This window comes from Mycolicibacterium agri, assembly GCF_002553505.1.
Lineage (GTDB): Bacteria > Actinomycetota > Actinomycetes > Mycobacteriales > Mycobacteriaceae > Mycobacterium > Mycobacterium agri.
This window is the reverse complement of the sequence record NZ_PDCP01000019.1, coordinates 1-57671: the sequence shown is the minus strand read 5'-3', so window position 1 is coordinate 57671 and position 57671 is coordinate 1. Positions and strand designations below refer to the sequence as shown.

At 67.2% G+C, this 57671-nt stretch carries 55 protein-coding genes and 1 pseudogene (1 of these 56 running past the window's edge); 28 read left to right on the top strand and 28 right to left on the bottom strand.

Annotated elements, in window-relative coordinates; translation table 11 throughout:
* The 5 genes in view from CQY20_RS12790 to CQY20_RS12770 are tightly spaced (each overlapping or abutting the next) and all read left to right on the top strand, a layout consistent with a single transcriptional unit that may run on beyond the window.
* On the top strand, positions 1-23 hold the 3' portion of the coding sequence (locus CQY20_RS12790; protein WP_097940495.1) for a CoA-transferase subunit beta. Its footprint begins 730 nt before the window's first position; only the last 23 of its 753 coding nucleotides appear in the window; its start codon lies off the left edge, out of view; it ends in the stop codon at positions 21-23.
* The gene (locus CQY20_RS12785) at positions 20-922 is read left to right on the top strand and encodes an FAD binding domain-containing protein (RefSeq protein ID WP_097940454.1); all 903 of its coding nucleotides are present in this window, start codon (positions 20-22) and stop codon (positions 920-922) included. Before CQY20_RS12790 ends, CQY20_RS12785 begins: the two co-directional genes overlap by 4 nt.
* A complete protein-coding gene (locus CQY20_RS12780; protein WP_097940453.1) occupies positions 919-1422 on the top strand; it encodes a (2Fe-2S)-binding protein in 504 nt (167 codons plus the stop codon). Before CQY20_RS12785 ends, CQY20_RS12780 begins: the two co-directional genes overlap by 4 nt.
* Positions 1419-3812, top strand: coding sequence for a xanthine dehydrogenase family protein molybdopterin-binding subunit (locus CQY20_RS12775; protein ID WP_097940452.1), 2394 nt, complete (start codon positions 1419-1421; stop codon positions 3810-3812). Before CQY20_RS12780 ends, CQY20_RS12775 begins: the two co-directional genes overlap by 4 nt.
* A complete protein-coding gene (locus CQY20_RS12770) occupies positions 3809-4432 on the top strand; it encodes an SRPBCC family protein (protein WP_097940451.1) in 624 nt (207 codons plus the stop codon). The genes CQY20_RS12775 and CQY20_RS12770 overlap by 4 nt, the downstream gene beginning before the upstream one ends.
* Before the next feature lie 9 nt (positions 4433-4441).
* Here the strand turns inward: CQY20_RS12770 and CQY20_RS12765 are convergent, their stop codons facing one another.
* A complete protein-coding gene (locus CQY20_RS12765; protein WP_097940450.1) occupies positions 4442-6103 on the bottom strand; it encodes a PucR family transcriptional regulator in 1662 nt (553 codons plus the stop codon).
* A gap of 51 nt (positions 6104-6154) precedes the next feature.
* Positions 6155-7579: a purine-cytosine permease family protein gene (locus CQY20_RS12760; RefSeq protein WP_163701083.1), complete on the bottom strand. Its 1425-nt coding sequence runs from the start codon at positions 7577-7579 to the stop codon at positions 6155-6157.
* A gap of 213 nt (positions 7580-7792) precedes the next feature.
* Between CQY20_RS12760 and CQY20_RS12755 the strand changes: the two genes are divergently transcribed.
* From CQY20_RS12755 to CQY20_RS12745, 3 genes are all read left to right on the top strand, one after another.
* Positions 7793-8485 carry a hypothetical protein gene (locus CQY20_RS12755; protein ID WP_097940448.1) on the top strand — a complete coding sequence of 231 codons (693 nt, stop codon included), beginning with the start codon at positions 7793-7795 and terminating at the stop codon, positions 8483-8485.
* A gap of 15 nt (positions 8486-8500) precedes the next feature.
* Entirely contained in the window at positions 8501-9442 is a 942-nt protein-coding gene (locus CQY20_RS12750) for a PDR/VanB family oxidoreductase (RefSeq protein ID WP_234816226.1), read from the top strand.
* Between the two features lie 62 nt (positions 9443-9504).
* The gene (locus CQY20_RS12745; protein WP_133119068.1) at positions 9505-10161 is read left to right on the top strand and encodes a GntR family transcriptional regulator; all 657 of its coding nucleotides are present in this window, start codon (positions 9505-9507) and stop codon (positions 10159-10161) included.
* A 5-nt stretch (positions 10162-10166) separates the two neighbouring features.
* Here the strand turns inward: CQY20_RS12745 and CQY20_RS12740 are convergent, their stop codons facing one another.
* Together CQY20_RS12740 and CQY20_RS12735 are read right to left on the bottom strand one after the other, a co-directional pair.
* A complete protein-coding gene (locus CQY20_RS12740; protein ID WP_097940445.1) occupies positions 10167-10871 on the bottom strand; it encodes a hypothetical protein in 705 nt (234 codons plus the stop codon).
* 48 nt (positions 10872-10919) lie between these two features.
* Entirely contained in the window at positions 10920-11408 is a 489-nt protein-coding gene (locus CQY20_RS12735) for a hypothetical protein (RefSeq protein WP_174814707.1), read from the bottom strand.
* A 247-nt stretch (positions 11409-11655) separates the two neighbouring features.
* On the opposite strand from CQY20_RS12735, the gene CQY20_RS12730 reads away from it, so the two are divergent.
* Positions 11656-11880 carry a hypothetical protein gene (locus CQY20_RS12730; protein WP_097940444.1) on the top strand — a complete coding sequence of 75 codons (225 nt, stop codon included), beginning with the start codon at positions 11656-11658 and terminating at the stop codon, positions 11878-11880.
* A gap of 17 nt (positions 11881-11897) precedes the next feature.
* The gene (locus CQY20_RS12725; RefSeq protein WP_097940494.1) at positions 11898-12332 is read left to right on the top strand and encodes an acyl-CoA thioesterase; all 435 of its coding nucleotides are present in this window, start codon (positions 11898-11900) and stop codon (positions 12330-12332) included.
* 3 nt (positions 12333-12335) lie between these two features.
* Here CQY20_RS12725 and CQY20_RS12720 read toward each other — a convergent pair whose 3' ends face one another.
* The 3 genes from CQY20_RS12720 to CQY20_RS12710 form a co-directional block, all read right to left on the bottom strand.
* Entirely contained in the window at positions 12336-14207 is a 1872-nt protein-coding gene (locus CQY20_RS12720) for an FAD-binding oxidoreductase (RefSeq protein ID WP_097940443.1), read from the bottom strand.
* A 141-nt stretch (positions 14208-14348) separates the two neighbouring features.
* Positions 14349-16469 (bottom strand): amylo-alpha-1,6-glucosidase, encoded by a 2121-nt coding sequence (locus CQY20_RS12715; RefSeq protein ID WP_097940493.1) that lies wholly within the window; start codon positions 16467-16469, stop codon positions 14349-14351.
* Entirely contained in the window at positions 16466-17668 is a 1203-nt protein-coding gene (locus CQY20_RS12710) for a glycosyltransferase family 4 protein (RefSeq protein WP_097940442.1), read from the bottom strand. The genes CQY20_RS12715 and CQY20_RS12710 overlap by 4 nt, the downstream gene beginning before the upstream one ends.
* Before the next feature lie 519 nt (positions 17669-18187).
* Between CQY20_RS12710 and ehuB the strand changes: the two genes are divergently transcribed.
* From ehuB to ehuA, 4 genes are read left to right on the top strand one after another with little or no spacing between them, the layout of a single operon-like run.
* Positions 18188-19075, top strand: a complete 888-nt coding sequence (gene ehuB / locus CQY20_RS12705) for an ectoine/hydroxyectoine ABC transporter substrate-binding protein EhuB (protein WP_234816225.1) — start codon at positions 18188-18190, stop codon at positions 19073-19075.
* A gap of 11 nt (positions 19076-19086) precedes the next feature.
* Positions 19087-19776 (top strand): ectoine/hydroxyectoine ABC transporter permease subunit EhuC, encoded by a 690-nt coding sequence (ehuC, locus tag CQY20_RS12700; RefSeq protein WP_097940440.1) that lies wholly within the window; start codon positions 19087-19089, stop codon positions 19774-19776.
* Positions 19773-20453: an ectoine/hydroxyectoine ABC transporter permease subunit EhuD gene (gene ehuD / locus CQY20_RS12695; protein WP_097940439.1), complete on the top strand. Its 681-nt coding sequence runs from the start codon at positions 19773-19775 to the stop codon at positions 20451-20453. The genes ehuC and ehuD overlap by 4 nt, the downstream gene beginning before the upstream one ends.
* A gap of 39 nt (positions 20454-20492) precedes the next feature.
* Positions 20493-21248 carry an ectoine/hydroxyectoine ABC transporter ATP-binding protein EhuA gene (ehuA, locus tag CQY20_RS12690; RefSeq protein WP_097940438.1) on the top strand — a complete coding sequence of 252 codons (756 nt, stop codon included), beginning with the start codon at positions 20493-20495 and terminating at the stop codon, positions 21246-21248.
* A 183-nt stretch (positions 21249-21431) separates the two neighbouring features.
* Here the strand turns inward: ehuA and CQY20_RS12685 are convergent, their stop codons facing one another.
* Positions 21432-21989, bottom strand: a complete 558-nt coding sequence (locus CQY20_RS12685; RefSeq protein WP_097940437.1) for a type 1 glutamine amidotransferase domain-containing protein — start codon at positions 21987-21989, stop codon at positions 21432-21434.
* A gap of 51 nt (positions 21990-22040) precedes the next feature.
* Complete coding sequence (locus CQY20_RS12680) at positions 22041-23291, bottom strand: MFS transporter (RefSeq protein ID WP_097940436.1); 1251 nt, start codon at positions 23289-23291, stop codon at positions 22041-22043.
* Between the two features lie 149 nt (positions 23292-23440).
* On the opposite strand from CQY20_RS12680, the gene CQY20_RS35925 reads away from it, so the two are divergent.
* Together CQY20_RS35925 and CQY20_RS12675 are read left to right on the top strand one after the other, a co-directional pair.
* Positions 23441-23575 (top strand): hypothetical protein, encoded by a 135-nt coding sequence (locus tag CQY20_RS35925; protein WP_272938808.1) that lies wholly within the window; start codon positions 23441-23443, stop codon positions 23573-23575.
* A gap of 41 nt (positions 23576-23616) precedes the next feature.
* On the top strand, positions 23617-23985 hold the full coding sequence (locus tag CQY20_RS12675) for a nuclear transport factor 2 family protein (RefSeq protein ID WP_234816224.1): 369 nt from the start codon (positions 23617-23619) through the stop codon (positions 23983-23985).
* Here the strand turns inward: CQY20_RS12675 and CQY20_RS12670 are convergent.
* The 8 genes from CQY20_RS12670 to CQY20_RS12635 form a co-directional block, all read right to left on the bottom strand.
* A complete protein-coding gene (locus CQY20_RS12670; RefSeq protein ID WP_097940434.1) occupies positions 23982-24767 on the bottom strand; it encodes a cutinase family protein in 786 nt (261 codons plus the stop codon). The two genes, CQY20_RS12675 and CQY20_RS12670, sit on opposite strands and share 4 nt — an antisense overlap.
* Before the next feature lie 224 nt (positions 24768-24991).
* Positions 24992-26761, bottom strand: a complete 1770-nt coding sequence (locus CQY20_RS12665; protein ID WP_097940433.1) for a thiamine pyrophosphate-requiring protein — start codon at positions 26759-26761, stop codon at positions 24992-24994.
* A gap of 28 nt (positions 26762-26789) precedes the next feature.
* The gene (locus CQY20_RS12660) at positions 26790-29714 is read right to left on the bottom strand and encodes an FAD-binding and (Fe-S)-binding domain-containing protein (protein ID WP_097940432.1); all 2925 of its coding nucleotides are present in this window, start codon (positions 29712-29714) and stop codon (positions 26790-26792) included.
* Between the two features lie 14 nt (positions 29715-29728).
* The gene (locus tag CQY20_RS12655) at positions 29729-30847 is read right to left on the bottom strand and encodes an enolase C-terminal domain-like protein (protein ID WP_097940431.1); all 1119 of its coding nucleotides are present in this window, start codon (positions 30845-30847) and stop codon (positions 29729-29731) included.
* On the bottom strand, positions 30844-32637 hold the full coding sequence (locus CQY20_RS12650) for a thiamine pyrophosphate-requiring protein (protein WP_097940430.1): 1794 nt from the start codon (positions 32635-32637) through the stop codon (positions 30844-30846). Before CQY20_RS12650 ends, CQY20_RS12655 begins: the two co-directional genes overlap by 4 nt.
* Positions 32638-32673: 36 nt before the next feature.
* On the bottom strand, positions 32674-33195 hold the full coding sequence (locus CQY20_RS12645; protein WP_097940429.1) for a hypothetical protein: 522 nt from the start codon (positions 33193-33195) through the stop codon (positions 32674-32676).
* 23 nt (positions 33196-33218) lie between these two features.
* Entirely contained in the window at positions 33219-35027 is a 1809-nt protein-coding gene (locus CQY20_RS12640) for a glycoside hydrolase family 15 protein (protein WP_097940428.1), read from the bottom strand.
* Between the two features lie 2 nt (positions 35028-35029).
* Positions 35030-36049, bottom strand: a complete 1020-nt coding sequence (locus tag CQY20_RS12635; RefSeq protein WP_234816223.1) for a glucose 1-dehydrogenase — start codon at positions 36047-36049, stop codon at positions 35030-35032.
* Between the two features lie 130 nt (positions 36050-36179).
* On the opposite strand from CQY20_RS12635, the gene CQY20_RS12630 reads away from it, so the two are divergent.
* Complete coding sequence (locus CQY20_RS12630) at positions 36180-36653, top strand: MarR family winged helix-turn-helix transcriptional regulator (RefSeq protein ID WP_097940427.1); 474 nt, start codon at positions 36180-36182, stop codon at positions 36651-36653.
* Between the two features lie 22 nt (positions 36654-36675).
* On the opposite strand, the gene helR is transcribed toward CQY20_RS12630, so the two are convergent.
* Positions 36676-38886 carry an RNA polymerase recycling motor ATPase HelR gene (gene helR, locus CQY20_RS12625; protein ID WP_174814708.1) on the bottom strand — a complete coding sequence of 737 codons (2211 nt, stop codon included), beginning with the start codon at positions 38884-38886 and terminating at the stop codon, positions 36676-36678.
* A 206-nt stretch (positions 38887-39092) separates the two neighbouring features.
* Between helR and CQY20_RS12620 the strand changes: the two genes are divergently transcribed.
* The 3 genes from CQY20_RS12620 (at position 39093) to CQY20_RS12610 (ending at position 42185) form a co-directional block, all read left to right on the top strand.
* On the top strand, positions 39093-39812 hold the full coding sequence (locus CQY20_RS12620) for an NUDIX hydrolase (protein ID WP_097940426.1): 720 nt from the start codon (positions 39093-39095) through the stop codon (positions 39810-39812).
* A gap of 89 nt (positions 39813-39901) precedes the next feature.
* Positions 39902-41071 carry an acyl-CoA dehydrogenase family protein gene (locus CQY20_RS12615; RefSeq protein ID WP_097940425.1) on the top strand — a complete coding sequence of 390 codons (1170 nt, stop codon included), beginning with the start codon at positions 39902-39904 and terminating at the stop codon, positions 41069-41071.
* 7 nt (positions 41072-41078) lie between these two features.
* Positions 41079-42185 (top strand): acyl-CoA dehydrogenase family protein, encoded by a 1107-nt coding sequence (locus CQY20_RS12610; RefSeq protein WP_097940424.1) that lies wholly within the window; start codon positions 41079-41081, stop codon positions 42183-42185.
* A 4-nt stretch (positions 42186-42189) separates the two neighbouring features.
* Here the strand turns inward: CQY20_RS12610 and CQY20_RS12605 are convergent, their stop codons facing one another.
* The 4 genes from CQY20_RS12605 to CQY20_RS12590 are packed head-to-tail and all read right to left on the bottom strand — an operon-like array spanning position 42190 to position 45383.
* Complete coding sequence (locus tag CQY20_RS12605) at positions 42190-43104, bottom strand: ribonuclease Z (RefSeq protein ID WP_234816222.1); 915 nt, start codon at positions 43102-43104, stop codon at positions 42190-42192.
* Entirely contained in the window at positions 43101-43988 is an 888-nt protein-coding gene (locus tag CQY20_RS12600) for a ferredoxin family protein (protein ID WP_097940490.1), read from the bottom strand. The genes CQY20_RS12605 and CQY20_RS12600 overlap by 4 nt, the downstream gene beginning before the upstream one ends.
* Entirely contained in the window at positions 43985-45190 is a 1206-nt protein-coding gene (locus CQY20_RS12595; RefSeq protein WP_097940489.1) for a cupin domain-containing protein, read from the bottom strand. Before CQY20_RS12595 ends, CQY20_RS12600 begins: the two co-directional genes overlap by 4 nt.
* A gap of 13 nt (positions 45191-45203) precedes the next feature.
* Entirely contained in the window at positions 45204-45383 is a 180-nt protein-coding gene (locus tag CQY20_RS12590; RefSeq protein ID WP_097940488.1) for a hypothetical protein, read from the bottom strand.
* Between the two features lie 126 nt (positions 45384-45509).
* Here CQY20_RS12590 and CQY20_RS12585 point away from each other — a divergent pair, with 126 nt between their 5' ends.
* On the top strand, positions 45510-46700 hold the full coding sequence (locus tag CQY20_RS12585) for a metallophosphoesterase (protein ID WP_097940422.1): 1191 nt from the start codon (positions 45510-45512) through the stop codon (positions 46698-46700).
* 244 nt (positions 46701-46944) lie between these two features.
* Positions 46945-48012, top strand: coding sequence for a spore photoproduct lyase family protein (locus tag CQY20_RS12580; RefSeq protein WP_097940421.1), 1068 nt, complete (start codon positions 46945-46947; stop codon positions 48010-48012).
* Here the strand turns inward: CQY20_RS12580 and CQY20_RS12575 are convergent.
* Together CQY20_RS12575 and CQY20_RS12570 are read right to left on the bottom strand one after the other, a co-directional pair.
* A complete protein-coding gene (locus CQY20_RS12575; protein ID WP_097940420.1) occupies positions 48000-48962 on the bottom strand; it encodes a DNA polymerase domain-containing protein in 963 nt (320 codons plus the stop codon). The genes CQY20_RS12580 and CQY20_RS12575 overlap by 13 nt on opposite strands.
* A gap of 18 nt (positions 48963-48980) precedes the next feature.
* Positions 48981-49433, bottom strand: coding sequence for a MarR family winged helix-turn-helix transcriptional regulator (locus tag CQY20_RS12570; RefSeq protein ID WP_097940419.1), 453 nt, complete (start codon positions 49431-49433; stop codon positions 48981-48983).
* Positions 49434-49489: 56 nt separating this feature from the next.
* On the opposite strand from CQY20_RS12570, the gene CQY20_RS12565 reads away from it, so the two are divergent.
* On the top strand, positions 49490-50707 hold the full coding sequence (locus tag CQY20_RS12565; RefSeq protein WP_371871045.1) for a multidrug effflux MFS transporter: 1218 nt from the start codon (positions 49490-49492) through the stop codon (positions 50705-50707).
* On the opposite strand, the gene CQY20_RS12560 is transcribed toward CQY20_RS12565, so the two are convergent.
* Positions 50704-51522, bottom strand: coding sequence for a formate/nitrite transporter family protein (locus CQY20_RS12560; RefSeq protein WP_097940418.1), 819 nt, complete (start codon positions 51520-51522; stop codon positions 50704-50706). The two genes, CQY20_RS12565 and CQY20_RS12560, sit on opposite strands and share 4 nt — an antisense overlap.
* A 109-nt stretch (positions 51523-51631) precedes the next feature.
* On the opposite strand from CQY20_RS12560, the gene CQY20_RS12555 reads away from it, so the two are divergent.
* Positions 51632-52504, top strand: a complete 873-nt coding sequence (locus CQY20_RS12555) for an EamA family transporter (RefSeq protein ID WP_234816221.1) — start codon at positions 51632-51634, stop codon at positions 52502-52504.
* A 31-nt stretch (positions 52505-52535) separates the two neighbouring features.
* On the top strand, positions 52536-53207 hold the full coding sequence (locus CQY20_RS12550) for a hypothetical protein (RefSeq protein WP_097940417.1): 672 nt from the start codon (positions 52536-52538) through the stop codon (positions 53205-53207).
* On the opposite strand, the gene CQY20_RS12545 is transcribed toward CQY20_RS12550, so the two are convergent.
* Entirely contained in the window at positions 53204-53767 is a 564-nt protein-coding gene (locus CQY20_RS12545) for a forkhead-associated protein (RefSeq protein ID WP_097940416.1), read from the bottom strand. The genes CQY20_RS12550 and CQY20_RS12545 overlap by 4 nt on opposite strands.
* Before the next feature lie 277 nt (positions 53768-54044).
* Between CQY20_RS12545 and CQY20_RS12540 the strand changes: the two genes are divergently transcribed.
* Positions 54045-55016: a hypothetical protein gene (locus CQY20_RS12540; protein WP_234816220.1), complete on the top strand. Its 972-nt coding sequence runs from the start codon at positions 54045-54047 to the stop codon at positions 55014-55016.
* 3 nt (positions 55017-55019) lie between these two features.
* Complete coding sequence (locus CQY20_RS12535) at positions 55020-55820, top strand: flavin monoamine oxidase family protein (RefSeq protein ID WP_097940415.1); 801 nt, start codon at positions 55020-55022, stop codon at positions 55818-55820.
* Between the two features lie 91 nt (positions 55821-55911).
* On the opposite strand, the gene CQY20_RS34825 is transcribed toward CQY20_RS12535, so the two are convergent.
* Positions 55912-56106 carry a hypothetical protein gene (locus tag CQY20_RS34825; RefSeq protein ID WP_163700189.1) on the bottom strand — a complete coding sequence of 65 codons (195 nt, stop codon included), beginning with the start codon at positions 56104-56106 and terminating at the stop codon, positions 55912-55914.
* A gap of 122 nt (positions 56107-56228) precedes the next feature.
* Positions 56229-56594 (bottom strand): annotated as a pseudogene (locus CQY20_RS12530) (malonate decarboxylase subunit alpha); the annotation flags it as partial.
* A 151-nt stretch (positions 56595-56745) separates the two neighbouring features.
* On the opposite strand from CQY20_RS12530, the gene CQY20_RS12525 reads away from it, so the two are divergent.
* Positions 56746-57570 (top strand): alpha/beta fold hydrolase, encoded by an 825-nt coding sequence (locus CQY20_RS12525; protein ID WP_097940414.1) that lies wholly within the window; start codon positions 56746-56748, stop codon positions 57568-57570.
* The last annotated feature ends 101 nt before the right edge of the window (positions 57571-57671 follow it).

Below are 57671 nucleotides of genomic sequence, written 5' to 3'. Positions count from 1 at the left end.
ACAACGAGGAGGCGGCCGGATGACCGTCGACCAGGCGATTCGCCACGGTGAACGCACACCCGCGACGTGCTTCGAATACCAGCGCGCCGAATCATGGGCCGACGCCGTCGAGCTACTCGAACTGTGGGAGGGCGAAGGCAAGATTCTGGCCGGCGGCCAGAGCCTTGTCCCGATGCTGAACCTGAGGCTGGCGTTTCCCGCCGCCCTGATCGACGTCAACCCGGTGCCTGCGGCGGACCCACGCATCGACGGCGACCAGCTATTCATCGAGGCCAACACCCGCCACCGCGTGCTGACCACCTCCGAGGTGGTTCGCAACCATGCGCCGCTGCTGGCCCATGCCGTTCAGTTCGTCGGCAATGTGCGGGTCCGCAACCGCGGCACCTTCGGCGGCTCGCTCGCCCACGCCGACCCGACCGCCGAGATCGCGTCGGTGGCCACGGCCATGGGCGGGGAGATCATCACGCTCGGGCCCGGCGGGCAGCGCACGATCCCCGTCGAGGACTTCTTCATCACCTATCTGACCACGGCGCTGGAACCCAACGAAGTCGTCACCGGCGCCAGGCTGCCGATCGCAGGCGAGGCGCGCTGGGGCTTCCATGAAGTGGTCCGCCGCTTTTCCGATTTCGCCACCGTCAGCGTCAGCGTGGTCGCGCGCCCCACCTCATCGGGCCCGCGATTACGCGTCGTTCTCGGCGGCGTCGCCGACCGGCCAATCCTGGTGGACGACAAGCTACTTGAGCCCGCGCTGTCCGACCCGGGCCATCCCGACCGGGCCCGCGAGAGTGCCGAGGCGATCGCGGCCTCACTGGACCCCGACACCGATCTGCACGCCAGCGCCGACTACCGACGCCGCCTCGTCGCGGTACACACCCGCAGGCTGCTTGAACGGGTTCTCGCCGACAACGGAGGCACCGCATGATCCGCACGCAGCTCACACTTTCCGTCAACAACCGCGAACACGAAGTCTGGGTGCGCAACGACCGCACCCTGCTCGACGTGCTGCACGACGACCTGGGCATGCCCGACGTCCGCTACGGCTGCGCCGAGGGCGTCTGCGGCACATGTACGGTGCTGCTCGACGGCGAACCCGTCAGCGCGTGCACCATGTACGCCGTCCAGGCCGAGGGCCATGAAGTTGTCACACTGCGGGGCTGGTCCGATCCTCGAGAGGACCCGCACCCGCTGCAGAAGCGATTCCTGGAGCGCGGCGCCTCGCAATGCGGGTTCTGCACCGCAGGAGTCTTGCTGACGGCAGCCACTCTCGCACAACGCAATCCGACCGCGACCCGAGACGAGATTCGCTACGAACTGGTTGGCAACCTGTGCCGTTGCACCGGCTACCAAGCCATCGTCGACGCGGTCGAGGACTACCTGCGCACACCGACCGAGCAGGCCGCCGAGAAGGGTGAAGCGCCATGACCACCGTTGAACCCGGGACGACACCCGACACCACCGAACCACCGCAGGCGCCAGCCGAATTCGACCCAGACGCCGACTCCGGACCGCTGGAACGCGAACGCAACTTCCGCGTCGTCGGCCAGTCACCGGCACACCACGACTTCGTCAACAAGGTCCGCGGCACCCTGCTGTACGCCGCCGACTGGAACCTGCCCGGCATGATCCACGGCAAGGTGGTCCGATCCGATGTCGGGCCCGCCAAGATCGTGCGCATCGACACCTCGGCCGCCGAGCGCCTCGAGGGCGTGGTGGCCGTGCTCACTGCGGCCGACGTTCCGCACAACGCGATCGTCGAACACGCCAGTGGCGGGCTCGGTGAACTGACCGTCGAGCAGCCCGTCCTCGCGCGCGACCGCGTCCGATACGTCGGCGAACCTGTCGCCGTGGTCGCCGCGGTCGACCCCGAGACCGCCGCCGAGGCCGCCGACCTCGTCGACGTCGACTACGAGCCGCTGCCCGGCGTGTACAGCGCTGAAGACGCGTTGGCCGACGACGCTCCGCTCGTGCACGACGAGGGCAATGTCCTCGTCAACTGGCGTCTCGAGCGCGGCGATCTCGAAGAGGCATTCGCCAAGGCCACCGTCGTCGTCGAAAACACCTACCGCACACAGCATGTCGAGCACGCCTATATGGAGACCGAGGCGGGCGTCGGCTGGTTGGAGAACGACGTCGTGACCCTGCGCGTCTCCACTCAGGTGATCGAGCACGCCGTCGAGATCGCCGCCATCCTCGGGCTGCGGCAGAGCCAGGTCCGCGTCATCGCCTCATACATGGGCGGCGGCTTCGGCGGCAAAGAGGACATGACGGTGGAGCCCTACCTGGCGTTGCTGGTGTGGCGGACCCGCCGCCCGGTACGGATGATCTGGTCGCGCCAGGAGTCGATCCTGGCCAGCACCAAACGCCACCCGTTCGTCATGCATTACCGCACAGCGGCCGACGGGGACGGCAGGATCCTCGCCGTCGACGCCGACATCATCGGGGACGCCGGAGCGTATCCGTGCCTGAGTGCGCGGGTGTTGTTCGCCGCGGCGGCGCTGTCCACCGGCCCGTATCGAGTGCCGGTGCTGCGCACCAGATCCCGGGCGGTGTTCACCAACAATGTGCCGACCAGCGCGTTCCGCGGTTTCGGCGCGATGCAGGTGGTGTTCGCCTACGAATCCCAGATCGATGCGGTGGCAACGGCGTTGGGCCTCGATCGAGAAGAGGTGCGCGACCGCAACTACATCGCCAAGGGTGATCTCACCGCCGCGGGCGAACCCCTCACCACCGCGGTCGCCATCGCCGAGACCCGCCGCGCTGCCCTCGAATCGCTCGGCGCGCCAAGCGAACCCAGCGGACCGAACAAGGTTGTCGGGCGCGGGTTCGCGGGGAGTATGCAGCCGTACGGCCGCACCATCTGGTTCCGCGACCACGCCTCCGCATGGGTCACGCTGCAGCCGGACGGCACGCTGCTGATCCGCAGCGGCGTGACCGATCTCGGCGCGGGCCAGGCCGCCAGTCTGTGCCAGATCGCTTCGGAGATCCTCGGTGTCGCGCTGTCGGACATCAGCGTCTACATCGGAGACACCGCGCTCAATCCGCCCGCAGGCGGAACGTTCGCCACCCGCCAGCTGTACATGTCGGGCAACGCGATCCTGCGCGCGGCGCGTAAGCTGCGCGACCAACTCACCCCCGTCGCGGCCAAGGAACTCGGCGTGCCCGAGGACGCTCTCGTCTGGGCCGACGGGATGGTGCGCAGCGAGAACGGCGAAACCGGGATGAGCCTGCCCGAGTTGGTGCGCGCCGCAAGCGAAGCCCGCGTGGACACGTCGGTGCTGACGACATGGCGGGCACGGTCGGGCGGCTTCGACCCGCAGACGGGCCAGGGCAACACGTTCCCGGACTACACCTTCGGCACACACGCCGCCGAGGTCGAGGTGGATCTGGAGACCGGCGACGTTCAGTTGCTCAAGTATGCGGCCTGCCACGACGTGGGCCGCGCCATCAACCCGATTCGGGTGCAGGGCCAGATCATCGGCGGTGCCGCGCAAGGGATCGGTTACGCGCTGATGGAGGACTGCGTCACCGACGAAGGCCACCCGTTGTCGTCGCTGTTCGCCGACTACCTGGTTCCGTCGTCGATGGACCTCCCCGACATCCAAGTCGCCGTCGTCGAGAGCGGCGAGGGCCGTGGCCCCCTCAACGCGCGTGGCATCGGCGAGCCGCCGATCGGTCCGCCTGCGGCCACCATCGCCAGCGCCGTGGAAGCCGCCATCGGTGTGCGACCCAAACAACTGCCCATCACGGCCGAACGGGTCCTGGCACTGCTCGACGAGCGGGACCGCCGGCAGAGCAAGAAGGAACAGCCATGAAGCTTGCGCATCGAACCGAGGTCAACGCCAGCCCCGACGTCGTGTGGACCTTCCTGCAGGACACCCCCGCGGTGGTCGAATGCATGCCCGGCGCCGAGCTTGTCGACGATCTCGGCGGCGACCGGTATGAGGGCGTGCTGCACGTCGCGTTCGGACCGCTGAAGATGAACTACGTCGGCAGGGCCGCAGTGGTGGAACGTGACGCGGGTGAGCACCGCATCGTGATCGACGCCAGCGGCCGCGACCGGCGCGGGTCCGGCTCGGTGCAGGCTCACGTCCGGGTTCAGGTCGCCCCAGCCGAATCGGGCAGCCGCATCGACGTCGTCTCCGACCTCGACCTCACCGGCCGCATCGCCTCGCTGGGACGCGGCATCCGTGACGTCTCCAACCAGATGTTCGGGCAATTCGCCGACGAGCTCGTATCCAGAATCGAGGGCCCCACCCGCGAACCTCTGCGCGCGGCACCGAGCCCGAATGGCGCCACAGCCACCATGATTCGGCCGCAGCGACCGGCCGACGCGGGCAGTGAGATCAAGGTGCTCCCGCTGGTGTGGGCCGTCACCCGGCAGCGCATCGCAGACTTCCTGGAACGGCTCAGCGTGCGGGTGCGGCCCAACTGAGGCCGCGGCTCACTTCGGGCGGCGCGCGAGATTGCGCTGCATCTCGGTGATCTGCAGCGCGACGCCCACCTGGATGGCGACCTGCGTGCTGGTGCTGAACGGGCCGAGCAGCCGCTCAAGCTTGGCCAGCCGGTAGCGCAGCGTGTTGTAGTGGTAATGCAGGTGCCGCGCCGCCTCGGCCATGTTCATGTTGTGTTCGATGAGCGTCTCCAGTGTGCGGAACATCTCCGATCGCTCGGGGTCGCTGAGCCGCATCAGCGGCCCCAACGTCTCTTCGGCATAGGTGCGCAGTTCCTCGTCGCGCACCTGAGCCAGCAATCTGAACAGCCCGAGTTCGCCGTACGCGGTGACCGCGCTGGTTCCCGACACCCGATGCCCGAGCCGCAGCGCGGTGCGCGCCTCCTGGTAGGCGATCGAAATCCCCGTCTGGCCACGGTATTTGCGGCTCACGCCGATGGCGTACTCGGCGCGGGTGAACTGGGCGACCTCCGCCTGCACAGAGCGCGCGATGGCGAGCGCATCACCGTCGGCGCCGATCACCGCGACCAGTTCGGCGCCGAGACCCGCCGCGGCGGCGTCTCTGTCCCTGCTGCGCACCGCCGACGTCCAGAACTCGATGGCGCGGTCGTCGGCCAACCGCGATTGGCGCTTGCTCAGCGGCATCTCGTCGCCGGGGCTTTCCTTACGTCCGACGAGAACGACGATGTCGCGGTCCAGCCGCCAGCCGAAGCCGGAGCTCAGCGGGGTGTGCTCGCGTGGCTCGAATTCGCTTCCGGTGATCAGCTCGAACAACGCGTTCGAGGCAAACCGCCGCTCCACGGCGCCGACAGCCAGATCGCGGGTCACCTCCAGCGCGGCCACGACCGCCGCCTGTTCGACAGCCGCCACCCCGAATTCGCCGAAGGGCCTTGCTGATTCGACGGCGACGACGAAACCGTGGTGTAGCCGGCCGGCGCGGATCTCGCGCCACGCCCAACTCTTCCGCGTGCGCTGGTCGGTGCGCACGCCCGCACCCCGTAGGCGCGCGGCGTCGATCGTGCCGGAGGTGAGCAGGTGCAGTTCGGCCAACGGCGCCTGGTCGCCTGCGATCGCCAGGACACCGCCCTGCCGGTCGGTGATCGCCACGCTGGCGTCGCCGAGCAGCGCGGACAGCTTGCGTGCCAATTCGGCCAGGCCGCCGCCGGAGAGGGTGATGTCGAGGAAGGAATTGTGGATCTCCTGGGCCCTCTCCAATGCCGCTGCCTGCCGGTTCACGATCGCGGCGAACGCCCGGCTCAAGATGTCGTCGAAGCGGATGTGCTCGGGGATGACCACGAGCGGAAGGCCGAGCTGGTCGGCGACATCGATCATCTTCGGGGTGAGCTCGGGCATATACCGATCGAGCTTGATGCCGATGCCTGCAAGGCCCAGCCGGTGCAGGTCGGCGAGCAGCGTGCCCTGTTCCTCGACGTCGCGGGGCAGGGGATAGCCGGTGGCCAGCAGGAACTCGTCGTGTCGGACCCACCGGCCGATGTCGGGCACCGTCATCACGTTGACGGCGTTGATCGAGCGCCCGATGCCTGCGCGGCCTGCGACCAGCTGGGCGCCGTCGAGCACCTCGTCGTCGAGGAGCTCGGCCAGCGTCAAGGTCTGAGAACTGCTTGTGGCGGCCGCCGGGTCGCGCTGGTCCATCACTCTGAGATTAGCCACGAGTGACAAAAACGGCTCGGCGAACGCGGGGGACTATCTCTCGAGCGCCGATCGAGGCGCGAACCGGGGCCGCGAGATGAGGTACACGATGGCCGCGACGATGCCGGACACGAAGTAGCTCAGGTCCGCACCGCCCAGGGCCGCGCCGACTGGTCCGGTGTAGAAATCGTTGGCCATGAACGGAATCGAGACGACGACGCCGACGACCAACGCGATCAGCCCGGCCATGTTGACGCGTCCGAACACACCGTTCGGTGTGTAGAAGTTGTCGAACGACTCGATCTTGCGGCCCGCCCGCTGGACGACGTAGTAGTCGATCAGCAGGACCGCCACCCACGGCGTGATGTAGTACGACAGCACGTGCAGGAAGAGCAGGAAGTTGGCCTGGAACTGGTCGCCGCCGAAGACGATCGCGATCACCAGGCCGACGACGCCGGCGATCGTCACCGTCACCCACTGCGGCAGCTTCACGTCGCAGGTCAGCGCGTTCATTGCGCCGCTGTACAGGTTGACCGAGTTGTGCGGGATCGCCGAGAGGCCCAAAGTCAGCAGCACGATATAGCGCAGCCATTCGGGAAGCGCGACACCGAATGCGTCGATGACGTCGCCGTCCGGCATCAACGTGATCAGGCCTGCGCCGAGGCACATCATCCACGTGCACGAGGCGAACAGGCCGGCCGTGGCGGCGGCGAAGACCGACAGCGGCTTGGTGTTCTCGGGCAGGTAGCGCGAGTAGTCCGACGCGTACGGCGCCCAGCTGGCCGTGTAGCCGAACACCGCGGTGAACAGCACCGACCACGACAGCCAGTAGTCGGTGCCGGTGGCGGTGGCTTCGACGCCGGGTCCCCCGCCGTGGAAGAGCAGGACCACCGAGACGACGGTGAGCACAACGATGCTCACGTTGGTGATGAGCTTGCCCATCGCATGCAGGATCTTGTAGCCGAAGATCCCGATGAGGATGCTGGCCGCCGCCACCACCACCACGGTGGGGAGATAGGCGACGTTGAACAGATCGGCCAGCGACTTGGCGCCGAGCACGGTGCCGACGCTGTAGTAGCCGATGCACATCAGCAGCGTGAGGAGCGCAGGCACGAAGTTTCCGAAATACCCGAAAGGCGCCCTGCCCATCGGCACTTGCGGCATGCCGAGCCGCGGCCCCATCACCGCGCACAATCCGGTGACGATCGACCCGAGGATGTTCGCCAGGACGATGGCCGTCACGCTGCCGGTGAAGCCGAGCCCGAGCGGACCGCCGCTGGCGCCGAGGTAGATCCCGGCCAGGTAGATCACCGGCGCGAACCGCACGGTGAACTGGTTTCGAGGGTGGCCGTAGCGCTGGCCGGCCGGGACATGCGCGATGCCCCGCCGTTCAAGCGTCAAAGTGCCGTCCGAGGGTTTCGCCGTTGAAGACCGATCGACAGACGTGGCCTTGGTGCTGGTGTCGCTGGTGTCGCTCATGCGATTCCCCATTTCCTCAGAGCAGGAGGAGGTGCGATTGGCGAACAACGCTAGGTTCGGGCGTCGCGACTGCACAGATAACCAGCAGCCAACACGGGCGGCGTGACTTTGGCAGGAGATGACAAGCCGGTGGATACCACCTTGACCGGCCGTGTCGCGCCTCCTTACGCTCGATTATCGATAATCAATTCCTGCTGAGCCAAAGGGGCCAGGATGGTCAACGTAAGAAACGTCAGAGGCGGAACGGGACTGGACCCCATCAGCGCCGAAGTCGACGAAGTTCTCGACGCGATCTTCGAGAACGCAAGGCGCACAAGCGAAGACTTCTTCGCCGCCTTCGCGAAGGACCCGCAACCGATCATCCTGGCGGAGTGGCTGGCCACGCGGGCCTGGCGCGAGATCGACTACGTGTTTTTGCTGAACGAGGAGATCCGCCGGTACGGGCTGCTCTTCGAACGCAAGCACATCACGCTGTTGGCCAAGCAGGCGTTCCAGGAGGCCGAGCACTACGAGGCCGTGAGCAACGCGGTCGAATCGCTGGGCGGCACCGCGCCTACGTCCGTGCCGGCCGACTCGATGCGATGGAGCGAGTTCCTCTGGGAATGCCTCGACCGCCATCCGCTCGCGGCGGTCGCTGCGTGGAATGCGTCGGAGACGTCGGCGACGGGAAGCCTCGAGCCGACGTTCGTCGCCGGCGAGCGTCACGGCTTCGACGAGGTGGTCCGTGTGCACCGCAAGATCGCCGTCGACGAGAAGTTCCACGTCGGGCTCGGCCGTCAGATCCTTGCCCGGTACGCCGAGACCGACGACGACCGCAACGAGATCCTGCGCGCCATGCGCGGCATGCACGACATCGCCGTCGACATGTTCTCTCCGCAGTCGGCCACCCGGCTTCTCGCGACCTAGCGGCAGCACGGCAACGTGCAACTGCGCCTTGAGATTTCGGCTACCCATCGGCAAGCCGACGGTGTGATTATCCTCGAACTCCGATCGGTCGACGGATCCAGCCTGCCCGCATGGACACCCGGTGCCCACATCGAGATCGAACTGGCACCCGGGATGCTTCGCCACTACTCGCTGTGCGGCGACCCGGCCGACCGCGACACTTGGCGAATCGCTGTGCTGCGCGAGTCGGCCGGCAGGGGTGGCTCACGCCTGATCCATGAGGATCTGCGCCCCGGCGACGTCCTCCCAATCACCGCGCTGCGCAACAATTTTGAACTGGCTGATGCGACCCGCTATCTGTTCATCGCCGGTGGCATCGGCATCACGCCCATCCTGCCGATGGTCCGCGACGTGGCCCACCGCGGCAGACCGTGGACGCTCGTATACGGCGGGCGAACGCGCGCATCGATGGCGTTCATCGGTGAGCTACGCGCGATGACCGGCGGCGACCTGCACATCGTCCCCGAAGACGAGCACGGCCTGCTAGACCTCGACGGCTATCTCGGTACGCCGTCAGCCGACACGGCCGTGTACTGCTGCGGGCCCGGTCCGTTGATCGATGCCGTCGAGCAGCGCTGCGCCAACTGGCCTGCGGGTGCGCTGCATGTGGAGCGCTTCACGCCGAAGGCGGCGGCGGCCACCTGCGCGGACGGCGAGTTCGACGTGCAACTGGCCCGGTCGGGGACGTGCCTGCGGGTTCCGGCCGACAAGTCGCTGCTGGAAGTGCTCGAAGAGGCCGGCTTCGAGATCGACAATTCGTGCCGTGCCGGCATCTGCGGCACCTGCGAACTGGCGGTGGTCGACGGGATTCCGGAGCACAACGACGATGTCCTGACCGACGCTGAGCGGGACTCCAACGAGCTGCTGTTGCCCTGTGTCTCCCGGTCGAAAAGCGCCGTGCTGGTGGTCGATCTGTAGTCACCGTGTTGATTCACAGCGGAGTTGCCCAAGCCGGCGCCGGCGGTCCGTATCTTCGTATCATGCCGTCGGATCACCCGCCGCTCGTCGGCCTGACGCTCAGCCAGCAGATCCGAGACACGCTCGTGCGCCAGATCGTGTCGGGCGAACTGGCGCCCGGCGAACGACTGGTGGAGACCAAGGTCGCCGCGCTCTTCGGCACCAGCCAGGCCCCCGTCAGGGAGGCGCTGCGCGAGTTGGAGACCTACGGACTCGTCGAGATCAGGCCTCGACGTGGCACATTCGTGCGGTCGTTCGTTCGGGAGACGCTGCGTGAGAGCTACGTGTTGCGTGCTGCACTCGAGGAGACCGCGACGCGGCTCGTCCTGCTCGCAGGCAATGTTCCCGTCGATCAGTTGGCCGATGATGTGAAGCGCATGCAGCGCGCGGCGCGAAAGAACGACGTCGAGACAGTCGGCGCGGAGACCGTTGCGTTTCACCGCCATATCGTCGAGGCGGCCGGAAACGAACTCATCAGGCGCACATGGGAGAACCTGCACATCGAGGCGCGCACCTCGGTGACGATGATGGCGACGACGCCGGACCTCGCCGGCATCGCCAAAGACCATCAGGCACTGCTGGATTCGCTGCTCGAAGGCGGCGTCGACGCGGCCTGTGAGCAAGCACGGCAACATCAGTGGAACTACGCCGAGATCGCCAACGACATGTCTTCCGAGTAGTCGGTTCAGTCAGCGCGCAGGCCGGTGATCGCGAAATCCTCGACCTCCGCGACGTGTCCGCCCGTCCATACCACCAACGTCACCGCGCCCGGTTGCGGCCTGTCTGAAAGCTCTAATGTCGTCGACCACTCGCTGGCCGAACCGCCCGCCGCCAGACAGCAGTACGTTCCCAGCGCATCCGGCTGTGTGCTCTGTTTGGCCTGCAGGTGCAAACTTTCGTCCACACCGGTTACGGTGCCGCCTGCGTCGATCGCGATCCCGGCCAGGTGGCCGTACGGCGGCGTGGACAGCGTGAGGGTGTCGTCGACACTGCCGACCACTTCCCACGGGGCATCTTCGGCAGCGCCGAAGCGGACCAGGTGAAGCGTTGCGGCGGTGGTGTTTTCGCCGTTTGGCAACGGGTAGCCGACGCCCACCCACGCCTCGTCGGCTTCCTCGGTGAATGAGGTGGTCCGGTCGATCTCAAAGAACCCGAGAAAGTCGCGGGTGAACCGCAACGCGGTGGCCTGCGGGTCGGCATGCCACTGCTCATCCCCGGCGCCGTCCCGCAGCCAGCGATCCGCCTCGTCTTGCGAGGCGAACGGCCACAGCGGCTGGTACGTAGCGCCGTCCGCCGTCACGACATCGGCTCGTGACATAGGTGCGAACAGCCCTGCGGTCAACGCTGCGCTGAGGACGAGAGCGCTCAGTATGGCGCGTGGCGACGACATCTCTTCATGGTGGACCACCGCCTACGCCTGGTGAAGGACGGCGGTTCGTCAGCTTCGGGCCGTGACAAGGTCGTCGTGATTGGCGCTGGGCCGCAGGGTGTTTCCGCGGCGGCGCCGAGCCGCATCGTCGGCGGCGCGCTGCTGGCGGGCGTCCTCGCGCTGGATTCGGCGGTCGAGCGCGCGGCGCGTGCGCTTGCTCAGTGACTGGCGCTTGGCGACGAGCAGTTCCTGCTGCAGCCAGCTGAGGCCGTCGAGATCGCCGTCGGCGTCATGGGTGGCGACGACGACCGACCCGCGGAGCACCGGCACGTTCTTGGCGGAGAATTTCGAGGTCGCCAGCAACAGTTCGGTGGCGAGGCGGTTGGCGCGGCGTTGACATCCGCGCGGCGACGGACTGAACCAGTAATCGAACTGCTGGTCGGAGCTGGTCAGGCACTGCAGCCCGTGATCGTGAATCAAGTCGGCCAGATCGGCGGTGCTGTAGGCGCGGGTCTCATATGCGGCGCCGCTGGGGGTGAGGTAGAGGACTGTGTTCATGATGGATTCCCATTCGTCTCTTTCTTCGAGGGCGAGGGCGATGCGGCCGCACCGTCCTGTTACTGAAGTTACCCATGTGACAATTGTGACAAACCTTGATAACGATCCAGTGACGAAAGAAATTCCACGCGACCTCCCGCACCCGCATTTGTGCGTCTGGCGACGGTTTTGTGCCCCAAACCGTCGCCAGGTTCACAATCGAGGGCGCCAAGTACAGTCGGATGCGCGACTAGAGGAGGTACATGCCATGACGGCGATCGACGAGCGTGCGGAGGTGTCCGGACTCGCCACGCAGGCCGGCTGGCAGCACAGGGATGCCGACCGCGTCGATTACTACACCCGCCAACCGGACCGCGTCCGCATCGTGTGGCAAGGCAACGAGAAGATCAGCGGTGGGGTGCTCTACAAGGACGGCGTGCTGATGGCGCTGACCAGGGATCTGAACACGATCAGGAGCTGGCTCAAGCGCTGAGCGCAGACCTGATGCCGATGCCGGCCGAACACACCGCAGACAAGTACAAGTACTTCGTCCCCATCACCACGCGGTGGATGGACAACGACGTCTACGGCCACGTCAACAACGTCACGTACTACAGCTACTTCGACACCGTCGCGAACCACTACCTGATCGCCGAAGGCGGCCTGGACATCCACACCTCGGACGTCATCGCGCTGGTGGTGGAATCGCACTGCTCGTATCGGGCTCCGGTGGCCTACCCGCAGACCCTGCAGGCCGGCCTGCGGGTGGACCGGCTGTCGCAGCGGTCGGTCACCTACGGCACCGCGATCTTCGACGGCGTCGACGACGAGGCCGTCGCGCACGGGTCATTCGTGCACGTCTTCGTTGACCGGGACACCCGCAAAGCCGTTGCCATCCCGGACCCGATCCGCGAGGCGCTTGCAGCGCTCACACCCGACGGGTGACGGCTACACCGCGACCGAGATCTTGAAGATCAGCCTGGTCAGCGCGCCGAACGCACCATGGCTGCCGATGTAGAGGCGCTTGGTGTCATAGCCCGCGACGTCCTTCATCGTCTCCGCGCCGAACCGGGCAGGCGCATCGCCGTCGACAACGAAGACGTCGGCGCCGAGCAGCGCGTGCCGAACGCCCATCCGCTCCTCGCCGGCGGCCGTGGCGACAAGCTCGCCGACGGTGCGGTCGCCGCCGGATTCGGGCACCGCGAGACAGCGGACCCCGTGCGCATCGAGATGGCGCTTGAGCTCGTCGAGTGTCGCCTCGGCGCCCACCACCAGGCTGAGATTGCCGAGGTTGACACTGATCTCGCGGTCTCCGCCCGCGGTGAGCGCTGTAGCGGGATCCGGTGCCAAGCCCCCTGTCAGCGCAGCGCGCACGCTGGCGGCGAACGCCGGCGTGGCCGGTTCGTCGGCGGCAGGTTCGGGCAACATGACGCCGGGGTTGAGCAGCCCCGCGGGATCGAACGCGTTCTTGATCGACCGTTGGGCGGCGATCTCCACGGGGGTGAAGCGCTTGGTCATGAATTGGACCTTCTCCGTGCCGACGCCATGCTCCCCGGTAATCGTCCCGCCCAATTCCAATGCAGCCTCGACGATTTCGTTGTTCGCAGCCTCCAACGCCGCGGCGGCCTTCGGATTGTCCTTGTCGTAGAAGGTGGTTGGGTGCAGGTCCCCGTCGCCGGCGTGGCCGCACACCGAGATGAACAGCAGTCGGTCGGAATGGCGGGCGGCGACGGCCTGAATCGCCGCCTGCATCTCGGGAATACGATCGCGGGGGACGGTGACGTCGCCGATGAAGAATCCCTTGCCGCTCTGCACCACCGAGTCCGGGGCGTGCAGCCGGCCATACCACAGGGCCGCGCGCGCCTTCTCGTCCTCGGCGACCCGGACCTCCGTGGCCCGTTCGCGCAGCACTCGTTCCACCGTCGCCTGGTCGCGCGCCACCTCGGTGGCCGAGCCGTCAACGTCGATCAGCACTATCGAGTCGGCGTCCAGCGGATAGCCGGTGTCGTAGAACTGCTGCAGCCCGGCGATCCCGTCGCGGTCAAGCCATTCCACGGCCGCAGGCACGACACCGGTGGCGATGATCGCGGCGATGGTGTCGGCGGCCTCACGTGCGGTGGCGAACGCGCCCATCAGGCTGTGCGTGACCGGGGCGATCGGACGCAGCGCGACGGTCACCTCGGTGACGATGCCGAGGGTGCCCTCGGAGCCGATGAGGACACCGAGCAGGTCCGGGCCGTCATGGTCGGCGCTGAAGGTGACGGTCGAACCGTCGGGCAGCACGACGTCTGCGGACACGATGTGGTTGTAGGTGACGCCGTACTTCAATGCGTGTGGGCCGCCTGCGTTTTCGATGACATTGCCGCCCACCGTCGCCAGATGCGCCGACACCGGGTCGGGTGAGAAGCACAATCCGTGCGGAGCGAGACGGTCCTGCAGATCGGAGTTGACGACGCCGGGTTCGACGCGGGCCCGCCGTGCCTCGACGTCGATGTCGAGGATGCGGTTCAGACCTGAAAGGTCAAGCAGCACGCGGCCGTTGGCTGGCATCATCCCGCCCGAGCAGTTCGACGCGCCGCCGCGGGGAACGATCGGGATGCCGTATTCGGACGCGATGCGCATGATCGCGGCGATTTCGTCGCGATGGCGGGGTCGCAGCAGAAGTTCGGCGGTTCCCCCGACGCCCCAGAAGTCGTGGCCGCGGGCGACCAGGGTGGCGTCGTCGGTGATCACCTCACCGTGATCGGCGACGGCTGCGGTGAACTTCTCGATGGCGTCGCGGTCCAGGTGGGCGATCGTCGGGGCGGTCGGGATGGACATGTCATGGTCTCCTTCAGGCGCTTCATGCGGTCCTGCAAGGCTCCCGTGATCCCGCGCTGATGTCGCCCACGCTGACCGCCAACCCGCGGGCACGCTGACCAGCAGTCGCCGCTGGGGGCTAGCTGCAATAGCGCGACGCGATCAGTCGACTTCCAGCGACCACGTGTCGGGCAGCCCGGTCACCTTGGCGGTCTGGCCTTCGGCGTCGATGACGACCGTGGTGTCGCCGACCGTCAGGTCCGTCAGCGTGACCCGGCCCCAGCTACTCGGCAGGCGCGGTGAGACGGTGAGCCGCCGGTTGGGCACGTCGGGCTGCAGCCCCAGGAAGCTCCGCACCAGCAGCAGGGGCGCTGCGCTGGCCCACGCCTGTGGCGAGCACGACGTCGGGTACGGCAGCGGGGTGCCGAACTGCGAGCGGGGAAAGCCGCAGAACAGCTCGGGCAGCCGGCCACCGAAAGCCGTTGCGGCGTCGATCAGTCCGTTCGCCAGCCGCTCGGCGAGCTCAACCGCGCCGGGCAGGTGCCGGTACCGCAGCAGGCCGGCGACCGCGATCGCGGTGTCGTGCGGCCACACCGACCCGTTGTGGTAGCTCATCGGGTTGTAGGCGCCCATGTCGCTGGCCAGGGTCCGCAGCCCGAAGCCGGTGTCCATGGTCGGATCGGCCAACCGCTCGATGATCGCCGCGGCGTGCTCGTCGGCCGCGATGCCCGCCCACAGGCAATGGCCCACGTTGCTGGTCAGCGCGTCGACGACCCGCTTGTCGCCGTCGAGGGCCACGGCGTAGTAGCCGCGGTCGGGCAGCCAGAACCGCTCAAAGAACCTCTCGCGCAGTCGCTCTGCCTCCTCGCGAAGCTCTTCGGCGGTGGCGGTGTCGCCCAGACCGTCGGCCAGATCGGCGCGTGCCCGCAGCGCGGCGTAGTGGTAGGCCTGCACCTCGCACAGCGCGATCGGCGGGTGGGCGAGTCGGCCCGCCGCGTCGTTGACGCCGTCGAAGCTGTCCTTCCAGCCCTGGTTGACCAGCCCGCGGTCGGTCATCCGCTGGTACTCGATGAAGCCGTCGCCGTCGCGGTCGCCGTACTCGCGTGCCCACCGCAGGGCGGCGTCCGCCGCCGGGAGCAGCGCGCGGATCTTGTCTGTGTCGGCGCCCCACCGCCAGGCCTCGCCCATCAACATCACGAACAGCGGGGTCGCGTCCACCGAGCCGTAATAGACGTTGCCGCCGAGGATGTCGCCGCTGTCGGGACCGCGGCGGATCTCGTGCATGATGCGGCCCGGCTGTTCCTCGGTGATCGGGTCGATGCGCCTACCCTGCGTCTCGGCCAGTTGTTGGAGAGTGCCAAGGGACAGGGCAACCTCCAGCGGCAACGCCATCCACGCGGTGAGCAGGCTGTCGCGACCGAACAGCGTCATGAACCACGGCGCACCAGCCGCCACAAAAGAGCGACCGGACCGATGCTCGTCGTGCATCAGCAGCGCTCCGATGTCGCTTTCGGTGCGCTGCAGCACCGCGGTCAGTTCGGGCAGGTCGGTGTCGATGTTGGTGGAGCTCTTGCGCCACCGCTCGATCTTGCGGCCCGGTCCGCTGCGCTCGGGCCGCTGCCCGCGCTGGAAGCGGGTCGACAACTTGCGATTACCCCACGTCGGCTGCGCGACGATCTCGGTCTGCCACTGCTGACGGGGTTCGATCACCACCCGCCACGTCAGCGCGCCCGCCGTGATGATCGGGTCGCTGGACGCGGTGATCGTCACGCCGCGGGTCGGCTCGCCGCGTTCCCGCAGCACCAATTCACCGTCGACCACCGAGATCTCGGCGCCGTTGCCCGCGGACCGGCCTTCCTTGACGGCGAACAAGTCGGCGAAGTCACCGTCGACGTGCAGCACGAGAGTGACCACGGTCGGCTCGCGGTCGAGGTTGTGCAGCGTGATGATCTCCCGCATGCCGTCGGCAACCAGCCGTTCCCGCGTGAGCAACAGCGTGCTGTCGGCCCGTCCCGGCACCGGTGCGCGCCGCGAGACGAACTGCCCGGTGAAGGCTTCCGGGGTCTGCGCCGACAGGGGTTCCGGGCTGACCCCGTCGACGGTCAGCTCCCACCGCGACAGAATGCGCGCATCCCGGAAGAACAGCCCGTGGGACCGGCCGGGGATGATGTCCCCGTGCCGGTCCGACAGGCAGAACGTCCCGCCCTCGACGAGGGTGACGGTGTCGCCCGCCGGGATATGGGCCGGCTCGCCGGCATTGAGCACACCCGCGCCGGGGATCATGCCGGCGCCTTCGAACGCGAGGTGGGCTCGGTGACCGATGTCGCTGGGACGGGCTCCGTCGGAACGGCGGTGCGACGCCGCAGCCACGACGCGGGCCTACGAGCCGCACGGCGGCCGACGACCTGGTAGTAGATCTGCTCGTAGCCCGAACCGAACTGCGTCACCGTGAAGTTGGACGCGACGTGGTGCCTGCACGCCGCAGGATCGATGTCGCGCGACGCCTCGATCGCGGCGGGCAACTCGTCGGGATGATCGCAGATGATGCCGGTGACGCCGTCGTCGATCACCTCGGGTACGGCCCCGCCGCGCAGCGCGACCACCGGTGTGCCACATGCCATGGCTTCGATCATGACGATTCCGAACGGCTCTTCCCACTGAATCGGGAACAGCACGCAGCGGGCGTTGGCCAGCAGGCGGCGCTTGCTCGTCGCGTCGGCCTCGCCGAAGACGGTGTCGCGGTCGGTCAGCAGCGGCGCGACCCGTTCCTCGAAGTAGGCCTTCTCGGCAGGTTCGTCGCACTTGCCCGCCAACACCAACGGCACGCCGGCCCGATGGGCGGCCTCCAGCGCCAGGTGCGCGCCCTTGTACGGCGCGTAGCGACCCAGGAACAGCGCGTAGTCCTGCTTCTCGCGCTTGAACGGCCAGTCCTCGATGCGTAAGGCGTTGTGCACCCGGCCGATCCAGTTGAGGTCCGGCGCCAGTTCGCGCTGCCGGTCACTGATCGCGATCAGCCCGGCGTCGGCGCCGAGGGTCTGATAGTAGGGCAGCAGGTCCTCGTCGAGGGGGCCGTGCACCGTGACGACGGTGGGCACTCCGAGATCGGCGTAGACCGCGGCGTTGAGGGGGCCGGCCATGGTGTGTTCGTGGACGATGTCGAGGCCTTCGGTGGCGGCCAGCTCTTCGATCGCCCGGCGCGTTTTGAGGGCGTGCATGATCTCGGGGTACGGCTGGCCGAGCCGGTCGCTCTGGATGTCGTCCCAGACGGGCACGAAGTCGGCGGCGGTGCCTGGCTTGCCGGCGCCGATGAGGGTCACGCGGTGGCCGCGCGCGACCAGGGAGTCGGCCAGATCGGCGACGACGGCTTCAGTTCCTCCGTAGGCCTGGGGCGGCACATCGAAGTACGGAGGGGCAACGAGGGCGATACGCAGGGGTTCCAAATCTGAGTTCTCAACGAAGTCGGTGTAATCCGTGCCGCTCACAACTCTCTCCTTCCCAACCAAGCAAGCAGCTTTAGCACTCTCACCATTCAAGTGCTAATTATCGCCAGATAACGAAAACCCCGCAACTCGGCTGGCAAACATGGCAGCGCTTGGCGGACAGTGGCTTCCGGTGACTTGGCCACGGCCGCGCATCTTCCGCACATCCCCTGGGCGCCGGCGTAGGTGCAACTGAGCTTTGGGCCACACCGCGGGCGTTGTCCGAGTTGCCGATCCGGCCCGCGGGTGCTACGGCGTCGAAAATCGAGCACGAACGACGCTGTGGCGACACCGATTTCGACCGCGATTTAGTTAATCAACATCATCGCGTTCAGTGGGCTTAGCGCCTGGTTATGGCGGTGGTGCGTGGACTCCGCAAACACTCCAGGAATGGCGTGGCGACTCAGATTGTTGACAATCCTACGGGCCGTCGTTAGGTTCTTCGAGCAGTCCGAGCCGTCGAATGCCCTGCACGTCGATGTGCGTGGCAACCGGCTGACGGCGCCATGATTGGAGCCGAGAGTGCCTCATGATCCGTCCAGGCGGCAACTGCTGCGCGGCATCGGGGCCATGGCCGTCGGCATCCCGCTCGCGGATTGGCTCTCCGGCTGCACCTTCACCGAGCCGGGGACAGGTGCACCCAAGGGCAGCGTGCTCGACCGCGGGCGACGGCAGGGCTATCTGCGCGTCGCCGTCTTCAACGAGCCTCCGTACACCAAGCTCGAGGTGGACGGCACCGTGACCGGTGCCGAGCCGGACGTGTTGCGGGCGGTGCTGCAACAGCTCGGGATCGGCGATATCCGGGGCGCGAGGATCGAGTACGACGCGATGATCCCCGCGCTGAAGTCCGGACAGGTCGACGTGATCGCCGCCGGGCTGTTCATGAAGCAGTCGCGGTGCGCCGAGGTGGCCTATACCGAGCCGGTGATCGTGTCGACCGAATCGTTCGCCGTGCCGCCGGGCAACCCCCAGAACATCACCACGATCCAAGTCGTCCTCGACAACCCCGCGTTGAAGATCGCCGTGCTGCCGGGCGGTTTCGAGGAGGGCATCCTCATCGCCGCCAATGTGCCGCAGTCGCAACGGGTCATCGTCCGCGACAACGTCAGCGGCGTCGAGGCGCTTGCCGCGGGTCGGGTCAACGCCTTCCTGCTGCCCACCTTGTCGCTGCGCGGAATGGCCGAGGTGAACAAGAGTTTTGAGGTCACCGACCCGATCGAAGACGCACCCGCAACGGGTTCGGGCGCCGCATTCGAGAAGTCGCAAACCGACGATGTCGCGAAGTACAACCAAGTGCTCGCCGAGTTCAAGGAAGGCCAGGAGTTCGCCGACATCATGCAGAAGTGGGGCTTCGACGCCGACGCGGCGCTCGGGGTCACGGCGGAAGAACTCTGTAAGGCAGAGGGGTAGAGCCAGAGCCGATGACCCAGCTACTCGAGTACCAAGGCTTGCTGTGGGAAGGGCTTCGGACGACGGTCGTGGTGACCATCTTCGGCATCCTGATCGCCGTCGTCGTGGCATTCATCGTCGGCTTCATGCGGCTCTCGCGGCACTGGATCCTGCGTGCCCCGGCGTATGTGTTCGTTGAGTTCTTCCGCGGCACCTCGATCCTGGTCCAACTGGCGTGGGTGGTGTACGCGCTGCCGTTCCTCGGTGTGCGCTTCACCGACAACCTCGTCGCAGGCATCGTCGTTCTCGGCCTGAACGAAGGAGCGTACGCCGCTGAGATCGTCCGCGGCGCAATCGCATCCCGGCCGCGCGGCCAGACCGAGGCGGCTGTCGCGCTCGGCCTGAAACCCTTGCAGCGGATGCGCCGCATCCTGGTGCCGCAGTCGATCCCGGTGATGTTGCCTTCGTTTGGCAACGTCGCCGTCGACCTGTTGAAAGCCACACCGCTGGTGTACTTCATCGGCGTCGCCGACTTCACGGCCAACGGCCTGGCCATTCGAACTGAAACCCAGGACACCACAACGATTCTGCTCACGCTGCTGGTCGTCTACTTCATCCTCGCGCTGATTCTCGCCGCAATCACACGCTGGCTCGAGAACCGGTTCGCCCTAGAGCATCGACGCAATCCGCTCTTCCGCCCGTTGATCGGCAGCACATCATGACAACCACCTACCTCGCCGCACAGATCTGGGACAACCAGTTCGCGCTCGAGATCTTCCCCAGAATGCTCGACGCATTCTGGCTCACCATCCGGCTCACGATCGTCGGCATGGTCATAGCGCTGGTGCTGGGTCTCTTCGTCGCCGTGATCCGCTATCCCCGTATTCCCGTGGTGTCACAGCTGTTCGATTTCTACGTGCTGTTCATCCGCGGCACACCGTTGCTGGTGCAGATCTTCGCGGTGTACTTCATCCTGCCCGAGTACGGCATCACGCTGTCCAACTTCACCGCGGGCGTGCTTGTGCTCGGCATCAACTACAGCGCCTACACCGCAGAGGTCTATCGCGCAGGCATCGAGGCGCTGCCGAAGGGGCAGTGGGAGGCGGCGACGGCGTTGAACCTGTCCCGTGCGCGAACGTGGGCCAAAATCGTTCTTCCGCAGTCGATCGCGATGATCATCCCGGTCCTGGGGAACTACCTGATCCAGATGTTCAAGGACACGGCGCTGTTGTATGCGATCGGCACGCTGGAGGTGCTGACGACGGCCCGTTCGATCGGGCAGAGCACCGGGCAGTTCCTCGAACCACTCACGATCGCCGGCTTGATGTACCTGATCATCAGCTACATCTCTTCGCTCGGGATCAGGCAGATGGAGCGGCGCTATGCACCGGCTCATTGACCTCATTGACGCGCGCGTACGTAGGAATTGGAAGGTCCGATGATCAGATTCGAAAACGTCAGCAAGAGCTGGGGCAACAACCACGTGCTGCGCTCGCTCAACTTCGAAGTCGCTCGCGGCGAGAAGGTTTCGATCATCGGGCCGTCGGGCTCTGGCAAAACCACCATTCTGCGCATCCTGATGACGCTGGAGACACCCGACGACGGGTTGGTGACGATCGACGACGAAACGCTGTGGGACGCCCGCGACGGCAGGAAGTGCAAGGAAACCAAGCAGCTGCGCGAAACGCGGCGCAAGGTCGGCATGGTCTTCCAGCAGTTCAACCTGTTCCCGCACATGACCGCGTTCGAGAACATCATCGAAGCGCCGATGCACGTGCTGGGGATGTCGAAGGAGGAGGCGGGAAAGCGTGCCCGCGACCTGCTGGAGATGGTCGGACTGAGTGAGCACGCAGATCACAAGCCGCACAAGCTTTCCGGTGGTCAACAGCAGCGGGTCGCTATCGCGCGCGCGATGGCGATGCGGCCCTCCATACTTCTGTTCGACGAGCCGACGTCAGCGTTGGATCCGGAGCTGATCGGCGACGTGCTGAACGTGATCCGCGACCTCGCCAACGACACCGACATGACGATGCTGATGGTGACCCATGAGATGCGCTTTGCCGAAGAGATCTCCGACCGGGTGGTGATGTTCGACTCGGGCACCGCGATCGAGACAGGGCCGCCCGAGCAGGTGCTGAGGAACCCGACGCACGAACGCACCCAGCGTTTCCTGCACGCCGTGCTCGATCGCTGACTCTCGTCCCTTCGCCCCTTTCGCCGAAACGGAAACCTCGCAGCAGAACTGCGAGAGGACGCCTGCGTGGATTCCGTCTCGCGGGAGGTGCGGGGATTCGGGGGAGGTGCGGGCACTCGCGGGGAGGTGCGGGGGTTCGGCGACGATCGACGCCCTGCCCGCCGCCGCGAACCGGCCCGAGCCTCAGGTGTGAGCGGGCGTATTCGCGAAGTGGTCGACGATCGCCTGGCAGAACGCGGTCAGGTCCTTCGGCGAGCGACTCGTGATGAGGTTGCCGTCGATGCACACCGGCTGGTCGACGACGTTGGCGCCGGCGTTGCGCAGGTCGGTGCGGATGCTGGGATACGACGTCACGGTGCGGCCGCGGACGACGTCGGCCTCGACCAGGGTCCACGGCCCATGGCAGATCGCGGCGACCGGCTTGCCCGACCGCACGAACTCCCCGACGAAGCGCATCGCGGCCTCGTCCTTCCTGAGCTTGTCCGGGTTGACGGTGCCGCCGGGCAGCACCAAGCCGTCGTACTCGTCGACACGCGCATCGTCGACCGCGCGGTCGACCTCAAAGGTTCCGGCCGGTTCGAGGTCGTGGTTGCGGGCCTGGATCTCGCCGGTTTGAAGCGACAGCAACTCGACCTGACCGCCTGCGTCCAGGATGGCGGCGCGGGGCTGCTCGAGCTCGACCTTCTCCACGCCGTCGGCGGCGAGGAAAGCGATTCTGCGGCCTTGCAATTCGTTGGGCATATGTAGTCCTCCTTGACGCAGTCAGGACTACCCGCGCAGACCCCGCGGCAATCACCTCGATGCAGGCAGTGCACCGGTCAGCTTCGACGGCCTGGCCCACAGCGTCACCGCCACGCACAGCGCCGCCGCCAGCGCGAAGGCCGCCGCCACCCCCAGCGTGTCGGCGGTGCCGCCGAGCAGTGCCGCGGCGATCGGGCGCGACCCGAGGAAGCCGACCAGCCACAGCGCCATGATGCGGCCGCGCAGCTCCTCCGGTGCGCGTTCCTGCACCACCGTGCCGAGCCCGGTCATCGCCCAGCCGAACCCGAGGCCGGCCAGGCCGAAGCCCGCGATCGCCACCGCGGGCACCGGCGCCAGCGCCAGGGTCGCGCAGCCGGCGCCGAGCCCGGCCAGCCCGAACGCCGACACCCTCGCCGACGCCATGCGGCCACGCATCATCGCCAGCGCCGCCATGCCGACCGCGGCCCCGACGCCGAAGACCGCGGACAACGTCCCGACCAGGCCGGCGCCGCCGCCCAGGGCGTCGGCCATCGACGGGGCCAACGTGATCGAGGAATCCGACGCCAAGCCGACGGTGCTGACGGCGATCAACGCCAGCAGTAGCGGCCGGTCGCGCCACACGTAGCTGAGCGCGACGCGGACTCGGTAGTCGGTTTCGGGGTGGCGAGGCGGCGGCGCCGGGAACCGCACGACGATCAGGAACACCGCGAACACCGTGTGCAGCACGGTGCTGGCGGCGAATGCGGACGCCGCCCCGAGATGGGCGGCCAGATAGGCGCCCGCGGCCGGGCCGACGATGCGCCCGATCGTCATCGGGATGCTGTTGAGCGCCATCGCCGTCGACAGCTCCCCGTCGCGGATGAGGTTCGGCACGATCGACTGCATCGCGGGACCGCCCACCACGAAACCGAAGCCGACCAGCAGCGTCCCGACGAGCACCGGGACCGCGGCGGCCATGCCGGCCTGTGTCGGTTCGAGGAAGAGCCACAGCGCCGCGCACCCGGAACCGGCCACACACAGCAGCCTGCCCACCAGGATCTGCCGCGCCGGGTTCCCGGTGTCGGCCCACTTGCCGCTGGTCGGGCTGAGGATCAGCTGCGGCGCGAACTGCACCACGCCGACGAGCCCGACCATCAGTGCCGACTGCGTCGCGTCGTACATCACGATCGCGGCGACGATGCCGTGCGTCCACACCGCGATGACGGAGAAGATCTTGCCCCAGAACAACGCGCCGAACACCGGGTCGAACATCAACCCGAGCGCGCCGCGCGGCCGAGGCGGGGCGGTGGTCTGCGCGGTCATCGGCCCGCCGCCTTCAGCGACAGCCCGAGATTCCTCCCGCGCGGTGATGCCACAACCTACATGCATAGCGCATCTATGTGTATGCGACGAAATCGGCGGGGTCCGCCGGGGGTGTGGCTTTCGACACGACAGCCCGCTGGGGCGCTGGCATGCTCACTTCAACCGACTCCGCTGACCGAGGACCCGCCGCACATGAACGTTTTCGCGTGGAAATCCGGGCCGACTGCTTGCCGCGGGCGGTGGCGGCGCTGATTCTGGCCGCCGCGGACGTGCCGACGGTGTGACTGTTCGCTGCGCATCTGATGGTGCCGATGGAGGAGGAAGAGTGCCCGAATCAACTGTCGAAAGACTCATGCAGGCCAACCTGCTCGAGGTCTTCAACGAACGTGACGACGCCAAACGCCGCGCCACGGTCGAGCGCACGTATGCCGCGCAGGTCCGGTGGACGGACGACGAGGGCGTGACAACCGGACGAGACGAGCTTGAGGCGAAATGTGTTTCCCTGCAGAACAATTTGGGTGCTCTGCAATTCGTCGCCGACGGCTCGGTGCGTGAGCTTGCCGGTTTCGGGCAGCTGGCGTGGCAACTCGTCGACCCCGCCGACGGGCAGCCGCGCATGACGGGGTTCGACGTGGCGTTGATCGGCGACGGTGTCATCACCGATCTCTACACCGTGCTGATACCGCCGAGCTAGTTGCCGTGCGCACTCGCGGGTGAGACCGGCGCCACGGCGCGCGGCGAGCCCTGCGTTATCGCGTTGGCGGCGAAAGCTGCGGCCTGGTCGGCCATCCCGTTGTCCTTGTAGGCGCTGTGCGCGGCGCGGCTCAGGCCGCCGGGGGAGCAGATGGGGTCGCCGGGGGCACACAGTTCGAGTGTCTTGGGCGTGTACAGCGCGCCGATGGTGATCGGCGGCGCATTCCGGTCGACGAGGTTGAGAATGCCGTTGGACGGCTTGCCGAACAACACGACCGCTGCCACGTGCGAGGCGATTTCGGGAGGCATCGGCCCGGTGATGCCCGGAGGCAGCGCCATCCCGGCGGGAATGGTGTCGGTGGTGGTGTAGGCGGCGACGGCCGCGCCCTGCGAGTAGCCGCCGAGCACGATCTTGGTGTTCGGGCAGGTGTTGGCGATCGCCTGAATCTTGTTGCTGGCGTCGGCGATTCCGTTGGCGGCCGCGCCGAAGTCCAGCGATGCGGGGTAGTTCACCGGGTAGACGTCGACAGACTCGCCGGACTCGCCGCCCAGCCGCGCGGTGAGCGCGTCGACGAACGCCTGGCCGGTCACGCCGACACCTGGCGCTTCGAATGTGCCGCGCGCGAACACCACTTCCACATCCGGACACGACGGGTCCGCTGCCGCGGCGGCCACGCCGGAGGCCTGCGGTCCGAGCAGTGCCGTTGCGGCCGCGACGGCGGCGCCAAGGCCACCGAGCATCCGCCGAACAGTGGAGACTTTCGATCCGGCACTGCGCTTCATAATCGGTTCCTTCCGCGGGCTCTTTTCGTCTGCGCTTAGACTCCCGCCCGCGGCGAAACCACACATCGACGCTGGCACCCCATCACCGCGGGGGACACCGGTCAGTGCCGTCTACCTGCTAGCAGGAACAGTCGATGAAACGCACAGCGGCCGCAAATCCATCCTTGTTCGCAGATTTCTCTGTCGCAGGGGCAGATCTCGCGGGTCGCCGGTGACTCCGGCCCCTAACGGATGACCTCTTGACCCCTCACCCAGTCGCGGGTGTGCGCTGTGTCACCTTCGTCTCCGAGTGCGGACAGAAGCGACTGTTCCTTGGCTTCGGGCAGTTTCGGCGGCAGCATCGGCGTGGCCGGATCGGCCAACGCTTCGATGACGAACGGACGATCGGCGGCGAACGCGTCGCGCCATGCGTCAGACACCTGTCCCGACTCGGTGATCCGTGCGCTGCCAAGGCCAAGCAGCTCGGCGTATGCGGCATAGGGAAACGACGGAACTCGTTGCGAGGCAGGATATCTCGGGTTTCCTTCCATCTCTCGCTGCTCCCATGAGACGTCGGCGAGGTCGGCGTTGTGCAGCACCAGGACGATGAACCGCGGATCGTTCCAGTCCCGCCATCGGTCGGCGATGGTGATCAGTTCGAGCAGCCCGCTCATCTGCATCGCCCCGTCACCGACAAGCGCCACGACCGGCCGTTGCGGCGCAGCCAGTTTCGCCGCGACACCGTACGGCAGCGCGCAGCCCATCGACGCGAGATACCCGGATATGTGTGCCGGCACATCCGGCGGCAACCGCAGGTGACGCGCATACCAGTAGGTGATCGAACCCACATCGACCGCGACTTGCGCGTCGGCGGGCAGATGTTGGGACAGCATGCGGACCACCATTTCCGGATTGGTGTGCGCCGTCGGATGTTCCGCGCGCTGCTGCGCCGTCTCCTCCCACTGCCGCTTCCACTGCGCGACCCGGTCCTGCCACCCCCTGTCGGTCTTGCGTGCCAGCAGCGGCATCAGGGCCGCAAGAGTCTCGCGAGCATCCCCGAGCAGCGGCACCTCGACCGGATACTTGGCGCCGATGACCCGCGATTCGATGTCGATCTGCACCGCCCTGGCCTGATCGGGCGCCGGATAGAATTCCGTCCACGGGTCGTTCGAGCCGACAATCAGCAACGTGTCGCAGCCGGCCATCAATTTCGCGCTGGCCACCGTCCCCAGATGTCCCATCACGCCGGTGTGCCACGGTTCGCCTTCGTCCAGCACCGGCTTGCCCAGCAGCGAGCAGGTTACGCCGGCACCGAGACCGTCGACGAGCTGATGCAGCTCCTGTTGCGCGCCTCCAGCGCCGCGGCCCACGAGCACCGCGACCCGTTCGCCCGCATTGAGGATCTGGGCCGCGCGGCCGAGGTCGTCGTCGGCGGGAACGCCCGGCCGCGGCCTGCCCATCACCGGCGCGGACGGAACGATCCCGTGGCTCTGCCCCAGTTCTGCCGGCATCTCGGCCTGCTGCACATCGTGCGGAATGATCAGGCACGTCGGTGTCGACGTGGCCACCGCGGTGCGCATCGCGTTGTCGACGGCCATCAACAGTTGGTCGGGTGCGAACACCGTCTGCACGTACTGGCCGCACACGTCCTTGAACAGCGCGTGCAAGTCGACCTCCTGCAGGTATCCGCTGCCCAGCGCCGTCGAGATCACCTGACCGACGACGGCGACGACGGGGCGGCGGTCCAACTTCGCGTCGTACAGCCCGGCGAGCAGATGAATCGCTCCCGGCCCCTGGGTCGCGACGCAAACTCCAACGCCGCCGGTGTATTTCGCGTGTCCGCATGCGGCGAACGCTGCGAGCTCCTCGTGGCGGGTGGAGACGAATTCGGGGTCTCCCGCGCGCTGGAACGCGCCGAGGATCGGGTTGATCCCGTCGCCGGCGTAGCCGAACACCCGCGTGGTACCCCACTCCCGCAGCCGCTTGACAAGTGCGTCAGAAACCAGATCGCTCATCGCCTCGGCGTACCCGAACGACGGCTGCTCAACCCCCGCCCGCGTGTGTGGCGTCCCCGCTCGACTCCTTCCTCGACCGGATTGCCTCGGCCAGCAGCGACGCGGTGTGACGGGGCGCGCAGTCTTCGGTGAGGTCACGGATCTGCGTGCGGCAGCTGAAGCCATCGGCGAGCACTACCGTGCCGTCGGCGGTTTGCCGCAATGCGGGCAGAAGCTTGGCCTCGGCGCAGGCGACGGACACGTCGTAATGTCCGCGCTCGAAGCCGAAGTTGCCCGCAAGGCCGCAGCAGCCGGCGTCCAGCACCCGGGTGCTCACCGCGGAGTCCGACAACAGTTGTTGCTCTTGGGTGTAGTGCAGAACGGCGTGCTGGTGGCAGTGCGGTTGGACCACCGCGCGCCCGCCGATGTGCGGCGGATGCCAATCGGGTGCGTTGCGGCGCAGGACCTCGCCGATCGTGAAGGTCTGCCCGGCCAGACGGTGAGCGTCCTCGTCACCGTCGAGCAGGTTGACGGCGTCGGCGCGGAACACCGCGGCGCAACTCGGTTCCAGCACGACGATCGGGGTGCCGGTGCGAAGCGCAGGTCGCAACGCCCGCAGCGTTCGGTGCAGCACGGCGCGCGCGACGCCGAGTTGGCCGGTCGAGATCCAGGTCAAACCGCAGCACAAGGCACCATTCGGCACGGTCACCGTGAATTCGGCGTCCTCCAACACCTCCGCGGCGTCCCGTGCGATGTCAGGGTCGAAGTTGTTGGTGAACGTGTCGGGCCACAGCACGACCGTGCCACGCCGGCCCGAAGGCCGTCGCTGCCGCCGCCACCAACGGGTGAATCGCTCCGAAGCGAAGTGCGGTAGTCGCCGATTCGGATCGATGCCGCCGAGTGCCTTGACGGCGGAGTCCAGTCCGCTGGTGTGTGCGACTGTGTTGACAGCGCGAGGTGCGGTGGCGGCCAACCGAGACCACAGTGGAAGCCATCCCATGGAGTAGTGCGACATCGGACGAAGCCGTCCGTGGTAGTGGTGATGAAGGAATTCGGCTTTGTACGTTGCCATGTCGACGCTAACCGGGCAGTCGCTCAGACACCCCTTGCAGGCCAGGCACAGGTCGAGTGCGTCGCGGACCTCGGCCGATCGCCAGCCGTCGGTGATGACGTCACCTTGGAGCATTTCGAACAGCAGCCGCGCCCGTCCGCGTGTGGAGTGATGTTCCTCCCCGGTGGCGCGGTAGCTCGGGCACATCACGCCCGACTCGTGGCCACGACACTTGCCGACCCCGACACATCGCGCTGCGGCGTGCGAGAACCGGTGTGCGTCCTCGGGATACGCGAACGCCGTTGCCGGTTCGATAGGCAGGTAGCCGGTGCCGAAGCGGAGGTTCTCATCGAGCCGGTAGGGTTTGACGACCTTTCCGGGGTTCATCCGGTTGCCCGGGTCGAACACCGCCTTGACCTTTTCGAATGCCTCGACCACCCGCTCTCCGAACATGATCGGCAGCAGTTCGCCACGTGATTGGCCGTCACCGTGCTCGCCGGACAGGGATCCGCCATAGTCGACGACGAGGTGCGCGGCGTCGACCACGAACCGTCGATATTTCGCGATTCCCTCGGCGGTGCGCATGTCGAACGGTATGCGGGTGTGCACGCAGCCCTGCCCGAAATGCCCGTAAAGCGAGGCGCTTCCGTAGTCGAAGCGATCCAGCAGCGCGCGGAAGTCTCGTAGATAATCGCCGAGGCGCTCCGGTGGAACAGCCGCGTCTTCCCACCCTTCGTGGGTTTCCGGTCCGGTGGGCGGGTAGGCCGTCGCGCCCAGGCCCGCTTCGCGCGCCGCCCACACCTGCCGCTTGTGCGCGGGATCATCGAGCATCGCGGACTCGCAGCGTGCCGATCTGTGCAGCGCGTGCACCATCGCCTTGGCCTTGTGGTCGGCGTCGTCTTGGTCGTCGCCGTCGACCTGCACCATGAGCCAGCCACGCCCCGGCGGCAGTTGGCGCAGCGCCTTCTCCGCCAGTCGTCGGGAATGCTCGAGTTCGACGAGACGGTGGTCGAGTCCCTCGAGCGCGGCTGGCTCATGTTCCAGCACGTGCGGGACGGCGTCGGCGGCCGCGGCGATGTCGTCGAAGCCGAGCAGCACCAGTGCGCTGGCGGCGGGCCTGCGGACGAGTGAGAGCTCGGCCCGGGTGATGGTCACGAGGGTGCTCTCGCTGCCCACCAACGCCTTGGCGAGATGAAAACCATTCTCGGGCAGCAGGTTATCGAGATTGTATCCCGAGACTCGGCGCGGGATGTCGGGGTAGCGGGCACGCACGTCGTCACCGTATTCCTTGACGAGGGTGTGCAGGTCTCGATAGATGCCCGCCCAGCGTCCGCCGGAGCGGACAGTCCTATAGAATTCGGCATCGTCGGTGTCGTGAATCCAGCGCCACATGCCGTCATAGGTGACGATCTGCAGCGCCCGGACTGAATCGGCCATCTTCCCGTAGGCCTGTGCGGTGGAACCGCACGAATTGTTCCCGATCATGCCGCCGATCGTGCAACTGACATGAGTCGACGGTTTGGGGCCGACCATCCAGCCGCTCGGTGCAAGTGCGTCATTCAAGGCGTCAAGCTTGATCCCCGGTTCCACGACAACCGAGCCGGCTCGCGCGTCGAAAGCATCGATGCGTGTGCAGTACTTGCTCCAATCGAACACGACGGCTGTGTTGCAGCACTGTCCGGCCAGGCTGGTGCCTCCCCCGCGGGACAACACCGGCACGTCGTGTTCACGACACACCGCTATGGCGGCGACGACGTCGTCGGGCGTCCGCGGCACCACCACACCGATGGGCACCTGTCGGTAATTCGACGCGTCGGTCGAGTATGCGGCGCGTGAGCCGGGATCGAACCGCACTTCACCATCGACGCACCGAATCAGCTCGGCGGCAAGGTCCTTGAACAGCAACGCGGACGACTTCGTCATGGGTACCTCGGATATCAGCAGACGCGGTAGGGCGCCAGATCGGACTCACGCACGGTCAAGCCATGCCCCACCGCCGCGGGATCCAGGCACAGCAGCCCGCCGACCGGCAGCGAAGCGCCGTCGAAGTACCGTGTCTCGATGCGGGCGTGATCGTAGAACCATTCCAGGTGGCGGAAGTTCGGTGTTGCCGTCGCAATCGCGGCATGAAGCCACGGCGCGCAGTGCGCCGATATCTGGAGCCCATTGGCGGCGGCCAGGGCGGCCACACGTCGCCATTCCGTCAGCCCACCGCAGCGAGTCGCGTCGGCCTGTAGGCAATCCACCACGGGACAGAGTGCGATGAAGTCGGTTAACCGCCAGCCGTATTCGCCTGCGGTGACGTCGGCGGTGACGGCGTCCCGGACGGTCTTCATGCCGGCGGGGTCATCGGAGGAGACGGGCTCCTCCAGCCAGGTGACACCGATGTCGGCGACGGCGTGCATGACCCGGATCGCCTGTTTGGCGGTGTAGGCACCGTTGACGTCGACGTACAGATCCGCGGTGTCGCCTATCGCGGCGCGGGCCTGCCGCATCCGGGACATGTCGCGGTTGGTGCGTGTGCCCCATGCTTCACCGATCTTGATCTTGACGCGGGGAATACCTAGCCCATGTACCCAGCTCTCCAACTGAAGCCGCAACCGGTGGTGGTCATAGGTGGTGAAGCCGCCGCTGCCGTAGACCGGCACTTCGGTGTGGTCCGAGCCGAGCAAGAGGTGCAGGGGAGTCTCGAGCAGCCGCGCCTTGAGATCCCAGAGCGCGACGTCAACCGCCGAAAGTGCCTGCGCGCCAATACCTGTACGCCCCACATTCCGCAAGGCGCTCGTCATGGCCCGATGAGCCGCGCCGATCGCCATCGCGTCGGCGCCGAGGACATGTCGGGTGAGAAGATCGATGATGACATCGGCACAGCTGGCGTGGCCGTAGGTCCATCCGGTCCCGACGGTGTCGCCACATTGCGCCTGCGCGACCACCAGCGTGGTGTGGTCCCACGCCAGCGTGCCGTCGGCTTCGGGCCCATCGGTGGGAATCGTGTAGGCGGCGGCGTTCAGCCCGGTGACCGGCGCGGCACCGACCGCGCGAAAGTCGGTGGTCATGATCGACTGTGCGGCAGGAACTCCTGGGCCTTGGTCTTGATGCCCTCCTTGACGAAGCTCCAGCTGTCCTCGTCACCACCGAGTACGGCCGCTGCCGTGGACTTGGCCTGCTCGAACGTGGCGTGCGGTGGAATGGGCGGCATGTTGGGGTCGGTGTGCACATCGAGCACCGTCGGACGATCTGCCGACAGCGCCGCTTCCCACGCCGAACCCAGATCGGCGGTGTCGCGTACGGTCTGCCCCCGAAGCCCGAGGCTGCCGGCGAAGGCCGCGTAGTCGACGTCCGGGAGAGTCTGCGACTCAGCGAATTTCGGTGCTCCGCTCATCGCCCGCATCTCCCAGGTGACCTGGTTCAGATCGTTGTTGTGCAGGACGGCGATGACGAGGCGGGGATCCTCCCACTGCTCGTAATAGTGCTTGACGGTGATGAGCTCGGCCATGCCGTTCATTTGCATGGCACCGTCACCGACGAATGCGATCGCCGGACGGTCGGGATGGGCGAACTTCGCGCCGATGGCGTACGGCACGCCGGGTCCCATCGTGGCCAACGTGCCAGAGAGCGACCCCCGCATGCCCGACCGGAACTTCAACTGGCGCGCATACCAGTTGGCGGCCGATCCGGAGTCGGCGGTGACGATCACATCGTCAGGCAGCCGCGGCGACGCCTCGGCGAACAGCCGAAGCGGATTGATTGCCTCCGTGTCGACCAGCGCCTCCTTGTGCATCGTTTCCCACCAGCGCGCCACATTGGACTCGACGGTTTCCCGCCATGACCGCTCCGTCTTGCGCTGCAGATGTGGGATCAGCGCTTGCAGAGCGGCTTTCGCATCCGCGACGATGTTGATCTGGTACGGGTAACGCATGCCGATCAGGGTCGGGTCGAGGTCGATCTGGACGCTGCGAGCCTGGTCGAACGCGGGCAGGAACTGGGTGTAGGGAAAGCTGGATCCGACGGTGAGCAGGGTGTCGCAGTCGCGCATCAACTCATAGCTCGGCCGAGTGCCGAGCAGGCCGATGGACCCGGTCACCCAGGGCAGCTCATCGGAGAGCACGTCCTTGCCCAGCAGGGCCTTGGCCGCGCCCGCGCCGAGTAGCTCCGCTACCTCGGCCAGTTCGGCATCCGCGCCGCGTGCGCCGTTACCCACGAGCATGGCGACCTTCGTGCCGGAGTTCAACAGGTCGGCGGCCCGCCGGATCGCGGCGTCGTCCGGAGTGATTGCAGGCCAGTCGACGCCGATACTCGACGGCACCATCTTGAACGCGTGCTGCGGCGGGCTGTACTCGAGCTCCTGAACATCGGCGGGAATGATCAATGCCGTTGGCGCACGGCGCGCCACAGCCGTGCGGATAGCCCGGTCGAGCACATTGGGCAGCTGTTCAGGCACAGTCACCATCTGCACGTAGTCGGCGGCCACGTCCTTATAGAGAGCGAGCAGATCCACCTCTTGCTGGTAGGAGCCGCCCATCGCACTGCGGTTCGTCTGCCCGACGATCGCAACCACCGGCACGTGATCCAGCTTGGCGTCGTAAAGCCCGTTCAACAGGTGGATCGCACCAGGCCCAGACGTCGCCATGCAGACGCCGATGTCGCCGCTGAACTTCGCGTAGCCGACGGCTTCAAATGCGCTCATCTCCTCGTGACGAGACTGAACGAACTGGGGGTTGTTGTCCGCGCGTCCCCACGCGGCCAGCATCGCGTTGATTCCGTCTCCGGGATAGGCGAATACCCGCGATACACCCCAGGCGCGCAACCGGTCCAGCAGGAAGTCGGCGACTGTAGTCTCGGACATGTGAGGCTCCTTCTCCAGAAGTGTTCGGAGGCGGCGTCAATTCCTTCGTACGCTTCTATTTGCGCTATAGCAATTATTGCTATGTAACAATGAATATTCCGGGCGGTCGCGGCGGTATCGCCACACCGTGCCCTGCACGGCGTCGGGGCACAGCCACATCAGCAGTGCCAGGTTGACGGCGCCGAGGACGCCGAAGAACAGGATTTCCCCGGTGCCGAGTCCCAACAGGCTCGTGCCGTGCAGCACGGCGACGGAGCTGATGATGACCAGCATCATGGTCGCGGCGGCAGACACTGCGGTGAACAACACTGCCGTTGGTCGCCGAGAGGCAGCGAGGATGGCCACCATGCCGTAGAGCAGTACCATACTGCCGTGAGATAGTCTGGGCCACAGCACAAATCCCGATTGACGCCACACCAGCAGCGCTCCCGCGACGACATAACCGACACCCAGCGCCACCAGCAGCCACCGACCGCTGCGATAGCGCACGGGGTTCTCGCTGACCCGCACCAGGCCGTATGTGTCGAAGGCTTGGACAGCGTCGCGGTGTGACGTCACGGGAATTGTCCTCTGTTGCATGGTCAGTTCCCTGAGTGCAGGTTCTGGCGGCGTGCGCGAAAGCTCGTGGTCGTGTGGTGTCCGCTCAGCTGGCGCGCGCTGTTGATCAGACCGACCAGACTGAATGCCTGCGGCGTGTTCCCCAGCTGCTGTTCCGTATGGGGGTCGAACTCTTCGCTGAGCATTCCGACGTCATTGCGCAGGGAAAGCAGCCGTTCGAAGAGCGCCGTTGCCTCGTCGTGCCTCTTGATCCCGCACAGCGCGTCCACCAGCCAGAAGCTGCACGCGAGGAAGGCCCCCTCGCCGCCGGGCAGACCGTCGTCGGACTTCTCGGGTCGATACCGCAGCAGCAAGCCGTCCTGCGTGAGCTCGTCACGCATCGCCTCCACGGTGGCGATGATGCGGTAGTCAGTCCACGGCAGGAAGCCGACGCGCGGCATCAACAGCAACGCCGCATCGAGCTGATCCGAGCCGTAGGACTGCGTGAAACACCCACGCTCAGCGTTGAATCCGTGAGTGCACACGTCCTCGTGGATCCGGCGCGCCAATGACCGCCATTCGTAGAGTGGTCCGGGGAGGTGGTGGTGCTCGACGGTGCGTACCGCCCGATCGACCCCCGCCCACGCCATCACCTTCGAATGCACGTAGTGCCTTGCAGGCCCGCGCATCTCCCACAAGCTGTGATCGGGTCGAGTCCAGTTGCCCTCCAGGAAGTCGAGCAGGGCCCGTTGGATGTCCCACGCGGTATCGTCGCAGGGCAGGCCTGACTCCCGCGCCAAGTGCAACCCGTCGAGCACCTCTCCCCAGACGTCGAGTTGCAGTTGCGCGGCGGCCGCATTGCCGATGCGGACAGGGCCGGATTCCCGGTAGCCTGCCAGCCACGGTATCTCCGTCTCGGGGAGGCGGCGTCTGCCGTCGAGGCCGTACATGATCTGAAGATCGGAGGGATCGCCTGCCACCGCTCGAATCAGCCACTCCCGCCACGCGCGCGCCTCGTCGACGAACCCTGTGCCGAGAAGGGCTTGCAACGTGAAGGTGGCGTCGCGCAGCCAGCAGTATCGGTAGTCCCAGTTACGCGGCCCGCCGATCTGCTCCGGCAGGGAGGTGGTCGCGGCGGCGAGTATGCCGCCGGTCGGCGCGTAGGTCAGCGCCTTGAGCAGCATCAGGGACCGACGCACCTGGGCTTGCCAACGACCGGTGTAGCGGCACTGCGACATCCAGCGCTGCCACCATCGCTCGGTGTCGCGCAAGGCATCCTCGGCATCGACCGGATCCGGTGCGGGCAGATGGGACAGCTGATGAGTCAGCACGAACGGAATCCGTTGTCCCTGCGCCACTGTGAATTGGGCGAACGTGGTGAGATCGGCACCCCGCGTGCGTATCGGTGTACGCAGGTAGACCGCATCGGGTCCGGCGATGGCCGAAAGCCCGCCGTATCGTCGCCGCACCCACGGCACGACGTGGCCGTAGTCGAAACGCAGCCGAAGTGTCATCTCCATCGGCACGCAGCCGCTCACACCTTCGACGATGCGGACCACGTCGGCGGCGACACCGCGCGGCGGCATGAAGTCGATGAGCCTGACGCAGCCGTCCTCGGTGTCCCACTCGGTTTCGAGTATCAGCGCATCCTCGCGGTAGCGGCGGCGGGTCGACGCGCCCCCTGCGGCTGGTGCCACACACCAGCGGCCGGCATCGCGTCCACCGAGCAACGCGGCGAAACATGCCGGTGAATCGAAGCGGGGCAGGCACAGCCAGTCGATGGAACCGGCACGACTCACCAGCGCGGCCGTGTACAGGTCGCCCAGCAGGGCATAGTCCTCGATGTGCGCCACGATCAGTGCGCGTCGTCGAGGGTGATGACGACCTTCACGTCGTCGCGCTGCGATGTGAAGGCTTCCGCCGCCCGCTGCAACGGGACTCTGCGGGTGATCAGACTCGCCAACCAGTCCTTGTCGGCGTCGCCGAGCGCTTCGACGGCGCGCTGATAGTGACGGAGGTTGGCGTTGACCGATCCCACCACCGCGTCGTTCTCCAGCACCAGATCCCGGTTGATGGCGCCCGCGTCGATTCGCAACCGACGGCCGCCCGGCGAGACCCCCGTCAAGCACACGATTCCGTAGGTCGCGGTCGCTGCGATGGCTCCGAACACCACCGGACCAGCGCCCGTCGCCTCGATGACCACATCCGGTTCGAGGCGGGGCGCGACGTCGTCGATGTCGTCGTGGTGATACGTGGCGCCCAGCGCTTCGACGATGCCGGGCTTCGGTCCATCGGTGACGCGGTCGAGGATGTGCGTATCGAGGCCCTGCTGCACCGCGAGCAGTCCGGCGAGCAGGCCGATCGGTCCGGCACCGGTGACCAGTACGCGTTGCGGGTCGAAGTAGGCCCGCTCGCCGACCCGATACACCTGCTCCCAGGCCTTGGCGACCACCGTGGTCGGCTCCAGCAGCATGCCGACGTCGACCAGGTGAGGTGGCAGGGCGACCGCGAAATCGCTTTCGACGGTCCAGCGCTGGCTGCCGTAACCGTCACGTTCCTTGATCCCGCGTTCGGTGTAACGACCGTTGCGGCACATGTCGAACTCGCCGTGGGCACACGCCGCGCACGGAACCGGATCCGGCCTGCGCACCACTCCGACGACGAGGTCACCCTCATTGAAACCACTGTCGGGCGGTGCGGCGGCCACCCGACCGAGCGACTCGTGGCCCAGCACCAACCGGTCGTGGCCCGGCGGCGGCCAACCGTAGGAGCCCTCGACGATCTCCTTGTCAGTTCCGCAGACACCGACGGCCAAGCCGTCGATCAGGAGTTCCCCGGGCTTCGGTGCCGGGTCGTCAACGACGCCAACGTCCAATGAGTCAGCCGTGTTCGGCTGTACGGTCAAAGCCAACATGAACGAAGACTTGCCGGTCCGCATTAGTTGCAAACCTAAAATAGTTGCGCTTAGGTAACAGTTGATCCGAGACTCGCAGAAAGGTCTTGCAATGGCGGGACGCGACGGTGGGGTGTCGAAAGAGCACGTCGAAGCGGTGATGCGGGCGGCTCGCGCGTTGGTTGGCATCAGCGCGGCTTCCATCGCCGAGGTGGACGACGTGGTGACCGTTCCGCAATTGCGGGTGATGATGATGATCGCGACGCGAGGCGGAATGAATCTCAGCACCGTCGCCGAAGGCCTGCGGGTAAGCCCCTCCAACGCCAGCCGCATCTGCGATCGACTGCTGCGGATCGGGATGATCGACCGCCGCGAAGACCCGGCGGATCGCCGCCACATCACCCTGACCCTGACCTCACAAGGGCAGGCCCTCATCGAACGGGTGATACGCCATCGCCGCAGCGCGATTCGAGGCATCCTGCGCCAGATGACGCCGCGTGAGCGCGAGCGACTGGCCGCAGCGCTGAACGAGTTCGCCGCTATCGCAGGCGAACCGTGGGCCGACCACGACCACGCGTTGGTGTGACGGCCCGTCTCGCCGCGCCGTCCTACGACACTGCCGCTGAATCTGTCGCCGGGATCAACCTGTTCAGCACCGCGGGCAGCGGGTTCGTGTGCACGACGCCGAGGCGTTGGGTGGCGCGGGTGAGCGCGACGTACAGGTCGGCCGCCCCGCGCGGCCCTTCGGCAAGGATCCGGTCCGGCTCCACCACCAGGACGGCGTCGAACTCCAGGCCCTTGGTCTGCGACGGCGGCACCGCACCGGGCACACCCGGCGGGCCGATCACCACGCTGGTCCCGTCACGCCCCGCTTCGTCGGAAACGAATTCCTCGATGGCAGAGGCCAATTCAGCGCTGCCGACGCGGCGGCTCCATGGCTGCACCCCGGTAGTGCGGACCGACTCCGGCGGCGTGGCGTCTGGCGCGAACTCGGCGAGCAACGCTGCGGCCACCGACATGATCTCGGCAGGCGTGCGGTAGTTCACCGACAGCGGCTTATACACCCAGCGGCCAGGCACATACCGGTCGAGCATCGCACCCCACGACGTCGCACCGGCAACCGACCGGCGCTGCGTGAGATCACCGACCACGGTGAAGGACCGGCTCGGGCAGCGGCGCATCAACACCCGCCAATCCATTTCGGAGAGTTCCTGCGCCTCATCGACGACGACGTGCCGATAGGTCCAATCACGGTCCGCGGCAGCACGTTCGGCGAGCCCGCGGGTGTCGCGTTCGACGAAACGGTCCGCGAGGTCCTCGCCGTAGAGCATGTCGGTGGCGAGCAGCTGATCCTCGTCGTCCATCAAATCCTCGCGACGCACCATCAGCTCCAGCACGCCCGCGGCATACGCTGCCTCGGCGCGACGCCGCCGCTCTGCGGTGTCGTCGACGGGCTTGTCGGGACCGAGCAGGTCGACGAGTTCGTCGAGCAGCGGCACATCCGACACCGTCCACGCTTCACCGTCGGCGCGCCACAACGCCTGATCGGCGCCCGCGGCACTGCGCCGGTCGGGCGACGTGTACAGCGACGACAGCAGCGACTGCGGCGTCAGGATCGGCCACAGTTCATCGAGCGCAGCGGTGAACGCCTCGTGTTCGGTCAACTCCTCGAGCAGGTCGGCACGCACCTGCTCCCAGGCCTGACGGTCCTCGCGGGTCAGCCAGCCGCGACCGATCTTCGCGATCGCCCGCTCGGTGAGCACATAGGTGACGATCTCGGCGAACACCTCACGCGCCTGGTTGTGCGGCTTGCCGCTGGCGCGTGCTTCCTCGCGCGCCCACTGCGCGGTCTCAGCGTCGATGCGCACCGTGACGTCGGAAAGCTCGATGACGATCGGCTCCTCGGGCAGCCGCTGCCGGTCGGCGATCGCGGCCGCCAGCACATCCAAGATGTCCAGCGAGCCCTTGAGCCGTGCGGCTTGCGGGGTGTCCTCGGCGGTGATGCTCATGCCGGGCACCAGATCGCCGGTGGTCATGAACACCACGTCGGTCTCACCCAGCGACGGCAGCACACGTCCGATGTGCCGCAGGAACGCCGCATTTGGCCCGATGACGAGCACGCCGTGGTTCTCGATCCTCTTGCGCTGCGTGTACAGCAGATACGCGACGCGGTGCAGCGCCACCACGGTCTTGCCCGTACCGGGGCCGCCCTCGATCACCAGCACACCCGGATGGTCGAAGCGGATGATCTCGTCCTGCTCGGCCTGGATGGTGGCGACGATGTCGCGCATGCCCTCACCACGCGGCGCGTTGACCGCCGCGAGCAGCGCGGCGTCCTCGCTGCCGCCGAGCTCGGCCTCGCCCGGCCGGCCGAGCACCTCGTCGGTGTAGCCCAACACCCGCCGGCCCCTGGTGTGGAACTGGCGGCGGCGGCGCATGTTCAGCGGCGTCGCGGCCGTCGCGGTGTAGAACGGCCGTGCTGCGGGCGCCCGCCAGTCGATGAGCAGCGGCTCGTAGTCGCGGTCCTTGTCGAAGATGCCGATCCGGCCGACGTAAGTCCGCTCGCCGGTGACGGCGTCCAACCGACCGAAGCACAGGCCGTTGTCGGCGACGTTCAGCCGGGTCGCCTCTTTGGCCATGGCGCGTACCTCGGCATCGCGCTCGACCAGCGTGCCGCCGTTTGCGGGGTCGACCGGGCTGCGCAACGCCGCCCGGTATCTGTCGGCCACTCGCGCGCGTTCGGCGTCCAGCCGCGCGTAGAGGCCTGCGACGTAGTCGCGCTCAGAGCGCAGTTCGTCCTCGTAGTCCTTGGTTGACACGTGCCCCCATCTGCATCGAATTCGAGCCAGGCCAGCGATTGTGCGCCCCCACCCCGGCCTTGCCGCAAGCCCCCATGTCCGCGATAAAATGTCGCTGGAAGGGCGAACAAACCCTTCCTTTTTTGTTGGGCCGTTTGTTGGGCTGCCTCTGGGTCATGTCGGGGGCCTGCGACCGGACCCGGCCCCGCCCAACTTATGGTCAAGCGGTGACGATCACCTACGACGAGGCGCTGCGCGCACAGATTCGCGCAAACCTATCCGGTCACGATCGCCGCGCGTTGACCGATCCGACGAAGCGGCACGCGGCCGTCGCCGTCGTCCTCGTCGACTCCGAAGTCGGTGAAGACAGGGTGGACCCTGTCGACGTCGACGACTGGAACGGCGGACGCGAAATGGCGCTGGCCGGCCTCGACGGCCGCATGGTCAACGTCTCCGGCGGCGCCGCTTTCCTGTTGTGCCGCAGGGCATCTCGCCTCTCGTCGCACGCCGCGCAGTGGGCGCTGCCCGGCGGCCGCCTCGACCGCGGCGAGACCGTCGTCGACGCGGCGCTGCGCGAACTGCACGAGGAGGTCGGCGTCGACCTGCCCGGCTCCACGGTGCTCGGTCTGCTCGACGACTACCCGACCCGGTCGGGTTATGTCATCACCCCGGTGGTGATCTGGGGCGGCGGTCGCCTGGAACCGCGGCCCGCCCCCGACGAAGTGGTGGCCGTCTACCGGGTCGGGCTGCACCAGCTACTGCGCGACGACTCGCCGCGGTTCATCTCGATCCCGGAAAGCCCGCGTCCCGTCGTGCAGATCCCGCTCGGCCATGACCTGATCCACGCGCCGACCGGCGCCGTGCTGCTGCAGTTGCGCTGGCTCGGGCTGGAGGGCCGACCCGACCCCGTCGATCAACTCGAGCAACCGGTGTTCGCCTGGAAGTAGCCGGCGGGTACAACAGACGCACGAGGCACACTGGTGGGACTGTCCGGCCGCCGAGCCGGCGCAGCGCACCACTACGAACGGGGCAGGCCGTGAAACTAGCGTTGAGCGATTCCGACGTCGCGTTCCGGGAGGAACTGCGGCGGATCTACACCACCGAGATCCCCGCCGACATCCGCGAACGAGCCCGCGAGGGCGAGCTCAACTATCCCGATGACCTGGTCACCACGCAGCGCATCCTGCACCGGAACGGGTTGGCCGTGCCGAACTGGCCGGTCGAGTGGGGCGGCAAAGACTGGACGCCGCTGCAGCAGCAGATCTGGCTCGACGAGATGCAGCTGGCAAGTGTCCCCGAACCGCTGCCGTTCAACGCCAAGATGGTCGGCCCGGTCATCGCCCAGTTCGGCTCCCAAGCGCTCAAGGAGCGGTTCCTGCCGCCGACGGCCAACCTCGACATCTGGTGGTGTCAGGGCTTCTCCGAACCCGAGGCGGGCTCCGACCTGGCGTCGCTGCGCACCACCGCGGTGCGCGACGGCGACACCTACGTCATCAACGGCCAGAAGACGTGGACCACGCTCGGCCAGTACGCCGACTGGATCTTCCTGCTGGCGCGCACCAACCCCGACGCCCCGAAGAAGCAGGCCGGCATCTCGTTCCTGCTCGCCGAGATGTCCACGCCGGGGATCACGCTGCGCCCGATCAAGCTGATCGACGGCAGCTACGAGGTCAACGAGGTCTTCTTCGAAGACGTGCGCATCCCCGCCGATCAGCTGGTCGGCGAGGAGAACCAGGGCTGGACCTACGCGAAGTTCCTGCTCGGCAACGAACGCACGGGCATCGCCCGCATCGGCAACACCAAGCTGTGGGTCTCCCAGGTCAAGGAGCGCGCCGCCCAGGTGCGCGTCAACGGCGCCACCCTGCTCGAGGACCCGCTGTTCGCCGCCCGCGTCGCCGAGCTGGAGAACGACCTGCTGGCGCTCGAGCTGACCCAGATGCGGGTCAGCGGGTCGGAGGCCGACGGCAAGCCGAACCCGGCGTCGTCGATTCTCAAGCTGCGCGGCAGCCAGCTGCAACAGGCTGCGACCGAGCTCTTCGTGGAAGTGGCCGGGCCGGATGCGTTGCCCACCGACGGCGACATCGACGCACCGCCGTGGATGCGGGAGGCCGCGCCCCGCTACCTGAACTTCCGCAAGACGTCGATCTTCGGCGGTACCAACGAAATTCAACGCAACATCATTGCGTCGACGATTCTGGGATTGTGAGCCGACCGTGGACTTCGACCTGACCGAGGAACAAGAACTGCTGCGCGACGTCACCCGCGAGGTGCTGTCCCGCAACTACGACATCGCGCGCTACAACGAAGTCACCGCAGGCGAGCCCGGCTGGAGCCGCGACGTCTGGAACCAGTTGGCCGAGGTGGGTCTGCTGGGCCTTGGCTTCGACCCCGGCGAGGCGGGGCAGATCGAGATCATGGTCGTGATGACCGAGATCGGCAGGCGGCTCGCGCCAGAACCGGTGGCGCAGGCAGCGCTGATCCCCGGCGGGCTGATCGCCGAGCTGGGCACCGACGCGCAGAAGCAGGTGCTTGACGACGTGTCGACGGGCGGCGCGCTGCTGGCGTTTGCGCACACCGAACCCGGTCTCCGCGTGCCGACGGGTGAACTGAGCACCAAGGCCAGCCGAAGCGGCGACGCTTGGACGCTGACCGGTCGTAAAAGCACTGTGGCGGCCGGTGATTCGGCCGACACCGTGGTCGTGACCGCCGCCCTTCCCGACGGTGGTGCGGGGCTGTTCCTGGTCGACGGTGCGGCGGTCACGCGGCAACTCTACCGGTCATTCGACGGCCGCCGCGGCGCCCAGCTCGACTTCGACGCCACGCCCGCAACTCCCCTGGGCGAGGGCGGCGACGCAGGCGAGCAGATCGCCCGCACGGTCATCCGGTTCCAGTCCGCGCTGTGCTCCGAGGCGGTCGGAGCGATGGAGGAGTCGCTGCGGCTTACCACCGAATATCTCACCAGCAGAAAGCAATTCGGTGTTCCGCTGAGCAAGTTCCAAACCCTGACACAGCGCGCGGCTGACATGTACGTGTCGCTCGAGTTGGCGCGCAGCATGAACTACTACGCCGCCATGTCCATCGCCGACGGACGGTTCGACCCCGTCGTCGCCGCCAGAGCCAAGCTGCAGATCGGACGCTCCGGTCGTCACATCGCCCAGGAGGCCATCCAACTACACGGCGGCATCGGCATGACCGCCGAATATCCGGTCGGGCACTACGCCGCACGAATCACCGCCATCGGCAACACCTTCGGAACGACCGAAGACCACCTGCGCACACTCGTCGCGAACATCGGCTCGTACGGAACCGTATCGCTGTAGCGGCCTACCGCCGCTTGGGCACCGGTACCCGCATCAGGTCCCGTGCGATGACCAGGTCACCGTCGAACACGTCGGCCGCCTCGTCGCGGTAGCGCTGTGCGGCGTCCTGATACCGCTGCGAGAAGTGCGTGAGCACCAAGGTGCGCACGCCGCATTCGGCGGCCACCCGCGCCGCCTGCCGGGCCGTCAAATGACCGTACCTGCGCGCCAATTCGACCTCCTGCTCGAGAAACGTCGCCTCGATCACCAACATGTCCGCCCGGTCGGCCAGTGCATACACCGCGTCGCACAATCGGGTGTCCATGACGAACGCGAAGCGCTGTCCTGGGCGCGACGCGGTGACGTCCGACAACTCGACGACCCGGCCGCCGACGCTGATCGAGCCGGCCCGTTGCAGATCGCCCACAGCAGGTCCGCTGATCCCGAACCGGGACAACAACTCCGGCACGAAGCGCGTACCGTCGGGCTCGACCAGCCGGTAGCCGAAGGTCTCGATCTGATGCTCAAGGCGCAAGGCGGTGAGCACACCGAAATCGCCTGTCGCGACGGTACCGTCAAACTCGACGGGTTGTTCGCGCACGTCGACGCGGTCGTAGAAAACACTGGCGTGGCGCAGCCGCGCGAAGTATTCGCCGCCGGCCGCGGGGAAATGCGCGTACACCGGGCGCGTCACCCCGTCGAGGGACATGCGTTGAATGACGCCTGGCACACCCAGGCAGTGGTCTCCGTGAAAATGCGTGAGGCACAGGCGTGTCACGCTGGTTGCGGACGCACCTGCGAACAGCATCTGCCGCTGTGTCCCCTCACCGGGATCGAACAGCATGCCCTCGCCGTCCCACTGCAGCAGATAGCCGTTGTGGTTGCGGTATCGCGTCGGCGCCTGGCTCGAGGTGCCCAGTACGACCAGTTCCCGTGTCACGGTGCCGCGATCGACGCCAGCGTGAAGATCCGTACCTGGCCGGTCACCTTCGCATGGCATTGCGACAGAAGCGGTTCCGACATCTCCTCGTTGAGGATGACCTCGATCGGCCCGTCGTCGCCGCGCAGCACCACCCGGATGTGGTGCTCTTCGCGGACGACCTTGAGTGGTGACAGGCTCGCGATGCGGTCGTCGCCGTAGGCCTCCCGCACGAAGTACTGCGCGGCCTGCACCGCGTGCGGCAGCGACGTGCGCCCGCGCAGAAATCTGTTGTCCAGCCTGCCGTCGAGGTAGAGCCGCACCAGTTCGGCCGAATCGGCCAAGTCGACCCGGCCGTAGCACAGCCCTTCCGGCAGCACAAGCATTGTCGCGGCGAATCGGTCGCCACCCAAATGCGAACACTCCCAGGTGAATTCGGGATACTCCTTGGCGATCGCCGCGCACGCGCTGCGGCCGCGGACCGCGCAGCACTGATCGTGCTTGCCGTGCGCGCAGACGGCCACGACGGGATCGGTCGACAACCGCCCGTCGCCGCCGTCGAGGGCCAGGTCGAGGTAGTCGCGCGGGTCGCTCACCTCCCCGCAGTACAGCGCCTCGCTGCCCTCGCGGGAATCCGCGATGAACCACCGCCACCGCCTGGCCTCGGCACGGCGGCCGTGCCGTCGGATCGCTGCGATCCGCATCCTCTCCGACTCGACACGGCGGACGATCGCGCGGCCGAGCTGCGGGTCGATGACGCCGGGAGATTGTAAGAACGCCGAATGGCCCCATGCGCCAGGCAATTCCAGCAGAACCCAGGAGAGGCCCGCCGATGCGGTGCCGTACATCGGGTCGTTGCGGGCCAGCGACTGGTCGCTACACGGCTGCCGCCTTGGCGCGGTCATCCGTGTACCGGCACCACGACGGCCTCTCGAAGCAGTCGGCGTATCAGCACCGTCGCGTCGGCGTGGTCGAGGCCGGGCACGCTGTGCGCGTCGACGACCTGCCCGTGGTGCAGTGCCGTGACCGCATCGGCGCACGAGTCGGGAAACGTCATCACCTTGTCTGGTAGACGCAGCACGACGCGTTCGCCCGCCCGTTCGAGGGCCGCGACGAGACCGTGCCGCCACTGGACGGTGACGGTGTCGGCGCGTTCGACCGCCTCCAGCGTTGCGAGCGGCGGGACCGGCACCGGTCGGGTGCGCTCGGCGTGCCTGCGCACCAACTGGTCCGCCGTGCCGGCGCTGATCGCCGCCGAATCGTCACGCAGCGCGTCCACCATCTCCGCCATCACCTTGGTCACCGTCGCGATGATCTCATCCCGGTCGACGGGGTCGCCGCTCGGCGGCAGCGACTTGCGGAAGGCTTCGTCGGCGCTGAACTGATCGACCACCGCGCGCGCGACGTCCACACCGGTCAGCGGCGAGACACCGATGGTGAGGTGGATGGACGTGGTATCGAGGGCCTGTGCCGAGTGCACCCATCCGCGTGGCAGATACAGCGCATCGCCTTCGGACAGCACCGTGTCGATGACCGGTTCCTCGGTGGCACGCGCGGCGATGGCGCCTCGGTGCTGCGTCCACGGTTGTGACGGCAGCGGATGGTGGTGAACAGGGGCGTGCACGATCCAGCGCTTCTGGCCGCTCACCTGCAGGACGAACACGTCGTGCACGTCGTAATGGGGATCGAAGCCGCGGTTGGTCGGCGGCGTGATGTAGGCGTTCGCCTGCACGGGATGGCCCAGATCGTCGACCATCCGCCGAGCGAAGTCGATCAGCGGGGGCCACAGCCGATGCAGCCCTTGCAGCACGATCGTTGCGCCCGAGGCGAATTGGGTCACGACCTTGCCCGAGTCGATCTGGTCGGGCATCTCGGCGCCGAAGCCGGCCGGGCCGAGGTAGCAGTCCTTGGCCAGCACGTCGCCCTCTTTGGCCAACCGGATGAAAGGCGCGCGAACCCCGCGCTCGGCGATCAACTCATCCACTGTCTCAGGGGAGAGCAGATCGCCGAAGTCGCGGGGAAGCGCCGAGGCCGGGCTGAGCAACGGCCGAGTCCCCCAGTAGCGCGTGGCGAATGTCTGGGGGTCGGTCGCTATGCAGCGGCTCAGCGCCGAATTGCGGTCAGGCTGTTCCGTCGGCTCCGCCGTCGTGGCCTTCGGGGTTGGAGCCGCCGTCGGCCGGGCCTTCGCCGCCCGCGGTGCCGTCTGCTCCGCCGTCGTGGCCGCTCGGGTTCGACCCGCCGTCGGCAACCCCTTCACCGCCACCGCTCGATGTGGTCATGTCGTCATCGTCTAGCGCCATCGTGATCCTTTCTCCGGTGTAGCCGTCCTCCATAATGGGCTGCTGCGGCTACCTGCGGAGCAGTGTTGCCGGAGCGCGATCATACGAAACAGACCTCTCGCATCGCCGAACCTTGAAGGACGTGCATTGTTCATCGTCATCCTCGGCACGGTCCTCGGCGCGATGCACCTCTACGTCTGGAAGAGATTGATCAAGGACACGACTGCGCGCGGACGCATGCGGCGGGTGCTCACGGCGGCGCTCGTGGTGATGCTTCTGGTGCTTGTCGCGGCGCTGGTGTTGCCAAAGCTCGTCGGCCTGCCGGAGTCGCCGTGGGTGGCGTGGCCAGGGTTCGTCTGGTTCGGCCTGCTCGTGTACCTGTTTCTCACCCTGCTCGTGCTCGAGCCGGTGCGGCTCGTCCTGTGGGTCGCGTTACGGAGGCGGACGCGTGCCACGGCGGAAATGCTGCCGGTGGAGTCTGCGAAGTCAGAGGAGTCGGCGATCAACCGGCGCGTGTTCATCGCCAGGGCAGGCGCGGCCGTGGCGGGCGCGGCGTCGGTCGGGCTCGTCGGTGTCGGGATGGCCAGTGCGCTCGGACCGCCGCAGCTGACTCGGCTGCCGGTCGCGCTGCGTCGGCTCGACCCGGCGTTCGACGGCTTCCGCATCGCCGTGGTGTCGGACATCCATCTCGGCCCACTCGCGGGCCGGTCGCATGCCGAGCGGATCGTGCGCACCATCAACGAGACCGAATCGGACCTCGTCGCCATCGTCGGCGATCTGGTCGACGGCACGGTCGACAAACTCGGCGCGGCGGCGGAGCCGCTCCAGGATCTGGCCGCCCGCGACGGCGCGTTCTTCGTCACCGGCAACCACGAGTATTTCGTCGACGACACCGCATCATGGCTGCGTGAGTTGGACCGGCTCGGCGTGCAGCCGCTGCGCAACGAGAACACCGCGATACGGCGCGGCGCGGCGGCGTTCGACCTTGCCGGCGTCAACGATCTGGCAGGCGGTGACCAGTCCGACCCGCCGGACTTCGACCGCGCGCTGGCAGGCGTGGACACGTCGCGGCCGACGATTCTGCTTGCGCACCAACCGGTTCAAGTCACCGACGCCGCCAAGCGCGGGGTGGATCTGCAGCTGTCCGGGCACACCCACGGCGGCCAGATGTGGCCCTTCCACTACATCGTGCGAGCCGCGCAGCCCGCGCTCGCCGGCTTGTCCACGGTGAACGGCACCCAGCTCTACGTCACCCGCGGCGCCGGTTTCTGGGGCCCACCCGTGCGGGTCGGCGCACCACCGGACATCACGGTGTTGACGCTTCACCGCGCCGGCTGAATCGGTCGCGACGTTTTACTTGCGACGGCGTTGGGTAACAACCTCGCAACGCTGAAGACGTCGGTGTGACCTTCCACTTCTAGTCCGAAAGGCGGCGCACGATGATTCCCTTCATTTGTCCGACCTGTGGTGAGTTCAACATCGAGGACGAGGTGTGCACGTCGTGCGAGCACGCGGCTTCTGACGAACTCGTAGCCTGACCGTCGACCGGAACACTCGCTCAAGATCACTCGTTGACGGCAGCGTGACGCTCGCCGACCGTCTCCTCGACATCAAGAGGATCTACCACGAGCCCGAGATCGAGCGCTTCGCCCGCGCGCGGGAAGTGCTCGACCGGTTCCCGGACGCCGAGCGCATCGAGGTCCTCTCGCATCAAGCGATCCCCGGCCTGTACGGCAACGAGGGAAACGTCTCCGACTGGGTCCGCAACAAACGTGAAGTGCTGGTGCTCGGCGAGAAGAAGAGCCTGTCGGCGCGCCGCAACGAGCGGTCAAGCGACTGGATCGCGCCGTCGACGGCCAACGGTTGCGCGATGGCCTGCTCGTACTGCTACGTTCCGCGCCGCAAGGGCTACGCCAACCCGATCACGGTCTTCACCAACATCGACAAGATCCTCGGCTATCTCGAACGCCACGCCGCCCGCCAGGGCGTCAAGCCGGCGCCCAATCAGTGCGATCCCGTCGACTGGGTGTATGACATCGGCGAGAACAGCGACTGCTCCGTCGACGCTATGGTCTCCGACAACGTCGCCGACCTCATCGAGTTGTTCGCGCGCATCCCCAACGCCAAGGCCAGCTTCGCCACCAAGCTCGTCAACCGCGACCTGCTCACCTACGACCCTCGGGCCGGCACCCGGATCCGGTTCAGCCTGATGCCGCAGAACACGTCGCGCCTCGTCGACATCCGCACCGACAAGGTCGCCGACCGCATCGCCGCCATCGACGACTTCGTCGAAGCCGGCTACGAGGTCCACCTCAACTTCAGCCCGGTCATCGTGCACGAGAACTGGCTGGCCGACTGGGCGCAACTACTCGAGCAGATCGCCGACGGCACGAACGACCGCACCAAGGCGCAGTTGGCGGCCGAGATCATCTACCTGACCCACAACGAAGGCCTGCACGACGTCAACCTCGGCTGGCACCCCAAGGGTGAAGACCTGCTGTGGCGGCCCGACCTGCAACAGGTCAAGCGCAGCGAAAGCGGGCAACAGAACGTGCGCTACAAGAGCCCGTGGAAGGGCCGCTGGGTGGGTCAGCTCACCGACCTGATCGCCGAGAAACTGCCCAGCTGCCGGATCCGCTACGCCTTCTGACGACGGGCCCGCGCGCGCCGCTTGCCTTCGTGCATGGCCGCCACCCGCGCGACCGGAATGGTGCGGCCGTGTTCGATCAAATCCGTTGGCAGTCGCTGGGGTTCAGGCATCGTCTCCGCCCACGGATCGCAGTCGCCGAGTTGCTCGATCGCGGTGTGCACGGTGAAATCCGCGGGGTTGATGCGATCCAGATCCGACCACTTCACCGGAAAGGACACCGGTGTGCCCGGCCGCAGCCGCGGGCTGTAGGCGGCGGCGACAGTCGCACCGCCCGCACGGGTGGAGTCGACGAACACCTTGCCGCCGCGGTCGGAGACGATGAACGCCGTCGTGGCGATCTCCGGGTCGAGTGCCTCCGCCCTGGCCGCCAACGCGCGCGTCGCCGCAGCCACGTCGTCCACCGGTGCGGAGTCGTCGATCGGCACGAAGACGTGAATTCCCTTGGCACCGCTGGTTTTCAGCGCGCCCGCCAGACCGCAGTCGGCCAGTGCGCGGCGGACCAGGTTCGCGACGGCCACCACCGCGGCGAAGTCGTCGTCGCCGGGCGGATCCAGATCGAGCACCATGTGCGTCGGCCGGTAGATGTTGTCGGCGAGCCCGAGCGTCGGGTGGTATTCGACGGAGCGCTGATTGGCGAACCACAACAGCGTCGCGCGGTCGTCGCACAGCGCATAGCGCACCTGGCGCTGCGACGAGTCGGCCCACATCGTCGTCGTCTTGACCCACTCCGGCGTGTACTTGGGCACGTTCTTCTGCATGAACGGTTTCTGCCCGCGCAGCACCCGCAGCACGGTGAGCGGTCGGCCTTTCAGACCGGGCAGCATCCGGTCGGCGACGGCGTCGAGGTAGTCCACCAGGTCGCGCTTGGTGGCACCGGCGTCCGGGCTCAACGGTTGATCGAGGTTGGTCAACCGCACCCCGGCGCGCTCTTCCTCTTGGCAGGCGCCCATGCCGGTCAGCCTATGCGGTCATGTCATCGACGCGAGCCTGCGGAACAGCGGCGCGGCCTTGACCAACAGGTCCACCTCGTCGGGCGTCATCGCGTGCAGTTGCTCGCGCACACCGTCGACCCACACCGACTCGATCATCTTCTTGTGCCTGGTCGCCTTCGGTGTCAGCCGCAACCGCACCGACCGGCCGTCGCGCGCGTCGGGGGAGCGTTCGATCAGGCCACGGTCGACAAGGCGGCGCACCGTCGTGCTGACGTTGCTCGGCTGTAGTCCGAGCATCCGGGCGACGTCGGACACCGTGATCGACGGGTGGTCGGACACGGTGCGGATGACCTCGAACTCCGAATGCGGTAGCGGTTCGAGGCCGATCTGACGCTCCCCGAAGCGGCGCAGCGACCAGACCACCGCCCGCACGGAGTCGGCGATGTCGCGAACCTCACGTGCCCTCGCGCGTACATCGGCGGAGTTCACTCCGCTACAGTAGCTCTAAAAATAGCTATAAGTCTATAACTAGTGAGAGGTTGCCCTTGCCCGCACGCACCGGCGACATCGGCGCGAGCTCGGCCGCGATACCCCTGAGTTGGCTCGGCGTTCTGGCCCTGCTGACCGCGGTCGCTCCGTTGTCGATCGACATGTACCTGCCTGCCTTCCCGCAGATGGCCGAAGAGTTCGGCACGTCCGCGTCGGCGATCCAGCTGACGCTGACGGCGTTCATGGTCGGCCTCGCGCTCGGGCAGCTGTTCATCGGGCCGCTCTCGGACCGGCTCGGCAGGCGCAGGCTCATGCTGATCGGCACCGCCGTTTGCGTCGCCGCAGGCGCGGCGTGCGCCCTGGCGCCGAGCATCCAACTGCTGACCGCGTTCCGGTTCCTGCAGGGCTTCAGCGGCGCGGCGGGCGTTGTGCTGAGCCGGGCCGTCATCTCCGACCGCGCCCGCGGGGCGGCGGCGGCGCGCTACTTCAGCGTGATGATGATCATCAACGGCGCAGCGCCGGTGGTGGCACCGCTCATCGGCGGCACGTTGATCGACTACATCGGCTGGCGCGGCGTCTTCTGGATCCTCACCGGGCTGGCGGTGGCGATGTTCGTCGGCGTGAGCGTCGTGCTCGGCGAGACGCATCCGCCCGAGCGCCGCACCACCGGCGGGCTGATCGCGATGCTGCGCGACGCCGGATCGGTGTTCACCCATCGCCGCTACGTCGGTTACGCGCTGACGTTCGCGTTCGGGTTCGCGGTGATGTTCTCCTACATCGCCGCGTCACCGTTCGTGCTGCAGAACGTGCTCGGGCTCTCGCCCCTGGCATTCTCGTTCGCGTTCGCGAGCAACGCCGTGGGGCTGGTCGGCATGAACGCCATCAACGCTCGGATCGTCGGGCGCTTCGGGCAGCGGCGGCTGCTGCACCTCGGCGTGAGCCTGCTCGTGCTGTTCTCCGCGCTGCTCGTCGTCGACGCCGTGCTCGGCCCGGTGCTGTGGGCAACGCTGCCGTTGTTGTGGTGCGCGGTCACCAGCCTGGGTTTGATGGTCGCCAACGCGACGGCACTGGCGCTCGACGAGGTGCGGCACGTGGCGGGCAGCGGTTCGGCCGTGCTGGGTGCGCTGCAGGCGGGGCTGGCCGCGGCGATGGCGCCGTTGGTGGGTGTCGCGGGAGATCACAGCGCAATCCCGATGGCGATCGCGATGCTGTCCGCCGCGTCGATCGCGGCGACGGCGCTGCTGGTGCTGACCCGCGAACGGGTCACGGTCTAGGACTCCTCCGCGCTTTCCCGCTCGTCCTGCAGCCGGTCCTTGCTCCGCAGCAGCCGCAGCAGGGTCACCAGCCCCAGCCCGCCCACGATGTTGGCGACGACGGTGTAACCGAACCAGCTGAGCCAGTCGAGATATCCGAACGGCGCGACGCCGGTGGACAAGGCGCCGAAGATCAGCAGCGAGTCCAGGATCGAGTGGAACATCTGTAAACCGGCGAGCAGGAAGGCACCCGCGACAGCGGCCGCCATCTTGCCGGTGACCGAATCGGTGCCGTGCTGCATTCGGGTCATCAGCGTGATGACCATTCCGCCGAGCAGCGCCAAGGCGATGGTCTCCGCGGTGACGGGCGCGGCGACGAAGTGGGTGGCGGATTCGATCGTCTGCTGATGCAGCTTCGGGTACGCCCGCATGACCAGCCACATGATCGCCCAACCGCCGACGAGGTTGGCTATCAGCGTTCCGCTCCACAGCTTGAGCAGCTGGCCGGCGTTTGCGCGTTTGGCGGCCACGGTCGTCACCGGGATCAGGAACCCTTCGGTGAACAGCTCGCTGCGGCCCAGCATCAACGCCAGGAACCCGATCGAAAACGCCAGCCCGGCGAGGAGCTGATTGTGGGTAGCGTGCAACACCGACAGATAGGCGAGCACGCCGACGGCGACTTCGGTGCCGCCGAAGAACCCGGTCACCAACACCTCGCGCCAACTGCGGTGCAGCCGTTGCGTGCCCTCGGCGATCATTCGCTGGAAGGCGTGTTCCAGCTCGTCTTCCATCGGGCTGTCGGTGTCGCCCAGTTCACGTCGGGTTGTGCTGCTCATGACGTGGCGGAATACCCCACATACGGGTGGCGGAACCACGCGCGACGACGCGCGTTAGGGTCCGGCGCATGGTCGTCTGCCCGCACCGCTGCCGTTGACGGCGCGAGCTGTGTTGCCGGGATGGTCGATTCCGCTCGTCTTCGTCGTCGGGGCCATCTCGCAGTATGTCGGCGCCGCGATCGGCGTGTTCCTGTTCGAGACGACCGAACCGGCGACGGTGGCCTGGCTGCGCGCCACGGCGGCGGCGGTCGCGCTGATGGCGTGGCGACGGCCGTGGCGGCGCCGATGGACCCGGCGGCAGGTGCTCGCCGCGGCGATGTTCGGCCTGGTGACCGTCGCGATGAACATCTCCATCTACGAGGCGATCGCCCGGATCCCCCTCGGCACGGCCGTCGCGATCGAGTTCATCGGCCCGACCACAGTGGCCGCACTGGGGTCGCGCAGGCGACGTGATTTCGCGGCCGTCGCGCTGGCCGCGTCGGGTGTGCTGCTGCTGGCCGGAGTGGAATTCGAGGCCAACCTCACCGGGGTGCTGTTCGCGCTGTTGTCGGCCGCGATGTGGGCGGGCTACATCCTGCTCGGCAAGCGGGTCGCCGACACCGGCGACGGCCTGGACTCCCTTGCGGTCGGGATGGCGCTGGCCGCAGTTGTTCTGGCGCCCGCCGTCCTCGTTCCGCAAGCCCGCATCGACGCGTCGGTGTTCGCCGAGCCGCGGACCTGGCTTCTGGGCCTGTGCATCGGCCTGTTGTCGACGGCCATCCCGTACGCCCTCGATCAAGTGGTGCTGGTCGGCATCGGCAGCGCGAAGTTCGCACTGCTGCTCGCGCTGCTGCCCGCGACCGCGACCCTGATCGGCCTCGCGGTGCTGCGGCAGGTGCCGACCGCGCCGGAGGTCGTCGGCGTCTCGATGGTCGTCGCCGCGCTGGTGCTGAGCGCCCGCGAGTCGCCGGAATCGCGAGCCGAAGCACGGCAGTCGATCTGAACCACGCCCGCGGCGGTGGCATTCTGGCGGAATGGGGTTGCTCATCGTCCGCCTCGTCGAACTGCTGATCGTCATCGTCCCGCTGATCGGCGTGTTCTACGCCGGAGCAAAGGCGATCACCAAGGCCCGCAACCGCAGCGACGACGCCCCGACCGATCCGGCGCTGTCGGCGCCGTCGGCACCTCGGCAGGAGCGGACGTCCAAGACGGCCCAATGGCAGGCGATACAGCGGGCGGTGCGCGAGCACGACCGCACCGACACCCGCTGGCTCGACTACGAACTCGACATCAGCAAGCTGCTCGATTATCCGCTGATGACCGACATGCGCGACCCGTTCACCCAGCGGTTCCACCGCGCCAAGCTGCGGGCCGACCTGCACCGCCCCGCCGACCCGGCCGACCTGCTCGCCGACAGTGAGGCCGCCCGTCAGTATCTGGACGCCGTCGAGGAGTACGTGACGGCGTTCGACGTCGCCGAGTCCGAGGCGTTCCGCAGGCGGCGCAGCGACTTCTCGCGGGAAGAGCAGCAACGGCTGTCGCGGGCGCACAGCGCATTGCGGATCGCGTCCGACTCCGCCGCCACACCGCAGGAGCGTGAGAAGGCCTTCGACGTCGCGCGCCGCGAACTCGACGGGTTGATCGTGCTGCCGGAGCGCACCAGGACCGCGATCGAACGCGGCATTGCAGGCGAACTCGACGCCTAGCTGGCGTTCTCCTCGACGAGTTCCTCGCCGTTGATGTGCGACTCGTCGTGGTGCTCGGGCTCGTGGTGCTCGGGCTGTTGGTACTGCAGATGCTCGGTGCCAGGCACTCCGCCGAGCGCGTCGATGACCTCGCGAATCTTTGCGACTTCCTCATCGGACGGTTGCGCGCCCGCCTCGAGTTCATCCGGCCGCTCAGGGCTCAGCCCGGCGCTGCTGGCGACCTCTTCCGCGGAGAGCTTGGCGTGGATGCGCGTCACGTACAGCTGCTGGCCCAGGCTCGACCCCGGCGCGGCGGCGGCGTGCTCCATCAACGAGTCGTAACGCCGACGAACATTGCTGAGCTCAACGATGACCGAGGGTGACGGTCTTGCGCTGCTTGCCGCATCGGCCAACGCGGCGCGCAGCTTGCGCATCCCGTCGAGCACGACGTCGGCGCGCTTGTGGAACTTCTTGTCCTCGGCGAACGGCAACGCGTCGATCGCGGCGTTGTACATGTGCATCGCCGCCGCAGAGAGACTGACAATGATCGACGAATCATCTTGTGGCGCGGGTTGTCCCATGGGCCCTCGAATCTTTTCCGGTCGGTTCCATCAGCGGTAAGCAGCCGGCGAAGCGTGCTTTTCCGTCGCCCCGCTCGACTTGAGCACGCGTTGACCCTAGCGGGCGTCGACGCGACGCGTCAGGGCGAGTCCAGGCCCTGCGGCGTGACCTGCAGCGTCGGCGTGCGGCCGAACCTCGGGGCAGCCGAACGCGGGCGACGGTGTGAAGATGGTGCGCGGTGCGGTCCTAGTCTGTACCCGCGGCACCGGCGGGCTGGGGCGGAAACGGGAGGTCCAGATGACCGGACTGGTCGAATCCACCACCGCGGGCGAGACGGAACAACGCAGCACAGTGCAAAGCTCGGCGCAGCCGCCAGAATCGGGCGGCGGATGGTTCGCTGCGATCGACGGCTGGCGCGGTATCGGCTGGCTGTCGTGCGGTGCCGCGGGCGGTTTCGCCATCGGGTGGTTCATCCTGCTCGCCCCCGGCGAGGTGGGTTCGAAGGCGGACTGGTTTTTCGGCGCGGGCGTGCTTTGCCTTGCGTTGGTGTCACTGTGGCAGACCGCCAGCATCCAGCGTCAGGCCAATCAGCGCGCCGCCGCGGCCGCCGAGCGATTGCGCACCGAGGTGCTCGCCGCGCACCAGCGCATGGCCCGTGAACTCGACGTCGCGAAGCAGCGGCACAAGGCCGAGCTGGAGAGCCAACAGAAGCTCCATGCGGCCGAACTCGAAAGCCAACAGAAGCGCCATGAGGCCGACCTGCAAAGCCAGCAGCGGTTGCACCGCGCCGAGCTGGACGGGCAGCATCGGCAGGCGCAGACAGAACACCGTCATCTGCGCAATCAGCTTCAGCGACAAGCGATTATCGAAGTGTCGCGCAGCGTCGGCGAGCACACCCAGGCGCTGGCAACGCTGTGGGACCGCGGTGCGAGCATTCTGACGGCCGCGGACCGATCCGAGCGGGAGCAGGCGATGCGGCCGATCTTCGAGCAGATCGGCCAGGTGGTGCACGACTTCTCCATCGAGATCGCCAACGCCCACAGGATCGTCGACGACGACCGTCTTCATCAGGCGCTCACCGGCGTCAACGAGGCCGTGCTGATGGCCATCGGTGTGGCGCAAGACGTTTCGGCCGACATCGTCGACGGGCGCACTTCGCAGCCCGATCGCATTTCGCAGGCGCAGCGGCTGATGCAGGAAAGAGCCGCGGAGGCAAGGCGTCTGGCCTGGGATTTGCTGCGCAGCGGGCTCGACGACGCCGCGGAGTAGACGGTGACCGAAATCGTCGGGCCCGTGGATAGGGTCATCGTTGTCGGTGCCGGTATCGCGGGGCTGGCGGCCGCGACGAGGTTGAGCCAGGCCGGCGTCACGTGCGTGGTGCTGGAGGCGCGCGACCGGATCGGCGGGCGGTTGCACACCATCGATCTCGCGGGCACACCGGTCGACCCTGGCGGCTCGTGGATCCATCACCCGATCGGCAATCCGCTGACGGCGCTGTGCGATTCCCACGGGATCCTTCGTGACCCGGGTGATCCGATCCCGTCACTGTCGGCCTATGACCAAGCCGAGCGGCGGCGACTCGGCCGCGACGAACTCGAGAAGGACATCCTGACCGAGGCCGATGCGTTCTGGGATGGCATCGAAGCCTTGGGTTTTCGGCTCGAACCCGACGCCACCGCGCTCGACGGCATCGACGCGTTCATCGCTGACCGGGGTCACACGGGTGCGGTCGCGCGGCGACTGCGGCAGGAACTGCTGGCCGAAGTGGAGGCCGACGCCGCCGATCGCGCCGACAACGAGTCGCTGCGCTACGTGGCGACCGATGAGGTGTTCGAGGGCGACCTGTTCGGTGACCTGCCCCGCGACGGATACCGTTCGGTGATCGGCGCATTGGCGCGTGGACTCGACATCCGGACAGGCATCGAGGTGTCGTCGGTCGAGGTTCGCGGCGACAGTGTGCATGTCGGTTGTGCCGACGGGTCTGCTGAGAGTGCGTCGCATGCGGTCGTCACCCTTCCGCTCAGCACGGCTTCCGCGGTGCCGGCGCTTCGTCTGCCCGCGTTGGTCAGGTAGCGGCAGGTCGGCCGTCGGCGCGTGACCCCGGCGAAGTGCGTGTGCAGCGCGTGTGCGGTGTCATTCTGGATGGGGCCGTGGGATGCCACCGTCATGTCGAGTCGCTCGAACGCCCCTCCCGTCTCGCGGAATCTTTAGCTGCGGCAATGGCTTTAGCGGTGCCGCCGAGCATCGTCTCGGTCGCACTGTTGATGTTCGCCCCCCACAGCGGATCCTCCGGTGTCGCCACCCGCTGCGCAAGCTTCGCGGCCGATTGCGTCGGCAATCCGCCGGTGACGGCGGCCATGCCCCAGTCTTTCCCGGCGCACGCGGCCCGCATGGACTCACCGCGGAGGTGCACAGCCGCGAGCGCGGCGTGTCCTCGGTGTTGGGGCCGGTGTAGAGGTTGGCGTCGCGGTCCGCACGCGACGCGCACAGCAGGGCGACGTCGGGTGCGAGGTCGGTGAACATGCGCGCGTAGAGCTCGACGTAGGTGTGGATCGCGCCGATGCGGACCGATCCGTCCTCGACCATCTGGGCGATGCGCACGCTTTGCGAGCTGGCAAAGGCGAGGTCCAGGGTGGTGGCAATGCCTCGTTCGAACAGGTCGAGGTGTTCGGGCCGCGACACCGACGAGATCAGCATGTCGAGGTCGTGCAGGCGCTGCGGGTCGCAGTCGGCGAGGGTTCGGGACAGGAAGTCGGCCTGCTTCTGGTTGTCGCTTTCCAGCGCGACGCGATCGCCCGGCCGGATGACGTCATGCAGCAGGTTGGCCCGTTGGACGGGATTGACCATTTTGCCGTCGGCATAGGCGTCGCCGGACGACAACCGCTGGCCAATCGTGACGCACCGGTTGGTGCGGTGTAAAGGCCGAATCCGTGCCAAAGTTATGCCGAACGAGTCCGCCCGGCCATCGGCGGGATGGCCGCGAGCAGAAGGGGGAAGCGTGCCTACGGTCACCACCAGCGACGGTGTCGAGATTTTCTACAGGGATTGGGGATCGGGCCAACCCATCGTGTTCAGCCACGGCTGGCCGCTGACAGCCGACGACTGGGACACCCAGATGCTGTTCTTCTTGTCCAAGGGATACCGCGTCATCGCCCACGACCGCCGTGGCCACGGACGGTCCAGTCACGTCGCCGACGGCCACGACATGGACCACTACGCCGACGACCTCGCCGCCGTCGTCGAGTACCTCGACCTGCACGACGCGATCCACGTCGGGCACTCCACCGGGGGCGGGGAGGTGGCGCACTATCTGGCCCGGCACGGGCAGGGTCGCGCGACCAAGGCGGCGCTGGTCTGCGCGGTGCCGCCGCTGATGGTCAAGACCGACGCCAACCCGGAGGGGCAACCGAAAGAGGTGTTCGACGATCTGCAGGCGCAGTTGGCGGCCAACCGGTCGGTGTTCTACCGCTCGCTGGCGTCGGGACCGTTCTACGGCTTCAACCCGCCCGGCGTGGAGCCCTCGGAGGCGATCATCGCGAACTGGTGGCGGCAAGGAATGATGGGCGACGCGAAGGCGCACTATGAGGGCATCGTCGCGTTCTCGCAGACCGATTTCACCGAGGATCTGAAGAAGATCACCCTGCCGGTGCTGGTCATGCACAGCGAGGACGATCAGATCGTGCCCTATGTCGCGGCTGGGCCGAAGTCGGCCGAACTGCTGCCCAACGGAATTCTGAAGACCTACAAGGATTTTCCACACGGCATGCCGACGACCCACGCCGACACGATCAACGCCGACCTGCTGGAGTTCATCCAGTCCTGAGCGCCGAGATCGACGAAATGGCGTGAATTACTCGCACTTTTGCGCCCAAATGTCGGTTTGGGCGTTGGGGGGGGTTGGCCGTTGGAGGGGAGGGGGTGAGG

Coding starts and splice junctions, on each gene's coding strand:
- CQY20_RS12785 (WP_097940454.1), top strand. CDS start 20: ATGACCGTCGACCAGGCGATTCGCCACGGTGAACGCACACCCGCGACG.
- CQY20_RS12780 (WP_097940453.1), top strand. CDS start 919: ATGATCCGCACGCAGCTCACACTTTCCGTCAACAACCGCGAACACGAA.
- CQY20_RS12775 (WP_097940452.1), top strand. CDS start 1,419: ATGACCACCGTTGAACCCGGGACGACACCCGACACCACCGAACCACCG.
- CQY20_RS12770 (WP_097940451.1), top strand. CDS start 3,809: ATGAAGCTTGCGCATCGAACCGAGGTCAACGCCAGCCCCGACGTCGTG.
- CQY20_RS12765 (WP_097940450.1), bottom strand. CDS start 6,103: ATGGACCAGCGCGACCCGGCGGCCGCCACAAGCAGTTCTCAGACCTTG.
- CQY20_RS12760 (WP_163701083.1), bottom strand. CDS start 7,579: ATGAGCGACACCAGCGACACCAGCACCAAGGCCACGTCTGTCGATCGG.
- CQY20_RS12755 (WP_097940448.1), top strand. CDS start 7,793: ATGGTCAACGTAAGAAACGTCAGAGGCGGAACGGGACTGGACCCCATC.
- CQY20_RS12745 (WP_133119068.1), top strand. CDS start 9,505: ATGCCGTCGGATCACCCGCCGCTCGTCGGCCTGACGCTCAGCCAGCAG.
- CQY20_RS12740 (WP_097940445.1), bottom strand. CDS start 10,871: ATGTCGTCGCCACGCGCCATACTGAGCGCTCTCGTCCTCAGCGCAGCG.
- CQY20_RS12735 (WP_174814707.1), bottom strand. CDS start 11,408: ATGAACACAGTCCTCTACCTCACCCCCAGCGGCGCCGCATATGAGACC.
- CQY20_RS12730 (WP_097940444.1), top strand. CDS start 11,656: ATGACGGCGATCGACGAGCGTGCGGAGGTGTCCGGACTCGCCACGCAG.
- CQY20_RS12725 (WP_097940494.1), top strand. CDS start 11,898: ATGCCGGCCGAACACACCGCAGACAAGTACAAGTACTTCGTCCCCATC.
- CQY20_RS12720 (WP_097940443.1), bottom strand. CDS start 14,207: ATGTCCATCCCGACCGCCCCGACGATCGCCCACCTGGACCGCGACGCC.
- CQY20_RS12715 (WP_097940493.1), bottom strand. CDS start 16,469: ATGATCCCCGGCGCGGGTGTGCTCAATGCCGGCGAGCCGGCCCATATC.
- ehuC (WP_097940440.1), top strand. CDS start 19,087: ATGACCCAGCTACTCGAGTACCAAGGCTTGCTGTGGGAAGGGCTTCGG.
- ehuD (WP_097940439.1), top strand. CDS start 19,773: ATGACAACCACCTACCTCGCCGCACAGATCTGGGACAACCAGTTCGCG.
- ehuA (WP_097940438.1), top strand. CDS start 20,493: ATGATCAGATTCGAAAACGTCAGCAAGAGCTGGGGCAACAACCACGTG.
- CQY20_RS12685 (WP_097940437.1), bottom strand. CDS start 21,989: ATGCCCAACGAATTGCAAGGCCGCAGAATCGCTTTCCTCGCCGCCGAC.
- CQY20_RS12680 (WP_097940436.1), bottom strand. CDS start 23,291: ATGACCGCGCAGACCACCGCCCCGCCTCGGCCGCGCGGCGCGCTCGGG.
- CQY20_RS35925 (WP_272938808.1), top strand. CDS start 23,441: ATGCTCACTTCAACCGACTCCGCTGACCGAGGACCCGCCGCACATGAA.
- CQY20_RS12670 (WP_097940434.1), bottom strand. CDS start 24,767: ATGAAGCGCAGTGCCGGATCGAAAGTCTCCACTGTTCGGCGGATGCTC.
- CQY20_RS12665 (WP_097940433.1), bottom strand. CDS start 26,761: ATGAGCGATCTGGTTTCTGACGCACTTGTCAAGCGGCTGCGGGAGTGG.
- CQY20_RS12660 (WP_097940432.1), bottom strand. CDS start 29,714: ATGACGAAGTCGTCCGCGTTGCTGTTCAAGGACCTTGCCGCCGAGCTG.
- CQY20_RS12655 (WP_097940431.1), bottom strand. CDS start 30,847: ATGACCACCGACTTTCGCGCGGTCGGTGCCGCGCCGGTCACCGGGCTG.
- CQY20_RS12650 (WP_097940430.1), bottom strand. CDS start 32,637: ATGTCCGAGACTACAGTCGCCGACTTCCTGCTGGACCGGTTGCGCGCC.
- CQY20_RS12630 (WP_097940427.1), top strand. CDS start 36,180: ATGGCGGGACGCGACGGTGGGGTGTCGAAAGAGCACGTCGAAGCGGTG.
- CQY20_RS12600 (WP_097940490.1), bottom strand. CDS start 43,988: ATGACCGCGCCAAGGCGGCAGCCGTGTAGCGACCAGTCGCTGGCCCGC.
- CQY20_RS12590 (WP_097940488.1), bottom strand. CDS start 45,383: ATGGCGCTAGACGATGACGACATGACCACATCGAGCGGTGGCGGTGAA.
- CQY20_RS12575 (WP_097940420.1), bottom strand. CDS start 48,962: ATGGGCGCCTGCCAAGAGGAAGAGCGCGCCGGGGTGCGGTTGACCAAC.
- CQY20_RS12560 (WP_097940418.1), bottom strand. CDS start 51,522: ATGAGCAGCACAACCCGACGTGAACTGGGCGACACCGACAGCCCGATG.
- CQY20_RS12550 (WP_097940417.1), top strand. CDS start 52,536: ATGGGGTTGCTCATCGTCCGCCTCGTCGAACTGCTGATCGTCATCGTC.
- CQY20_RS12545 (WP_097940416.1), bottom strand. CDS start 53,767: ATGGGACAACCCGCGCCACAAGATGATTCGTCGATCATTGTCAGTCTC.
- CQY20_RS12540 (WP_234816220.1), top strand. CDS start 54,045: ATGACCGGACTGGTCGAATCCACCACCGCGGGCGAGACGGAACAACGC.
- CQY20_RS34825 (WP_163700189.1), bottom strand. CDS start 56,106: ATGGCCGCCGTCACCGGCGGATTGCCGACGCAATCGGCCGCGAAGCTT.